Raw genomic sequence first — 56165 nt, 5'->3', positions numbered from 1 at the left:
AGCGCAACGGCGCACCGGAGAACGTACGGCAGGCGCTGTTCGTCTACAACCGGGCCTGGTGGTACGTGGACCAGGTCGAGGCGATCGCCAGGAAGTACGCCAAGTCGGGCGACGTCAAGGTGCCGCCGCAGGCTTCGGAGGAATGCGACGACTCGCTGGTGGAGGCCGCGCCGAGCGACATCGTGGCCAAGATTTTGGAATACGCGCTGGCGCAGCGCGGCAAGCCGTATCTGTGGGGCGGGACGGGGCCCGACGCGTTCGACTGCTCGGGCGTCATCTTCGCGGCGTATCGGGAGGCGGGGCTGATGATCCCGCGTACGACGTTCGGGCAGTGGCCGTTCGGCGTGAAGGTTTTAGACGGCCAGGAACAGCCAGGTGACCTGGTGTTCTTCAACGCCGGTCCGGGCACGTCCGCCGACAACCCCGGCCATGTCGGGCTCGTCGTGTCGAAGGGCAAGATGCTGGAGGCCCGGTGCCGGCTGTGCGGGCCGATCAAGGTCACCAGCTACAAGGCCCGGGACAACCGCCTCGGTTTCACCCGCCCCCTGCAGAACCCCGACGTGCTCGAGCAGTTGAAGAAGCTGCAGAATCCTACCCTGTGAATGATTTCGACACGGTCGTGGTGGCCGCGGTGATCGTCGCGTCGGGCGCTCGGGTGCTGGCCGCCCAGCGCGCCGAGCCTCCGGCGCTCGCGGGTGGCTGGGAGTTCCCTGGCGGGAAGGTGGATCCCGGCGAGAGCGAGACGGCGGCGCTCGTCCGCGAGTGCCGCGAGGAGCTCGGCGTGGAGGTCACGGTGGGTGAGCAGGTGGGCGGGGACTGGGAGCTTTCCGAGGGGTACGTGCTGCGCGTGTGGCTGTGCTCGCTGGCCTCGGGGGTCCCGGAGGCCCGGGAGCACCTGGCGCTGCGGTGGCTGGGGCCCGGCGAGTACTACTCGGTCGAGTGGCTCGGGGCGGATCTGCCCGTTATGAAGACTGTGGAGAATCTGCTCCTTTCGCGGGATTAGGTGCCTCCTCTGTGTGACAGAATGACTACCAAGAGTGACATCTGTCGCAACGGGGGAGTTGGGAGTGATGCGGCGTGGCTGGATCATTGCGGGTGCACTGATCCTTGCGGCTGTGCCTTCCGTGCCTTTGGCGGCCTCCCGGGTGTCGCTGGTGCTGGAGCGGGTGAGCACGCCCGGGGTGTGGATCAGGACGGGCGACGTCCAGCGGTTCCGGGTGCGGCTGAACGGGATGGCCGACGGGGTCAAGGTGGCGATCGCGGCCAGCCCGGCGGCGGCGCTGACGCAGGTGTCCTGCGCCTCGGCGGCGCCGGGCACGCCGTTCGCGCCCGCGCCCGGCGCGGAGGCGAGCCTGGGGGCGGCCCGGGGCGGCGTGCGGGCCGCGCGGGCGCTGGCGGCCCAGGCGCTGAGCGTCACGGGCGGCTCGGTGCTGCCGAGCGCGGTCCCGCCCGGGACGCGGGTGTGCGAGCTGGGCGACCTCACCGGTGAGCGGGAGGTGGACGTGACGCTCACCACGCCGTCGGGGGCGAAGCAGGTGGTGCTCGCGGCGGTGGCCGGGATGCGGGCCGACGCGGGCGGGCCGCTGACGACCAAGACCAAGACGGCCGCCACGCGCGTCATGGACGAGGAGCAGGGGTTCAGCGGCCCGGCGGTCCGCGTGAGCCCGGAAGAGCCGCTGCCCGGCGCGGCCCCGGGGAAGAGCCGCGAGTACGCCGAGGCGAAGGAACGACTCCTCGCCCAACTGCAACAGCCCGCCCCGCCCGCACGGGCCTGGGCGAAGGTGCAAGCCGACGCGGAGGCGCCAGAGGTCGCCGGAGCGCAGGCCAGACGCCGGTTGCTGGCCGGGGCCGGCGTGCTGCTCGAGGGGCAGTGGCCCGCCGAAGCGGCCGCGCCGCGGCGTGAGGCGGCCGGAGGGACCGCGCGCCGGCTGAAGGGCGGCGTGCCGCAGGCGCCCCGGCAGCCCCAGATGATGCCGCGGTGGCCTCAGGTCGCGCCGGGCCTTGAGCTGCCCCAAGCTGCGCCGCAGGCGCCCGGGCTGGCTCAGGCCGTTCCGCAACTGCCCGAGGGCCTGCAGCGGCTGCCTCAAGCCGCGCCGCAGTTGCCCGAGGGCCTGCAGCGGCCTCAGGCCGCGCCGCAGCTGCCTCAAGGACTCCCGCAGCTGCCTCAGGGGCTGCCGCAGGTGCCGCAGTTGCCTCAAGGTCTGCCGCAGGCGCCTCAGGGCCTGCAGCGGCTGCCGGAGGCCGTGCCGCAGCCGGTGCCCGGCGCTCCGCCCGCGCTGGTCCTGCCCGGCGCGGCGCCCCCGCTGGGGAGCGCGCCTCTCCTGCCCGGCATGGCGGCGCCGCAAGCCGCTCCAGGAGCGGCCGGGCAGCCCGCGCGCGGCGCCGAAGGTGTGGTGCCGCTGCCGTGGAACGTGGCCGCGGCGCGGAAGCACGCCCGCCCTGTCGCATGGGCGAGCCCGCTGGACGGTCCGAAGGGGCTGCCGGTGGTCGCCGGCGGCATCGGAGCGCTGCTGGGAGCCCTGTGGTTGATTGGCACGGTGCAAAGACGCCGAAAAAGCAAAACGTAGGTTAATTCGGGCTTTACTGTTACTTTGACCCGACTAGTATTCCCTTGACCAAGGTTCCGGAATACGCGGAGGGCACCGGTGGCACGCACGCGAGCGACGGCCGCGTCCGCTGTCGTCCTGGCGCTGGGCCTGGCCGGCGTCGGGGCGACACCGTTCATCGTACAGAGCGCGAGCGCTTCCGTGTCGGCGTACCAGCCGGTCGAGCCCTGTGACATCGGCGAGACGTGCGACACCACGCCGGAGACCACCGTCACGATCACCGAGACGGCGGGCACACCGGAGCCCGAGGAGCCGGAGACGACGATCACGAAGACCGTCACCTCGACTCCGACGAAGGCGAGCAAGACCCCCAAGCCGACCAAGAGCACGACGCCTCCGGCGACCACCAGCGCCCCGCCGCAGCAGAATCAGAACCCCCAGCCGCTGCCCACCCAGACGGTCGAGACGCCCCCGACCCCCTCGCAGGCCACCTCCGAGCCATCCGTCGACATGCCGGAGATCGCGTCCTCCGAGCCCGTCACGGCGCCGTCGGTGCAGCCGAGCGACACGCAGCCCGCCTCCTCCGAGGAGGTGCCGCTGGAGCTGCGGAACGCGGCGCCGGAGTTCGACCAGAAGTCGCTGACGCAGAAGCTCAGCATCCCGGCGCTGGTGCTGGTCCTGCTCGCGCTCTTCGCGGTCCTGATCTTCGAGGGACGCCTCCGCCGCATGGCCCACGTGGCGGCCGTGCGCAAGGCCGGGCCGCAGATGGGCCGGCCGGACATGCCTCCGCCTCCTCCGGGCGGCTACCCCGCGGGGCCCGGCTACTACGCCACGGCGGGCTTCCCCGCGCCCGGCTACCCGGGCGGCACGGCGTACGCGCCGATCATCAGCTTCGTCCCCGTGCAGACGTATCCGAGCGGCCCGGTCCCCGGCTACGAGGAGCACCCGTACCCGTCCCAGGGCTACGCGCAGGAGCCCCCGCCGCCGCCGGTGGCGGAGCCCATGGTGCTGCACCCGGACGAGTTCGACTCCTTCAACCACGAGCCGCCCAAGCCCAAGGAGTTCCGCGACCCGTTCGAGCCGCTGGTCCCGGCGGACCCGCCGCCGGCGGACATCCCGCCGGGCGGCGGCGACCCGTACGAGGTCCCCGGCCAGGAGCGCCCGCTCGGCGCGGTCTCGGCGTCGGAGTCCGGCGACTCGGAGCCGTGGCAGGGCGGCCAGTCCCTGTTCGACCCGCCGGACCGGAACCAGGAGCAGCAGGCGTACGACCCGCCGCCCTACCTGGCGCCCGACGCGGAGGCGACCGCCGTCCAGCCGCTGCCGCCGGAGCCCGGGCAGCCGGAGCAGACCAAGGAGATGCCGGACCCCAAGCGCAGGCGCTGGGGCCGCAAGTAGCCGGGAAACGAAATGAGGGGGGCTGGAGATCCAGCCCCCCTCATTTCGTACGCGCCTACTTGGCGCGCTTGAAGATCTTGTTGCCGAGCCACACCAGCGGGTCGTACTTGCGGTCCGCCACGCGCTCCTTCATCGGGATCAGCGCGTTGTCGGTGATCTTGATGTGTTCGGGGCAGACCTCGGTGCAGCACTTGGTGATGTTGCAGTAGCCGAGGCCGTGCTGGTCCTGCGCCGCCTCCTGGCGGTCGGCCACGTCGTACGGGTGCATGTCCAGCTCGGCGATCCGCATGAGGAACCGGGGGCCGGAGAAGTCGGCCTTGTTCTCCTCGTGGTCACGGATGACGTGGCAGACGTTGTTGCACATGAAGCACTCGATGCACTTGCGGAACTCCTGGGACCGCTCGACATCGACCTGCTGCATCCGGTACTCGCCGGGCCGGACGCCGGCCGGCGGCGTGAAGGACGGGATCTCCCGCGCCTTCTGGTAGTTGAACGACACGTCCGTCACCAGGTCCTTGATGACCGGGAACGTCCGCATCGGCGTGACCGTGATGGTCTCGTCCTCCTCGAAGGTGGACATCCGGGTCATGCAGCCCAGCCGCGGCTTGCCGTTGATCTCCATGCTGCAGGAGCCGCACTTGCCGGCCTTGCAGTTCCAGCGCACCGCCAGGTCGGGCGCCTGCGTGGCCTGCAGCCGGTGGATGATGTCGAGGACGACCTCGCCCTCGTTCACCTCGACGGTGAAGTCCTCGAGCTTGCCCTCACCGCCCTCACCGCGCCAGACCTTGAACTTCGCCTTGTAGCTCATTTCGAAATCCCGTCGAACTCGGTCATCTCTTCGTCGGTGAGGTACTTCTTCAGCTCGTCCCGGTCGAACAGGGTGATCAGGTCGTCGCGCATGCTCGACTGGAGCTTCTCCTCGACCTTGACCGTCGAGCCGTCCTCGGTGGAGCAGACGAGCAGCTTGCGGCGCCATCCCGGGTTCATCCCGGGGAAGTCGTCGCGGGTGTGCCCGCCGCGGCTCTCCTCGCGCAGCAGCGCGGCGCGCGCCACGCACTGCGAGACCAGCACCATGTTGCGCAGGTCGATGGCGAGGTGCCAGCCGGGGTTGTAGATGCGGGACCCGGCCGCGCCGACCACCTGGGCGCGCTCCTTGAGCTTCTCCACGACCTGGAGCGCCTCGGCGACCTCCTCGGCCTTGCGGATGATGCCGACCAGGTCGTTCATCGTCCTCTGGAGCTCGTGGTGGACCTCGTACGGGTTCTCGCCGTCGCGCCCCAGCGGCTCCAGCGCCTCCTGGCGGGCCTCCTCCACGAGCTCGGGCAGGACCCGGGGCCTGGCCTCCAGCGAGTCCACGTACGCCGCCGCGCCCGCGCCCGCCCGGCGCCCGAACACCAGCAGGTCGGACAGCGAGTTGCCGCCCAGCCGGTTGGAGCCGTGCATGCCGCCGGACACCTCGCCCGCGGCGAAGAGCCCCGGCACGGCCGACTCGCCGGTGTCGGCGTCCACCTCGACGCCGCCCATGATGTAGTGGCAGGTCGGGCCCACCTGCATGGGCTCGGCGGTGATGTCGACGTCGGCCAGCTCCTTGAACTGGTGGTGCATCGACGGCAGCCGCTTCTTGATCTCCTCGGCGGGCAGCCGGGTCGAGACGTCGAGGAAGACGCCGCCCTGGGGTGAGCCGCGGCCGGCCTTCACCTCGGCGTTGATCGCGCGGGCCACCTCGTCACGCGGCAGGAGCTCCGGCGGGCGCCGGTTGTTGGCCTGGTCGGTGTACCAGCGGTCGCCCTCCTCCTCCGTGGTCGCGTACTTGTCCTTGAAGACGTCCGGGATGTAGTCGAACATGAAGCGCTTGCCCTCGGAGTTGCGCAGCACGCCGCCGTCACCGCGGACGGACTCGGTGACGAGGATGCCGCGCACGGAGGGCGGCCAGACCATCCCGGTGGGGTGGAACTGGATGAACTCCATGTTGATCAGGTTCGCGCCGGCGAGCAGGGCCAGGGCGTGGCCGTCGCCGGTGTACTCCCAGGAGTTGGACGTGACGACGTACGACTTGCCGATGCCGCCGGTGGCCAGGACCACGGTGGGCGCATCGAAAAGCACGAAATTTCCGGTCTCGCGCCAGTAGCCGAACGCGCCCGAGATCCGTTCCTCGTCCTTGAGCAGCCGCGTGATCGTGCACTCGGCGAAGACCTTGATGTAGGCCTCGTAGTCGCCGTGCTTCTCGTAGTCCTCCTGCTGGAGGGCGACGACGCGCTGCTGCAGCGTGCGGATCAGCTCCAGGCCGGTACGGTCGCCCACGTGTGCGAGCCGCGGGTACTCGTGCCCGCCGAAGTTCCGCTGGCTGATCTTGCCGTCCTTGGTGCGGTCGAACAGCGCGCCCCAGGCCTCCAGCTCCCAGACGCGGTCGGGCGCCTCCTTGGCGTGCAGCTCGGCCATCCGCCAGTTGTTGAGGAACTTGCCGCCGCGCATGGTGTCGCGGAAGTGCACCTGCCAGTTGTCGGCCGGGTTGACGTTGCCCATCGCGGCGGCCGCGCCGCCCTCGGCCATGACGGTGTGCGCCTTGCCGAACAGCGACTTGCACACGATCGCCGTCTTCTTGCCCTGCTGGCGGGCCTCGATCGCGGCCCGCAGGCCGGCGCCGCCCGCGCCGATGACGACGACGTCGTATTCGTGACGCTCTGTGTTAAGCGAGTTATCCACTGAAGCTGGTCCTTACGCGTACGGGAAGGCGATGATGCCCTTGGCCACCAGGCGGACATACAGGTCGGCGCCCATGACGGAGAACATCGAGGCCCACGCGAGGGGTTGGTGCTTGGCGTTGAGCTTGGACACGAACGTCCAGGCCCGGTAGCGCAGCGGGTGGCGAGAGAAGTGGTTGAGCCTGCCCGCGGTGATGTGCCTGCAGGAGTGGCACGACAGCGTGTAGGCGTTGATCAGGACGGCGTTGACGACCAGGATCCAGGTGCCCAGGCCGATCGGCTTGTGGACGAGCGCCAGGACGGCGTCGTAGGCCAGGATGAGGCCGATCACGATGGCCGCGTAGAAGAAGTAGCGGTGCACGTTCTGCAGGATCAGCGGGAAGCGCCGCTCGCCGGTGTACTTGCCGTGCGGCTCCTGGACGGCGCACGCCGGAGGCGAGAGCCAGAAGGAGCGATAGTAGGACTTGCGGTAGTAGTAGCAGGTAAGCCGGAAACCGCCCGGCAGGCCGAGAATGAGCAGCCCGGGCGGTAGTGCGTACCAGTCGCCGAACGGCGCCAGGCCGAACAGCCGGGCTCCCTCGGGACACGACGTCGCCAGACAGGGCGACGAGAACGGCGCGATGTAGGGATCGACGAAATAGCTGTTGTCGATGATCGCCCACACGCCGTAGACAAGGAATGAGCTGAGCCCGAGGAACGTCAGCAGCGGAACAAGCCACCATCTGTCGGTACGCAGGGTGCGCACCTTGACTTGCGCTCGCTGCCTTCTGACCGGAGCGTCGGGCGTAGTCTGGGTCATCGCGGACCTCTCCACCTCCCGCGGACCCGTGTCGCGCAGGGGGTCCGTGGTTTTCGTATTCGCTGGGCGCGCGGCGGCGAGCGACGGCTCAGGCGCGCGTTGGTGGGGGATACGTTACGACGACAGCATGCGAATTTGTGAGCGGGGTCACTCACAATTTCGATGCTTAGCTGTGATTCCTGTCACGTACGCCCGTCAGGGGCGCTGCCCTTGGGCGGGCAACTTAACCACAGTCACGAAAAAATCGTCTATCTGCCGGACAACCCGGATAAATTGCTCAAAGTCCACCGGTTTGGACACATACGCGTTGGCATGCAACCGGTAACTGTGCAGGATGTCCTCCTCCGCCTCAGAGGTCGTCAGGATCACCACCGGGATCGTCCGCAACCCAGCGTCGGCCTTGACCTCGGCCAGCACCTCCAGGCCGCTCATCCTCGGCAGATTGAGGTCGAGCAGGATGAGGTCGGGCCGCGGCGCGTCGGTGTATCCGTCCTCGTTGCGCAGGTACGCCATCGCCTGCTCACCGTCGTTGACCACGTTGAGCCGGTTTCGCACCTTGTTGAAGTCGAAGGCCTCCCTGGTGAGCAGGATGTCACCCTGGTCGTCCTCCACCAGAAGCACCTCGATGGGGCGCCCCTCATTCATCGTCGTCTCCCGCGGCCGGCAGTGTCCAGCGGAACGTCGCGCCCTGGCCCTCGGCATCGCCGTCGAGCCAGAGCTGTCCGCCGTGGTACTCGACGATCTTGCGGCAAAGTGCCAGCCCGATGCCAGTACCCGGATACACGTCGCGGGGGTGGAGTCGCTGGAAGATCAGGAAGATGCGGTCGGCGTACTTGGGCTCGACCCCGATGCCGTTGTCGGAACAGCTGAACTCCCACAGGTCGCCGGACCTGGTGGCCCCGATGTGGATGCGCGGGGACGCCTTGGAGCGGAACTTGATCGCGTTCTCGATCAGGTTCTGGAACAGTTGCGTGAGCTGGACCCGGTTGCCCTTGACCGCGGGCAGCTCGTCCCTGGTGACCGTGGTCTCGGTGTCCTCGATCGTGGCCGACAGGTTCTCCAGCGCCGTGTCGAGCGCCTTTCCCGCGTCGACCGCGGTCCGCTCGCCGGTCACCCGGCCGACCCTGGAGAAGTCGAGCAGGTCGTTGATCAGCAGCTGCATGCGCTTGGCGCCGTCGACGGCGTAGTGGATGTACTGCTTGGCCCGATCGTCGAGCTGGGAGCCGTAGCGCTGCTCCAGCATCTGCGTGAAGCTGGCGACCTTGCGCAGCGGCTCCTGGAGGTCGTGGCTGGCCACGTACGCGAACTGCTCCAGCTCCCCGTTGGACCTACGCAGCTCCTCGGCCTGGTCGTCGGCCGTCCGCCAGGCCGACACGATGCGGCCGCGCATGGAGTCGACGTGGCTGGACAGCTCGGCCAGCTCCGCCGGCCTGTCGACGTGCAGGGTGTGGTCGAAGTCGCCGGCCGCCACGGTGCGGACCTGCTGGGTGAGCTGGTCGATCGGCTTCAGCACGACGTACCGGATGACGAAGGCCAGCGCGATGCCGAACGTGAGCATCACCGCGAAGAGCACGATCAGCGCCAGATTGAGCTGGTCGAGCTGCTGCTCGACGGCGGGCACCTGGGCCAGCGCGCGAGCCCGCGCGCTGAACATCATCGCGACCACGATCCCGGCCAGGAGCACGACGCCGGCCACCAGCCCCATGACCAGGAACCAGCGGGCCACGGGCAGCCTGCCCAGCCCGGTCGGTTCCTTGGGGGGAGGCAGCGGGTTGATGCTCATCTTCTCCTCCTCCGGACGAGGACCACGGCGAGGTCGTCGCTCAGCGTGCCCACGTGCTTGATGAGCCGGTCGAGGTCGATGGCGCCGTGCTCGCGTACGAGATCGAGCAGGCCCTCCACGCCGAGCAGCTCCTGGCCCTCGCCCACCACGGCCTCGATCAGGCCGTCGGTGTAGAGCATCATGGACCACTCGTCGCCCAGCGGCACGTCGATCACCGACCACTCCGCGTCCGAGAAGATCCCGAGCGGCGGCCCGGAGGGCGCGCCGTCGACCACCTGTACGGCGCCGTCGCGCACCAGCACCGGCGGCGGGTGCCCGACCACGCGCATCCTGGCGTGCCGCAGGTCGGGGCTGATCGTGGCCATGCACAGGGTGGTGAAGATCTCGGGGGTTTTGCGCTCGGCCCGCAGCACGGCGTCCATCGTGCGCAGCAGCGTGTCTTCCGTCTGGCCGGCGAGGACCAGCGTGCGCCAGGCGATGCGCAGCGCCACGCCGAGCGCCGCCTCGTCGGGGCCGTGCCCGCACACGTCGCCGACCACGATGTGCACCGAGCCGTCCGGCGCCTGCACGGTGTCGAAGAAGTCGCCGGCCAGCGTGCCGCCGCTGCCCGGCAGGTAGCGGGTGACGTGCTCGATCGCCTCGGTACGCAGCAGGGGGCCGGGGAGCAGGGCGCCCTGCAGCCTGGCGTTCTCCTTGGCCGTGAGCTCCGCCTGCACGAGCCTGATCTGGGCCAGGTCGGCCCGCTTGCGCTCCATCGAGTAGTGGATCGCCCTGGCCAGCAGCCGCGCGTCGACGTCGCCCTTGACCAGGTAGTCCTGCGCGCCGGCCTGGACGGCGGCCACGCCCACGTGCGAGTCCCTGAGCCCGGTGAGCACCAGCACGGCGGTGTGCGGCGCCAGCGCGAGCACCTCCTCCAGGGCTTCCAGGCCGCTCGCGTCGGGCAGCGAGAGATCGACCAGCACGCACTGGATCCGGGGCGTCAGCTTGGCCCTGGCCTCCTGCAGGCTGCGCGCCCAGAAGATCTTCGGCGGCGCGGGGGCCTGCTTGAGCAGCTCCTCCACGAGGAAGGCGTCACCGTCGTCGTCCTCGATCAGGAGCAACGTCAGCGTCTCCGAAAGATGTGCCGTCAAAGCGCCTCGCCAGGGGGGTCGGTCCGTCCAGGTCATTCTGCGATGAGATCCACCCCTTGCGGAAGCGTACCCTCGTGACCGGCCTCCACGACGAACGACAGCAGGGTCTCCCTGAACGCCTGGGCGGCCCTGGTCGGCTCGACGTCCTTGCGCTGGGCCAGCGCGATCGTACGGCTGAGCCCCGGCGGCGCGAGCGGCGTGCCGGACAGCCCGGGGCGCCCGTCGAGCACCATCGAGGGCACCACGGCCACCCCCAGCCCCGCCTCCACGAACCGCAGCACGGCGTCCATCTCGCCGCCCTGCACCGCGAACCTGGGCTCGAACCCGGCCTGCCGGCACGCCGTCAGCGTGGCCTCCCGCAGGTCGTAGCCGCGTCTGAACATCACCATCTGGCGCCCGCGCAGGGCCTCGATCTCCATGTACGGGCCCTTCGGCCGCTCGTGGGAGGGCGCGGCCACCACCAGGTTCTCCCGCAGGATCTCCTCGGTGACCAGCGAGGGGTCGTCGCTCTGCAGCGGCATGATGATCAGCGACAGGTCGAGCTGCCCCCGCGCGAGCGCCCTGACGAGGTCACGCGAGCCGCCCTCCTCCACCAGCAGCTCGATCCCCGGGTACGCGCGGTGGAACCGGGCCAGCGCGTCGGCCATCAGCCCCGCGCAGAGCGACGGCGTGGCGCCGAGCCGCACCCGGCCCCGGCGGAGCCCGGCGAGCTGGGCCACCTCCTGCCTGGCGGTGTCGGCGTCGGCGAGGATCCTGCGGGCGAGTGGCAGCAGCGCCTCACCGGCCGGCGTCAGCGTGACGTTGCCCCGGGCCCGGGAGAACAGCGGAGCGCCCAGATCGGCCTCCAGGGCCTTGATCTGCTTGCTGAGCGACGGCTGCGCGACCCTCATGCGCTCGGCCGCCTGGGTGAAGTGCCTGGCCTCCGCGACCGCCACGAAGTACGCGAGCTGCTGCAACTGCATGTGATTTTCCTCGCACCGAGCGGCGTCGTTTCCGTGGGGCGACCGTACAAACCAGACATCATAGCCGGTGGCTATCGAAACCAGGCCCGTGATGACTTGGACGGATGATTGCTGGATACCTAGCGTCTGAAGGCGTGACTGCCACGATAGAGCGCGGCGCAGCCACCGCGCCTGTTACCGCTCCCAAGAACGCTCCAACGAGCAGGAGGCCCGGCGGGTTCCTGCGCTCGTCGAACGGCAAGAAAGCCGTCATGGCCGTCACCGGGGCCGTGATGGTGCTCTTCCTCGTCCTCCACATGCTCGGCAACCTCAAGATCTTCCTGGGCAGGGACTCGTTCAACGAGTACGCCCACGCGCTGCGTACGCTCCTGGAGCCGATCGCGCCCTATCGGACGGTGCTGACCATCCTCGAGGTCGGCCTCGTCGTGTCGGTCGTCCTGCACATGTGGGCCGCAATCTCGCTGGCCCGCCGCGCCCGCCACGCCAGGCCGGTCAAGTACGTCGCCAAGAAGTCGCAGGCGAACGGCTACGCGACGCACATCATGCGGTTCGGCGGCCTCACGATCCTGCTCTTCCTCGTCTGGCACCTGCTGGACCTGACCTTCGGCGTCGTGAACCCCAAGGGCTTCGACTCCGCGCCCGCCGACCGGATGATCGCCGGCTTCGACGCCTCCCGGTGGTGGGTGACCCTGATCTACGTGGTCGCCGTCGTCATGGTCGGCCTGCACCTGCGGCACGGCATCTGGAGCGCCTTCCAGACCCTCGGCTGGGCCAACCGCACGCGGAACAAGGCCCTCCGGCCGGTCGCCGGGCTGGTGTCCGCCGTGCTGGTCATCGGGTTCCTGGCGCCGCCGCTCGCGATCACCTTCGGAGTTGTGAAGTAATGAAGTTCACGGAAGGCCCGGAGATCCGGGACACCAAGGCTCCGGCCGGGCCCATCGAGGAGCGGTGGGAGAAGCGGAAGTTCGGCGCGAAGCTGGTCAACCCCGCCAACAAGCGCAAGCTCAACGTGATCGTGGTCGGCACCGGCTTGGCGGGCGGCTCGGCCGCGGCGACGCTGGGTGAGCTGGGCTACAACGTCACGTCGTTCTGCTACCAGGACACGCCGCGCCGCGCGCACTCCATCGCCGCGCAGGGCGGGATCAACGCCGCCAAGAACTACCGCGGCGACGGCGACAGCATCTACCGGCTCTTCTACGACACGGTCAAGGGCGGCGACTTCCGCGCCCGCGAGTCGAACGTCTACCGCCTGGCCCAGGTCTCGGTGAACATCATCGACCAGGCCGTGGCCCAGGGCGTCCCCTTCGCCCGCGAGTACGGCGGCCTCCTCGACACCCGCTCCTTCGGCGGCGCCCAGGTCTCCCGTACGTTCTACGCCCGCGGCCAGACGGGCCAGCAGCTTCTGCTGGGCGCGTACCAGGCGCTGGAGCGGCAGATCGCGGCCGGGACCGTGACCATGCACACCCGGCACGAGATGCTCGACGTGATCGTCTCCGACGGGCGGGCGCGCGGCGTCATCGTGCGCGACATGGTGACCGGCGAGATCGAGCGCCACCTCGCCGACGCCGTGGTGCTGGCCACGGGCGGCTACGGGAACGTGTTCTTCCTGTCCACGAACGCCAAGGGCTGCAACACGACGGCGATCTGGCGGGCGCACGAGCGCGGCGCGTACTTCGCCAACCCCTGCTACACGCAGATCCACCCGACCTGCATCCCCGTCTCCGGCGAGTACCAGTCGAAGCTGACGCTGATGTCGGAGTCGCTGCGCAACGACGGCCGCGTCTGGGTGCCGCTGCGCAAGAAGGACACCCGCGCCCCCGGGGACATCCCGGACGAGGAGCGCGACTACTACCTGGAGCGGATCTACCCCGCCTTCGGCAACCTGGTCCCGCGTGACATCGCCTCCCGCGCCGCCAAGAACGTCTGCGACGAGGGCCGCGGCGTCGGCCCCGGCGGCCTGGGCGTCTACCTGGACTTCCGCGACGCCATCGGGCGTCTCGGGCGCGACGCCGTGGAGAAGAAGTACGGCAACCTCTTCGAGATGTACGAGCGCATCACCGGCGAGAACCCGTACGACGTGCCGATGCGCATCTACCCGGCCGTCCACTACACGATGGGCGGGCTATGGGTGGACTACGACCTGCAGTCCACGATCCCGGGCCTGTTCGTCGTCGGCGAGGCCAACTTCTCCGACCACGGCGCGAACCGCCTCGGCGCCTCGGCGCTGATGCAGGGCCTGGCCGACGGCTACTTCGTCCTGCCGACCACCCTCGGCGACTACCTGGCCGCCGGGCCGTTCGGCGACGTGGACGAGGAGGCCGTGGCGGAGGCCGAGATCAAGGTCCGGAGCAAGATCGACCGGCTCCTGGCCGTCAACGGCACCCGTACCCCCGACTCCTTCCACCGCGAGCTGGGCAAGCTCATGTGGGACTACTGCGGCATGGAGCGCACCGAGGAGTCGCTGCGCAAGGCGCTGGAGCGCATCCCCGAGCTGCGCGCGGAGTTCTGGCAGAACGTCAAGGTCAGCGGCACGGCGGAGGAGCTGAACCAGGTCCTGGAGAAGGCCGGCCGCGTCGCCGACTTCTTCGACCTGGCCGAGCTCATGTGCCTGGACGCCCTGGTCCGCACGGAGTCCTGCGGCGGCCACTTCCGCGCCGAGTCCCAGGACGCCGACGGCGAGGCGCTGCGCGACGACGAGCACTTCGCGCACGTGTCGGCCTGGGAGTCCACGCCCGACGGGCCGGTGCTGCACAAGGAAGCGCTCGAGTACGAGTACGTCAAGATGAGCCAGCGGAGCTACAAGTGAATCTGACCCTCAAGGTCTGGCGCCAGAGCGGCCCTACCGATTCCGGCCGGATGGTGACCTACCGAGTCGAGGACGTCTCCCCGGACATGTCCTTCCTGGAGATGCTGGACGTCCTCAACGAGCGTCTCATCCTGGAGGGCGACGACCCGATCGCCTTCGACCACGACTGCCGCGAGGGCATCTGCGGCATGTGCGGCATGGTCATCAACGGCGTCGCGCACGGCGAACAGCGCGCGACGACGACGTGCCAGCTGCACATGCGCCACTTCGAGGACGACGCCACGATCACCATCGAGCCGTGGCGCGCCGCCCCCTTCCCCGTCGTCAAGGACCTGGTCGTGGACCGCAGCGCCTTCGACCGGATCATCCAGGCGGGCGGCTTCGTCTCGGTCCCGGCCGGCTCGGCCCCGGACGCCCACAGCATCCCCGTACGCAAGGAGGACGCGGACGCGGCCTTCGACGCGGCGACCTGCATCGGGTGCGGCGCGTGCGTGGCGGCCTGCCCGAACGGCTCCGCCTCCCTGTTCACCGCCGCCAAGATCACCCACCTGAGCCTGCTGCCCCAGGGCCAGCCGGAGCGCCTGTCCCGCGCCAAGGCCATGGTGGACCAGATGGACGCGGAGGGGTTCGGCGGCTGCACGAACACGGGAGAGTGCACGGCGGTGTGCCCCAAGGGCATCCCGCTGGACACCATCGCCCGCATGAACACCGACTACCTGAAGGCCAACGCCAAGTAGCAGGTCGCCCCTCTGGAGGGTGGACCGCCTGACTCCCGCCCCGAGCAAAAAGGGCTTCCCAAAGGAAGCGCTTCGCGCTCGGGGCTCAGGCCGTTCTCATTTAGGCGCCTATCGGCGCACCCCACGCCTTCGGCGGCTGGTCAGGCCCACCCGTTGCCTGGTTACCGGCTGGGCCTGCTGGAGCCCACCCCGGACCGAAGTCTTCGCCATGTCACTGGAGTACTAGAACAAGGCGATCGGCCTACGACGTCACCTCAGCTGTATCGACTTACCAACCGCGTAATAGCCGCAATTGGCCACCGAGAAGGCAAACCAGCCTGGCTTCTTCCAAGGGCCATAAACTATTCCGTCTCCGTTATCGCAGTGGGCCACGGCCCGGAACTCTCCCTGACCGTCACTGCAGCTCGCGAACGCGCCGATGTTGTCTCCCTGGGCATCCTTGGTGTAGATGACGCTGCAGCTGGTCGGAAGGGCGAACGCGGGCGCGGCGACACCCACGGACAGTGTTCCTGCAGTGGCACAGACCAGCGCGATCCTCTTTGCGGTCCTGCCTGGTGCCTTCATAAGAGAGCCTCCGTCCTTTTGATCCGATAATCCTCTTATCCGACATGAAGCAGCTCCATCAAGCCTTTTAGGCGCATTCGCCTGAATTCTGCTGCTTTATCATCGATTTCCTTCGCGTCTCGATAGACAATCATGGCGCTGTCATAATCCCGTCATAACGGCCTGCTGCTCGGGTCGATTCGGGCTCCGGACCACGCTGATCAGGGGCCAGTACCTGGTGCCGCACGCGGCGGCGTCACTGAACTGGTACTCCAGTGACATTTTCGCGGCTCTGGCTCACTTTCGATGATCTCGGTGACAGAGCGTGCAGTTGTCATGTGCGGCGGCCCGCTCACCAGGCCGGGGTGATCGCCTCGTCGCGCTTGTCTGTGCTGACACCGCCGTGCTCGGCGGGTGGCTCTTCGGTTGGGCAGGTGGTGCCCGGCTTGGGCAGCGTCAGGTTGGTCAGGTAGGCAGTGGCGTGCCGGATCGGACATTTCTTGCCCGACAGGTAGGCGACGTGTCCGGGTCCGTCGTAGGCGACGGTCACCGATCCCGGGATCATGCTGGTGAAGCTCTCGGTCAGGGGGTAGCCGCCCCATGTGGTGCCGACCCCCAGCATGGGCGGCAGGTCGCGGGTGGGCAGTGGGCGGGCCGGGTTGGCCACCGGCAGCGGCCAGCCCGTGCATCCCAGCAAGCTGATCGCCGCTCCTGCGTACTCGGGTGCGATCTTGCGCGCTTTCCAGCGGTAGTCCTCAAGCTGGGCGTAGCTGGAGTACCCGCGCTCATCTCCGCAGCTCATCGCCAGTGCGCCGGGGGTGGCTGAGTACTGTGCGGTGAACAGCGCCGCGTCAGCGAAACCCGAACCGTCTCCGCGTCGGGCCTTGTCGACGGAGGTCGCGAAGGCCGACCAGTCGGCGTTCTGCGGTCCCGGATCCGGGGGGACCAGGGCTCCCAGCAGCCAGCCGGTCAGCTTCCCGGCACCGTAGTGCGGCGAGGTGACCGGAATCGGATGGCGATCGGCCGCCCGCAGAAGCCTGCGCCATACCGCCTCGGCGTCTTGGCCGTGCAGCGCGCAGGCTGGGGTGCCCGCGCACCACTCGGCGAACCTGGAGATCATCCGTTGCGAGACGGGCAGGAGTCGGAGATGGTGAGCGGGCCAGCCCTTGGTCTGATTGCCCACGCTGTCGACGTACATGGCCCGGATGCGCTGCGGGAAAAGCCGGGCGTACGCGGCTGCGGCTACCCCGCCGAGGGAGTGGGCCGTGAAGCTCAGCCGCTGCTCGCCCAGCGCCTGGCGGATCGCCTCCACGTCCCGGGCGATCGACAGGGCGTCCAGGTGCGCGAACAACCCCGTCGCGTCGGCCTGCTGACATGCGGTGAGCGCCTTGGTCATCGCCGCGGCCTGCGCGGTGTACTGCTTCTTGCTGGGCGGGTCGTGCAGAATTGCTCCCGGCTGCTTGCAGGCCTCGGGCATCTGCGTGATCCACACGGTGGTTCGGGTGTTGAAGCCGACGAGATCGAACCTGCGTCGTAGTTCGGTGAGGTTCGCCGCGCCCCGGCTCAGGTCCTCGATCCCGTAACCGCCCGAAATGCCCAGGACACTGCCGAGCCGGCCCGCCGGCTCGGTGGTCGGCAGCCGGGCCAGATCCAGTGTGATCTTCCGCCCGCCCGGTTGTGCCCAGTCCACGGGCACCTCGATCGCGGCACACTGCAGGCCCGCGGGCGTGCCCGCGCCCTCGCACGCTCGCCACGTCAGCCCCCGGTCATCGCCGGCGGCGGGCGCCGCCGGCGATATCGCCGCCAGCGCCGCCACTACGGCGATGACCAGCCGCCTGCTTCTCGCGTACAGGCCGCTGTGGCGCTTGCCCAGCTTCATTGCCCGAATCGTGATCATGATCCCAGCGTGACGGCACGGACAATCCTTCTCTTCCTACCCGGGAACCGTTTCCACAGAGGCGATCTGGGGCCCTGGTCCTACTCTCTGCGGTGGACCAGGGGCCGCCTCGTAGGAGACGGTTACGGTGACAGAGCCTGGCGTTGTCAGGAGTAGCGGAGCACGCGGGCCCGCAGAAGGTCGAAGTTGGCGCGACCGAACATCTGCCTCTTCAAGAATTTGATCTTGTTCACGGTCCCCTCGACGGCACCGCTGCTGTGGGGCAGGGTCAGCCCGGCCTGCACCGCGGCGTGGTCGCGTCGGAGTCCGGCGGCGAAGGTGGCCAGGTAGGACGAGGCTCCGGCTTCAGCGGCGGCGATCCACTCGTCGAGGAGATGGCCGTCGCGGTTGGTCATCATCGTGGCGAAGCTGCGGACCAGCCCGGCGGCGTCGGCGAGCTCGGGACAGCGAGCAAGGATCTGCTCCAGTCCAGCCTCCCCCTCGCTGCCCAGACGGTCGGGATGCGTCATGAGCCAGTCGGTGACGCGGCGGGGTTTGGGCGGTGGGCATGGCTCCTGCTGTACTTCCTGGTGCCCGCGCAGTGGTTGGAGCCAGCCCTGGACGGCGCGGCAGCTGCCAGTGAAGCCTTGGGCCTTGATCTCGGCATGGAGCTGGACAGCGTTGCAGCAGCCTTCGTTCCATCGGCGGGTGAGGTAGGGCTTGAACTCATCCAGTTTGCTGGAGCGCTCGAGGGTCGGGACCAGGAGTTCGTCTGCACTGGTGGCGTTGGCATACTTGCGGACGGTGCGGAAGACCAGGCCGAGTTCGCGACTGATGGCGTTCAGCGATAGGCCCTTGGCCCTCAGCCCCTGGACCTGGGCGTAGCGTTCGTGCGTCCGCGCCACCATCGGCCGCTCGTTGCCGTAAGAATCCAAGGTCTTGGGCCGTTGAGCGGGTTCGGTCTCTCTGCCGATGTCGTCCTTGATCCCGATATCTTGATCGAGGACTTCCTGCAGGCAAGATCGGTGCGCGCGGATCGTCTTCTCCAATGCCGTAGCCAGGTTTTGCCACAAATGGAAGCGATCGGCGACCTGCGTGGCCTCGGGGGCGCCCTCGCGGGCGCCGTCGGCGTAGGAGCCGGCCCTATCTCGGCAGATCACCTGCACCCCGCGATGGCCCTTCAGCCACGTGGCCAAGTCCTCGGCAGTCCAGCCGTCCAGCAGATCGATAGGACGGTGGGTGTCCATGTCCACCAGGACGGTGCCGTATGAGTTTCCGCGCTTCTTGGCGAAGTCGTCGACACCCAACACCGTGACCTGCCCTACTTCAGGATCAGGCAACGCCCGCAGTATCCGTAGCAGCGTGGATCGGCTGACCGGCGCGCCGGCCAGGCAGGCCATACGGGCACCGGCTCGCCCGGCCAGTGCTATCGCGATCGAGGTGAGAAGAGCGCGCAACGCGTTGCTGCGCCGGGCATGCCGCTGGGTCAGCCCGCCGACCTGCTCGGCGAAGATCTCCCGGTCACAGGAGGGGTCGCCGCAGAAGAAGCGGCGCACCTCCAACTCGACCTTGACCGGCCGCCCGCCCGTCGCCAGATCCCACACGGTCCGGCGATACCGGCTGTGCACTCGGGTCGAGAGCAGCCCACACTCCGGGCACGGGGCCTCACTCGCCACGGTGCGCGCCGCGATCAGCATGGTGTCACCGAGGTCCTCAACATCGAGGACATCCATCTCCCGCAGAGCGGGGCAGAACAAACGAAGGCAGCAGGCGTTCTCGCCCGCCGACGCATGCAGCACAATGAACCCCAGGCCGCTCGTTGATGATCAGGTTCTCGACAAACCAGATCGTTGACGAGCGGCCATCTCCGTGTGGGGCCTGTTACACGATCGCGATAACGAGAAGCAGCGCCAGGGTCCTCTCGCCGAGCTCACCCTGAGTAGCTGATCATCGAGAGTGAGCCAGAGCCCATTTCGCGATCATGGTTCGGATCTGCGCTGGTAGTGGCAGTGCCGGGCCGTGGCCTGGTGGCGTCGGCGCCAGTGTGACCAGCGCAGAACGTTCGTGATGGAGCGGTGCTGGGCCAGCCTGGTCTTCGGCTGAACGAGCGGTAGCCGATTTTCAGGAATTCCGCAGAGGACCTTGCCTGGTCGGGGCACGAACTGATCATCTTGCGGGCGCAGGCTCATCCCCCTGTCGAAGGAGACGCCCGCTGCGCCGCTGTATCGCCACTGCGCAAACAGTCGATTCGGTGGGCGAGTTCTGTGCGGGGGAACTCTTTGGTCGACGCCGTACGGATGTAAGGACTGAGGCCGCTGATCTCGCGGGTGTTCACGGCTTCGAGAAGGCGCGGGAGGAGTTCATCCTCGGCTTGGGAGCAGTGCGTGAAGCCGGGCCCGGTGACGGCGAACCCCAGCACCTCGAGCAGCAGGCGGGTACGGGGCTGCTGGCCACCGGTCGTCAGACCGCGCCACAGAGCGGTGACGGTCTCCGCGGGCGAGTGACCGGTTCGCTGCCGCTCGGCGAACAGAGCGGGGATGTCGGGTCGGGCCGCCGCGAGCGCCTGGCCCCCGCGTTCGGCCGGATAGCGCATCATGGCGTCGAGCAGCTCGGCGCGGCGGGTCGTCGGCTCAGAGAAGTCGGCGTTCGCGTGCCCACCGCGGAAGTTCGCGTCCAGTACAAGGCAGACGCATGCCGGTATCCCTCAGCGCGTCCACATGTCCGCAGATTTCTACAAGCGTCATCTTGCCCATTCCGTGAAGTCGCGTCAGCAGCCACACTGTTCCGTGGACGTCAAGCCCCCCATGCACGTCCGACCTTGGTGGCATCCCGGTCATCCGTGATGGCAACCAGCCGGTGGATCTCGGCAGCAGTGAAAACGCTGGCTTCACCTAGGTCGTGCTCGCCGGCGCCCAGCAGATTGACCCAGCGTTCGAAGGCGATCAGTTCCGCATCGGTGTCCTGAGGGAGAACGCGCAACCACTCAAGCTCTCTGATCGACCTAAGGGTTGGATACAGGTGGCAGTACTTGTCCACCGCCCCGGCGACGATGTGCGTGGTCGACAGCTCGGAGACGCTGGCCCCAAGAACATCGAGGCGGTCCGATTTGGCGAAATGGTGGATCACCGTGGCGTCGGCACGAGCGGGGGCAATCGGTCGCCCGGCGTCGCGGTCGTCATGGGGCCTCGTCCTCATCGAACCTCGGCGGCAGGTCCGACACCGTTTCGAGCTGCCCATGCATCAACTCCAGGGCGCGACTGCTGGTGATCCGGCCGAGCCGGTAGGCCGTCATGACGGCGTGCGCGAAACCCGGTGGCACGCGGATGGAGTTGAGATCCGGTTGTGGTGTCCATCCCACTGAGTCCCTGAATTCCGCATAGGTCGGCGGGCATGCGCGCAGGCGCTTTTCTTCGGACGGATTTATCAGCTCGGCCGCTCGGGCCTGCCGAAGTGCCAGGCTCCAGGACGTGCGGTATTGAGCCGCCAGCCCGACAAGTGTGGATCGGATCGGCTGCGCTGTTCTCTTGGCACGCCGAATAGCCTCCAGCGGCAAGAGCAGTTCTGCCGCGAAAGCGTCGATCGCTTCTTCGCGTTCCATACGCGAAGCGCTGACTCCCACATCGGTTGAGTACTCGTCACCAAGTATGAGATGCCCGAGTTCGTGCGCCGCGGTGCTTCGCCGCCGGCCGGGGTCGCCGTTGAGACTCACCACCGCCGCCGCCACCTCGCCGTCCACGGCAGACGCGCCGTCTCCTGGGAGGTCGATCACCAGAATGTACTGGCCGCACTGCTCGCAAAGGCCTGCCATCGATTCGATGGCAGCCATTCCCAGGCGGAGTTCGCCTCTCAACCATTTGGCGGCCTCAATGGCAGCGGGAACGCCGTTGACCTTACCCGGATACTGCTTGATCGGCTTTGGCTGAAGTACGTCCAACGACATCAGCATGCGAATCTCGCGGATCCACGTCGCCAGCGTACTGTCGATGCGATAAGAGGCCTGGGTGGCATTGCTCGCTGTGTCCTCGGCCAAAGGTGTGCGGTGCGACATGACCGCCGGCGGCGCGTTGAGGAAGTGGCCGATGGGCATGTCCAGCGCACGGGCCACCCTGGCAAGCTCCAGTGCGTCGAGCCGCCTCGAACCGGCCTCGATCTTGCTGATCATGGTCCTGTCGAGATCGGTCTTCCGGGCCAGCTGGTCCTGCGACAGCTGCATGGCTAGTCGCGCTTCGCGGACTCGCTCTCCGATCTCGTTCCAGTCGAGCGTGCTCATGGTGCGATAATCGCACATCGAATGATGCGCGTACATGGACCGCCGGTATCCTGGGGATAACTTTGCTTTCTGCGGCATGCGCGGTAGTGAGAGATCACGCATGCCCTCAATGAATTGTCCGCTTTTCGCCCGCTTGGGTGGATGAGGGCTCTGCAGAAGGCCGTCGGGACAGGGAGAACGCTGATCTACGGCGTGGCGTTGAGCGCCGCCGAACCGGCGGTACTTGTCCGAACGAAGCGATGATCAAGACCTGTGGATCGGCAGTTTCCAGGCGGCTGTCCTCGTGCTGGGCGATGCACGCGACGGTCTCGGCCGGTGGCCGCCAGGGTGACGTGCGAGGCGATCGCGAGTCCCCGGGGGCGCTTTGGCGAGCCGCTCGTCCAGGGCGGCACCGCGTCGGCCCGCCAAGTCAGTGACGGGAACAATGATAGGTCTGGCTATCATAATCCTGGCTATCATTATCTGCCGGAGGTGACGGCCATGCTTCGTAAGCCGGAGCGCCTGTTCGGGCGTGAAACGGAGTGGGAGGAACTGGCTGATTTCGCCAGTGCCCCCGCGAACGGTGCCACCTTGGGGCTGATCTACGGGCGTCGGCGTCAGGGCAAGACTCTCATGCTCGAACTGCTCGCCCAGGAAACCGGCGGCCTGCTTTTCGCCGCCACCCAGCAGACCGAGGCACAGAACCTGGCCGATCTCGGCGCCGCCTACGCCGCCTATCGCGGGCTGCGGCAGCCGGTCTCGTTCGGCAACTGGCGGGAAGGGCTCGACGAACTGCTCCGGCTCGGCGAGGAGCGGGCGACGCCGGTGATCATCGACGAATTCCCCTACCTGGTCTCCGCGACCCCGGCGCTGCCGTCGTACCTGCAGCAGGCGCTGAGCCCGACGGGATACGCGAAGGAGCACACTCGTACCCGTCTGATCCTCTGTGGCAGCGCGTTGACCACGATGGCTCAGTTGCTGGGTGGAGGTGCGCCACTACGAGGCCGAGCGGTGCTCGAGCTGATCGTGCGGCCTTTCGGGTTTCGCGATGCCGCTGCCTTCTGGGGCCTGACCGGCGACCCGGAGCTGGCTTTCCGGGTGCATGCTCTCGTCGGCGGTACCCCCGCCTATCTGGAGATGTGCGGTGGGTCAGGTCCGGCTGATCTGGATGGGTTCGATCGATGGGTGCAGCGGCGGTTGCTGAATCCCGCCTCGGCGATGTTTCGGGAAGGTGGGCTGCTGCTCCGGGAGGAGCCCTCGATTTCCGACCCCACCTCGTACGCGGCCACGCTGAGCGCCATCAGCGCGGGCAACCAGCGTCGCTCGGAGATCGCCGCCGCCCTCAGCCGCCCCGTGAGCGCGTTGGCACATTTGCTCAACGGGTTGCGGAGCATCGGCCTCGTCGAGCAGGTCGACGACGCGTTGCGTGACAAGCGAAGCGTTTTCCGGATCGCCGAGCCGATCGTCCGCCTGCACCAGTTGATCACGCAGCGCCGCGAGCCCGAGCTCGTCAGCGGCCAGGCCGCCCGCGTCTGGCGTGCCAATGCCGACACGGTGGCCTCGAAGATTTACGGCCCCCATTTCGAAGACCTCGCCCGGGAATGGTGCTTCCTTCATGCCTCCGGCGACACGCTCGGTGGAATGGCCAGTGCCGTGCGCCCGAGCGAAATCCCCTGCCGAGCGCACCGCAAAGGACATGAGCTCGACATCGTGGTGACCGAGACAAACTCCCTCACCACCGATCGGATCATCGCGATCGGCGAGGCCAAGGCCACGCTCACGCCCATGGACATCTCCCAGCTTCAGCGGCTGGATCACCTGCGCGCGCTGCTTCCCGACGCCCGGATCGGCACGCAGCCCAAACTGCTGCTGTTCGCACGCTCCGGATTCACCGGCGATCTGGTGGAGGCGGCGCGCGGGCGCGCGGACGTTGAGCTGGTGGACCTGAACCGCATGTATTCAGGGGACTGACATGCGCGCCGCCCGTCCGCCTTTCGCGGGGCGGCCATCCCGCCAACGGCGGGAACGATCAGAAACGGAACATCTCGGCGAATCGATCGAGTAGCGCGGGATCGCCTTCTATGCGGACGCTGCCGTCGTGGAGTACTTCGTCGGGGGTCCTGCTGCCACTCATCAGTTCGCGGATGGGGTGGCCGGTGAGCCGTTCGATGACGAGGTCGGGGGCGGGGTGCGGGCCGATGCCGACCGTGAGCATTCCATCGATGATCTGCAGGCGGAGCGTGAAATCGCCCATTCGGACCTCGTAGCCGACGGTGACTCCCAGGGTTGCTTCCGGCCGGTAAGCGGTGCGGAAGGACATGGCGACCGATTCGGCGGTGACGAGCTCGCCGGGGCGAGGCTCGGTGAGTGTCCGCGCGCCCCAGCGGCCCAGTGCGATCAGCGCCGGTTCGAGGTCGCGTCCGTAGTCGGTGAGCTCGTAGACGACTGCGCGTTCGGGATGCGGGAGCGCGCGACGGGTGGCCAGTCCTGTCTCTTCGAGTTGTTTGAGGCGGGCCGACAGGATGTTGGTCGGGATGGCGGGCAAGCCCTTGTGCAGGTCCGTGAAGCGCTTGGCCCCGGTGAGGAGGTTGCGGATGATCAGCATGCTCCACCGTTCGCCGACCATCTCCATCGCGCGGGCCAGGCCGCAGAACTGTCCGTACTCCCGGGACGCCATGATGCGGATCTTACATCATGCTTCAGTTGACAAACCATACTTGTAAAAGACAAGCTTCCTGTTCACAGGGCCTCCTCGTGAAATGGAGAAACGCATGTCGTTCCAGGCGTACCTCGACAACATCGAGGACAAGACCGGACTGGCTCCACGTGAGTTCATCGCTCTGGCGAAGGAGCGCGGCTTCGACGAACCGTCCGTGAAAGCCGGGGTGATCATTGACTGGCTGAAGCAGGACTACGACCTTGGACGTGGGCACGCGATGGCGTTGGTGCACGTGATCAAAAAGGGGCCGAAGATCGACGCCAAACATGTCGGCGGCTCGGGTTCCCATCGCGATGAGTCCGACACGCTATGGCTGGACGGCAAGAACAACCGGCCCTGACGAGTTGACCCGGTAGCCCGGAGCAAGGGCATCGGCGTCTGGGAGCCGCACCTGCTCGCAACCGCGAAATCACCCTGTCCTCGATAAATGGGTGGGAAATCCTTCCTGGTCACGCCACACTGATCAAGAACCAGTGAGGAGATTTCATCCCATGCCTAACCAGCCCGCACCGAACCTGCTGTCGTGGGCCAGCGAGATCGACGAAGGCGCGATCACGCAGGCCGCGCGCACCGCACGCCTGCCGTTCGTCTCCGGCCACGTCGCTCTCATGCCCGACGCGCACGTCGGCATCGGTGCGACGGTCGGCTCGGTGATCCCCACGGAAAACGCGATCATCCCGGCCGCCGTCGGCGTGGACATCGGCTGCGGCATGGTGGCCACCGAGACGACGCTCACGGCCGCCGACCTGCCCGAGACCCTCGCCGCCCTGATGCCGATGGTGGAGCACCGCATCCCCGCCGGCGTCGGCAAGGGGCACGAAGACCCGGCCGTCGACCGTGCGCTCAGCGACCTCGGGCTCCCGCACACCGACCTCACCCCCAAGCAGACCAAGAAGGTGAGCGAGCAGTTCGGCACGCTCGGCTCGGGAAACCACTTCGTCGAGGTCTGCCTGGACGAGCGGGACCACGTCTGGACGGTGCTGCACTCGGGGTCGCGCGGCATCGGCAACCAGCTCGCCCAGATGCACATTACGGGCGCGAAGAAGCTGATGAAGGAGCAGGCCGCCGGCCTGGAGGACCCGGACCTGGCGTATCTCGTGCAGAGCACGCCGGAGTTCACCGCGTACATCGAGGACATGCTGTGGGCGCAGCACTACGCCATGGCCTCGCGGGCGCGGATGGACCGGGTCCTGATCAACGCCCTGTTCAGGGTCGTCGGCAAGGGCGAGCGGGTCCGTACTATTAATTGCCATCACAACTTTACGCAGCAGGAGAGCCACTACGGCAAGACGTTGTGGATCACCCGCAAGGGCGCCATCAAGGCCGACACCGGTGACGAGGGAGTGATCCCGGGCTCGATGGGCACGCGCTCGTACATCGTGCGCGGTCGCGGTAACCCCGAGTCGTACAACTCGTGCTCCCACGGCGCGGGCCGCCGCATGTCGCGGACGAAGGCGAAGCGGGAGCTGTCCGCGGCTTCGCTCAAGGCGGCGATGGGCGGCCGCACCTGGAACGCGGATCGGGCCGCCGCGCTGGTGGACGAGCACCCCGATGCGTACAAGTCGATCGACCAGGTGATGGCGGACCAGCAGGATCTCGTGGAGGTCCAGCACACGCTCCGCCAGATCTTCAACTACAAGGGGTAGGACACTCGGTTCCCCGCCGAGCCGATCACCTTCAGCGTGAGCTCGTGGAGTCGTTCCGCGGCGGCCGGGTCGAAGGACCCGGGGTCGAGGGCGATCCGGCGCTCTCGCATGAAGGCGCTGAGCGGCTCGGCGGGCGGGTCGTCGATGCGGGCGACGATCGGTTTGATGCCCTCCTCTACCGGCAGTCCGTGCTTCTTGAGCGCCTCCACGTGCGCGGCGGTCGCCGCGTCGTACTCGCCGGCGACGCTCGTCGAGACGCCTCCGGGGTGCATGAGGACGTAGCGGGTACGGCTGCCGTGCCGGGCGGCGAAGGCCACGCCGAGCAGGTCGTTCGCCTTGCCGGCCTGGAACTGGGCGGTCATGCCGTCGTACCCGCGTTCGAGCATGAGGTCGTGCCAGCGGATGAGGTCGGTCGGCTGTCCGGGGCCTGAGACGTTCACGACGAGGCGGGGCGCGGTGAGGCCGTGGCTGAGGAGGAAGCGGCTCAGGTAGTCCAGCGCGAACGTTCCCTCCAGGCCCTCCGCCGTCACGAACCGGTGCGTGCGGAAGTAGCGCGCGCACAGCACGAGCGCGTCCACGGCCGGGAATCCGGCGTTGATTTCGGCGATCACCCGCCGGTTCTCGCTGATCAGGCTCAGGTCCGCCGGGATGAACACCGCTCCGGGCAGCGCCTTGGACCTGTCGCGGCCGATGACGACCACGGTGTCACCCCGATCGAGGTAGGTGCGGGCGAGGGCCCGTCCCATGCCGTCCGTTCCGCCGCTGATCACCAGTGTCCTCATGACGCGCTCCTCGCGGGCTCCGCTTCCGGTACGGCCTCCGTACGGGGGCGGCCCGGAAGCAGCGGGACGGCGGCCAGGATGATCACGATCGCCGCCACGACGAGCCAGAAGATGCCGTGGAAGCCGGTGATCACGTCTCCGGAGGTCTGGAGGATGAGCGTGACCACGGCGACGCCGAGTGCCGCGCCGAGCTGGTTGAGCATGTAGAGCACCGAGCTGCCCTGCGCCACCATGGACGGCGGCAGCGCCCGGTAGAGGGAGCCCATCGTGGGCGCGCTGAAGCACCCGCTGCCCAGCCCGATCGTGAACGCCGCCAGCGCCGGCCAGAGCTCGGGCGTGTCCGCGCCGATCCGGGTGAAGGCCAGCGCGCTGAGCCCGGCCAGGAGGGCGCCGCCGGTGGCCAGGCCGCGGGCGCCGAGGCGGTCCGAGAGCCGTCCGGCCAGCGGCATGGCGAGCGCGCCGCCGAGCCCCAGTGGCGCCATCAGCAGCCCGGCGGCGAGCACGCCGTGCCCGTGGGCCTGCTGGTAGTACAGGGGCAGGGCGAACAGGGCGGCGAAGAGGGCCAGCCCGCCGAGGCCCATGATCGCGACGCTGGCGGTGAAGCCCCGGCTGGTGAACAGCCGCAGGTCGATCAAGGGCGAGGTGCGGCGCCGCAGCGCATGTACGGCGTAGGCGAGCAGCAGCGCGAGCCCCGCGCCCAGCGGGAGCAGCGCCTGCCAGGCGGTGAACGCCCCCTGTTCGGCCGTCTGCGACAGGGCCAGGACGACGGCCGCGAACCCGGGCCCGAGCAGCGCCAGCCCCACGACGTCGAGCCGCGCCGACGCCCCCTCGGACGGCTCGTCGGCGGGGATCACGCGCAGCGCGAGCAGCAGCGCCACCAGGCCGACGGGCACGCTGAGCAGGAACATCCAGCGCCACGACAGGCCGGCCAGCACGGCGCCGCCGGCGATCGGCCCGAGCACGGGCCCCAGGGACAGGACCACGCCCATCAGGCCCATCACCCGCCCGGCCCGGCGCGGCCCGGCGGCGCGGGCCAGCAGGATCAGCACGAGGGGGTCGAGCAGCCCGGCCCCGAACCCCTGCACCACGCGGAACACGATCAGGGCGCCCACGTCCCAGGCCACCCCGGCCCCGAGCGATCCGGCGAGGAACAGCGCCAGCCCGGCCAGCCACAGCCGTTTGCCGCCGAAGCGGTCGACGGCCCAGGTGGTGAACGGGATGGTGGCCGTCACGGCCAGCAGGAACCCGGTGGACGTCCAGCCGATCGTGCTCAGCGAGGTCTCGAAGGTCGCGGCCAGGGTGTCGATGGCGACGGCGGCCATCGTGCTGTTGAGGATGCCCAGCAGGCCGCCGAGCAGGATCACGCCGATCATGCCCAGCAGCCGGGCGTCCAGCCGGTCGTCCGGCATATTTGAACTCATGGGTTCAAACTAGTTACCTCATGCGTTCGCTCGCAACCCGTACGTCCATGAAGTTGAACTGACGGGTACAATTCGGAGGCATGGCCACCACCACGCGCGGGCGCATCGACAAGCGGCAGGCGATCCTGGAGGGCGCGTTCGCCGTGTTCGCCCGGCTCGGCTACGCGCAGGCCTGCGTGCAGGACATCGCGGACGAGGCCGGCGTGGCCAAGCCGACGGTCTACAACCACATGACGGACAAGGCCACCCTGTTCAGGAGCGCCGTCGAGGCCGCCGCGCAGATGACGCTGAACGCCCGCCTGGCCGCCCTGGAGCCGCTGGCCGACCCGGGCGAGGACCTGCGCGCCGCGCTGGAAGGCGTCGCCGACGAGCTGCTGCGCCTGCACACCGACGGGCGCTCGTGCGCGCTGCGCCGGCTGCTCTACTCGGAGATCATTCGCTTTCCCGACATCCTCGACATCGTCAAGGAGAGCGGCCCGGACCGCCTCAACCAGGCCCTCGCCGACCGGATGGCCCGGCTCGCGCTCGCGGGGCGCCTGCGCGCCGCCGATCCCGACATCGCGGCCGAGCAGTTCATGGCCCTGCTCGTCGGCCCGCTGGAGGCCCGTTCCCAGATGGGCACCCGTACGATCCCGGAGGCCGAGCTGCGAGAGCTGGCCCGCGCCGCGGTCCGGGCGTTCCTCGACGCCTGGGGTGCTGACTAATCTCGCCGACAAGGTCCCTTGTCGGTGGCGGGCAAGCTATATAGTCTGCCGCGTGTGGTGGAACGAGACGACTATGCGGCCATCCGCGATCGGATCATCGGGCTCTCCCACACCCATGGCTTGCGCTGCGACTGGGCGGAAACGACGAAACGCCAGCGATTCCTCCTGCTGTGGGACGCCGAGGGCCGGGTCGCGGCCCGCGCGATCGTCCCGCTCTACCCTGGGGAGACCCCGCACCTGGTGGACTCCCTCGAACGGGGGCTCGCGCACCTGTTCGGTGACGACTGGCTGGAGGATCCATGACCGCGGACCGCGTTGACGTTCACATCACCCTGGCGGGCAGCCTGTGGCTGGCCCAGGTGGACGGCGTGGCCGGCGGCATGTCCGCCCGCACGTTGAAGGAGCTGCACGGGGACGTCGCCGAAGGGCTGCCGTTCCTCTTCGCCGACCGCCCGCAGGCGCCCAAGCCCGCCTACCACTACGCGCTGCCCGGCCTGTCGGAGCAGGACCTCGACGACTTCGCCGCCCTCCAGCGCCAGGCCGCCGCGATCGCCGAGGACTACACGCGCACGCTCAAGAAGCGCGTCAAGCACATGCACGAGCTCGGCCTGTCGGACGGGGACATCGGCGAGCTGCTCGGCCTGACCAAGCAGCGCATCCAGCAGATCCGCAGCAGCGCGAACGACGAGTCCCGCCAGGTCTCCTAGAGCGGCGTCCCGGCACGCGAACGGCGCCCCCTCTCGCGAGGAGGCGCCGCCGGGAAACGGGGACTACCTGACCCAGAGGTAGTACCAGCCGGTGCCGTTGAGCGAGCACTTGTACTCGTTCCAGCCCTCACGCTTGTACGACTGGCCCATGTCCACACACTTGCTGTAGCTGGTGTATTCGCCGATGTATGTCCAGCTGGCCGCCTGGGCGGGGGCGGCGATGCCGATGGCGGCCAGGGCCGCGATGCCCGCGGCGACGATACCTGCACGAACGCGCATGCGTGATCTTTCCTTCCTCCGGGGGGTTCCGCATACAACGATCATGGACGGCCCTACAAGACCGCTATAGAGCGGCCACAAATGCGTCAGGAGGACAACGCCTGGTAGGCGGCCAGCAGGAAACCCATGCCGCGCTCGTCGCCCTGGCTGAGCATCCGGTTCATCACGTACGCCACCGTCATGCGGGCGTCGAGGTCGATCACGACCAGCGAGCCGCCCATCCCGCCCCAGAAGCAGGTACGCGGCTCCAGCAGCCCGTAGCCCATGCCGTACCACATCCGCGTGCCCAGGACCCGGTCGAAGCCCCGGAACTGCTCCTCGACGGCCCGCGCGCAGCCCTCCTCCGACAGCAGCCGCACGCCGCGCAGCGTCCCGCCGCAGGCCAGGACCGACTGTACGAGGCCGACCGAGCGGGCGTTGCCGTGCCCGTTGCCGGCCGGGATCTCGGCGCGCCGCCAGGGGGTGGTGTTGGCCTCCTCGGGCCGCAGCGCGGGATTGGCGGGCAGGTCGGGCGGGGCTTCCATGGGCGTCGGGGGCGGGATGACGGGGGCGACCCGGGGGTCGTGCTCGGCGGCGAGGCCGATGTGGAAGTCCGCCCCCAGCGGCCCGGCCACCTCCTCGGCGAAGAAGGCGCCCAGGCTGCGCCCGGTGACGCGGCGGACGACCTCCCCGACCAGGAAGCCCTGGGTGATCGCGTGGTATCCGGCCTCGGCGCCCGGCTCCCAGCGCGGCGCCTGCCCGGCCAGCCGCGTCGTGGCCAGCCGCCAGTCGTAGAGGTCCTCGACCGTCATCGGCTCGTCCCAGCTGGGCAGGCCGGCGGTGTGGGAGAGCAGGTGGCGTACGAGCACGCGCTCCTTGCCCGCGGCGGCGAACTCCGGCCAGTAGGCGGCGACCGGCGCGGCCAGGTCGAGCTCGCCGCGGTCGGCGAGGATCAGCGCGCACAGCGCCGTCATCGGCTTGGTGGTGGACCAGACGTTGGTGATGGTGTCGCGCTCCCAGGGGACGGTGCGGGCCGCGTCGGCGTACCCGCCCCAGATGTCCACCACCGGCTCGCCGTCCACGTGGACGGCCACCGAGGCTCCGACGTCGTCCTTGTCCAGGGAGGCGGCCAGCAGGTCGCGCACCTCGCCGAAGCGGTCCTCGCACACACCATGGATCTCGGCCATGGACGGAACGTAGCCCGGCTCCCCGCGGGCGGGCCACGGATTATTTGGCATACTCCTGCTCATGGTCGTGCTCGAGACGGAACGACTTGTCATGAGGCCGCTGACGGGCGATGACTTCGACGACTACGCCAGGATGCTCGCCGATCCCGAGGTCGCGGACGGGCTGGCGGAGAGCGTGGGGACCTCCCGGGCCGACGCCTGGCGGAGCCTCGCCACGTTCATCGGGCACAGGGAGATCCGCGGCTACTCGCATTGGGCGCTGGTCGAGAAGGCCACGGGCCGGTTCGCCGGGCGGGCGGGGCCCTGGCGGCCCTACGGCTTCCCGGGGCTGGGAGTCGGCTGGTGCCTGGCCCGCGACCACTGGGGCAAGGGCTATGCCACCGAGGCGGCACGGGCGGCCCTCGACTACTGCTTCGGCACGCTCGGCGCGACGGAAGTGATCTCTCTCATCCTGCCCGGCAACGCGCGGTCCGTCTCCGTCGCCGAACGCATCGGCCACTCCCACCTGCGCGATACCGAGTACCGAGGACAGCAGGTCCACGTCTACGGCCAGCGTCGGTAGGCTGCGCCGCATGGAGGTCGGCGAGCTGCTGGGGTCCGGGCGCACCGCGGACGTGTACGCGATCGACGACGAGCGGGTCCTGCGCCGCTACCGGATCCCGATCGACGCGCGGCGGGAGGCGGCGGTCATCGCGCACGTGGCCGGCCACGGATATCCGGTGCCCGAGCTCTACCCCGACGCCGGGGCGTCCGCCGATCCCGGTGACCGGGTGCTGCATCTGGACCTGCACCCCGACAACGTCATGCTCACCGCCCGGGGTCCGGTCGTGATCGACTGGTGCAACAGCCAGGACGGGCCGCCCGGGTTCGACTGCGCGATGTCCGCGGTGATCTTCGCGCAGGCGGCCGTGGACGAAGTCGAGGTCGCCGAGGTGGCGCGGCGGGGTCTCGTCGCGCTGGTCGCCGGGCTGGGCTCCGCGATGGACTTCGGCGAAGGGCTCGACCGGGCCGGGGCGCGGCGGGCCGCCGACAGGGCGCTCACCGAGCGGGAGGCCGGGCTGGTGGACGCGGCGGTGGAGCTGATCCGCGGCCTGCGGTGAGGCGCCACTACTCCGTCCAGGCGGCCGTGGTTTCGAGGCGTTCGTGCCAGAGCTTCTCGCCCGCCCCGCCGGGCTCCCAGCGGGCGCAGAAGTCGATCAGGTCGCGGCAGCGCGCCGCCATGGCCTCCCGGCGCTCCTCCCACGAGGGGACGGGCCCGTCGTAGGCGGCGAAGAAACGCGAGAGCAGCGGAACGTGCTCCGGGTGGTGGCTGCGGATGATCCACTCGCACCACGCGAGGTCCTCGACCGGACGCCCGGGGTGGGCCCACTCCCAGTCGAGGATCGCGGTCGTCCGGAACGTGGCCGGGTCGAACAGCATGTTCTGCGGGCCGAAGTCGCCGTGCACGATGCCCAGCCGGTGGATGCCGGACAGGACCCGGCCGCACTCGGCGAGCACCTCGGCGCCGTGCCCCTCGTCGATGAGGTCCTGGCCGTGGGCGCCGGAGACGAAGCGGGTGGTCAGGCTGGTCGAGGTGACCTGGTGAACGCGGGGGACCGGGAGCCGGCCGCGCAGCCGGCGCAGGTATCTGCTCTCCGTGACCAGCCGGAACGCCGCCTCCGGGCCCTGGTAACACTTCACGACCAGGGCGCCGTCGCCGACTGTGCTGTTGGTGTACCCGTGCTTCACAAGGGTCGATTCTGGCCTACTCCCACCCCTGCCAGACGCCCCGGCACGCTATCGCGTGCGACTCCGATACACGATGTAAGGACGGAACAAATAGCCCAACGGGGCGGAAAGAGCATGCACCAGGCGGCTGAACGGGAAAAGTACGAACAGTGCCATCCCGATGAGCGTGTGCACCTTGTAAAGGACGTCGGCCTGACGCATCGCGGCGGCGTCCGGCTGGAGGATGAAGATGCCGCGGAACCAGGGCGCGACCGTGGTCCGGTAGCTGACGTCGCTCGGCACGTACCCCGCGACCGTCGTCACCACGCCCGCCACGATCGAGGCGGCCAGCACCGCGTACATCGCCTTGTCGTTGGCCGTGGTCGCCATGAACACCGGGCCGGTGGCGCGGCGGCGGTAGATCAGCAGGGCCAGCCCCACCAGCGTGACCAGGCCCGCGAGCCCGCCCCAGACCAGGGCGTTCAGGTGGTAGGCGGCGTTGGAGACGCCGATGGCGTCGGTCCAGCTCGCCGGGATGAGCAGGCCGGTCACGTGGCCGACGATCACGAAGACCAGGCCGTAGTGGAACAGCGGGCTGGCCACGCGCAGCAGCGGGCTCTCGTAGAGCTGGGACGAGCGGGTCGTCCAGCCGAACTTGTCGTACCGGTGGCGCCAGATCAGCCCGCCCACGAAGACCACCAGGGTCAGGTACGGCAGGACCACCCAGAGCGTGCTCTCCGCCCAGCTCACAGGTAACCTCCCACGGTCTCGGCCGGCGGCCCGGCCTGGGCCAGGCGCGTGGCCTGGAGCCGCTCGGCGGCGGTGATCGGCGGCAGGGCCGCGCACACCGCGCCGATCACGCATGCGTACGGAGAGTCGCAGTCGGTCAGGGCCGTGAGCAGCAGCTCCAGCCCCGGCCTGTGCTCCCTGAGCAGCTCGGCGCCCGAAGGATCGAGCGCGGCGAACTCCAGCAGCACCGGCAGGAAGTCGGGCAGTTCGTCGTCCATCAGCTCCCACCCGGCCGCCCGGTAGCGCTGTTTCAGCGCGGCCAGCGACCGGCCGCGGCGGCGGGTGTCGCCGTCGGCGTAGTAGGTGAGATAGAGGCAGCAGCGCCGGTGCAGGTCGAACGTCTCCACGTAGTGCGCGGCCAGCTCGCCGGGCCCGAGGTCGGAGACGCGCGACAGGAACGGCCCGAAGTGCGGCTCGGCGGCCTCCTTGATGAGCGGGAGCCGGTGCCAGAACCGCTCGTCGGGATAGGCGAGGAGGTGGGCGGCGGCCTGCCAGACGACGGCCCCCACGACGGCGCTGCTCATGGTCTTCTCCTCTTGGTCGGGAACAGACCGGCGGGGGTGCCGCGGCCGTCCCAGTTGAGCAGGTTCACCCGGTCGTGGGTGACCTCGTCGCTGGTCTGGCGTTGCTTCAGGCCGTGGAAGGTCTCCACCGATACCGGGACGGGCCGGCCCGACGCCTCGCCGAACGGGCCCTGCATCCCAGGCCCGCCGTCGTAGTCGAGGCTGCAGCCGCCCTCCTCCACGATCCCGGGCGGGATGTTCCCGTAGGCGGTCGGGATCACGTACCGCTCGTCGTACTTGGCCAGCGCCAGCAGCCGGTACATGTCGCGTATCTGCTCCTCCGACAGGCCCGCGTCCGCCAGGACGGGCGGCTGCCCCAGGTTGACCGAGCGCATGTACGAGCGCATCGCCGCCAGCCGGCGCAGCGCGGCGGTCACGGGCGTCGGGTCGCCGGCGGAGAACAGTTCGGCCAGGTAGCCGACGGGGATGCGGAGCGACTCGATGGCGGCGAACAGGTTGACCGCGTCCTCGCCGTCGTGGCCGCCTTCGGCGAGCGCGTCCACGACGGGGGAGAGCGGCGGGACGTACCAGACCATCGGCAGGGTCCGGTACTCCGGGTGCAACGGCAGCGCTATCCGATATTTCTTGATCAAGTCGTACACGGGGGATCGCCGCGCGGCCTCCACCCAGTCGGCGGGCAGGTCCGCGGCGTCCACCGCCGGGTCGTACGGGTCGACGAACAGGTCCAGCTGGGCCTTGTACAGGTCGCGCTCATTGGCCACCGAGGCGGCCGCCGCCACGCGTTCGGCGTCGTACAGCAGGACCCCGAGGTAGCGCAGGCGCCCGACGCAGGTCTCCGAGCAGACCGTCGGCAGCCCGACCTCCACGCGCGGGTAGCAGAACGTGCACTTCTCCGCTTTGCCGGTCTTGTGGTTGAAGTACATCTTCTTGTACGGGCAGCCCGTCACGCACATGCGCCAGCCCCGGCACTTGTCCTGGTCCACGAGCACGATGCCGTCCTCGGCCCGCTTGTACAGGGCGCCCGACGGGCACGAGGCCACGCACGACGGGTTGAGGCAGTGCTCGCAGATGCGCGGCAGGTAGAACATGAACGCCTGCTCGAAGGAGAGCTTGACCTGGTCCGACACCTTGGCGAGCACGGGGTCGGGCGAGGGGTCGCCGCCGAGGTCGTCGTCCCAGTTGGCGCTCCACTCGATCTTGGTGGGCCGGTTGCTGATGAGCGACCTGGGCGGCGCGACGGGGACGTCCTCGGAGAGGGGCGCCCTGATGAGGTTCTCGTAGTCGTACGTCCAGGGCTCGTAGTAGTCCCGGAGCGCCGGCATGAGGGGGTTGGCGAAGATGGTGAGCAGCTTGCGGAGGCGGCCGCCCGCCCTGAGCTTGAGCCTGCCCCTCCTGTCGAGCGTCCAGCCGCCGCGCCATTGTTCCTGGTCCTCGTAGCGCCTCGGGTAGCCCTGGCCGGGGCGGGTCTCGACGTTGTTGAACCAGACGTACTCGACGCCCGCCCGGTTGGTCCAGGTCTGCTTGCAGGTGACCGAGCAGGTGTGGCAGCCGATGCACTTGTCCAGGTTCATTACCATGGCGATCTGGGCCATGATCGTGGCCATCAGAAGCGCACCTCCTGTGATCTGCGGCGGATGGTGGTGATCTCGTCGCGCTGGTTGCCGGTGGGGCCGAAGTAGTTGAAGCCGTACGAGAGCTGGGCGTAGCCGCCGATCATGTGGGTGGGCTTGATGAGCACCCTCGTCAGCGCGTTGTGGATGCCGCCCCTGCGGCCGGTCGCCTCCGACTTGGGCACGTCGATCAGGCGCTCCTGCGCGTGGTACATGTACACCGTGCCCTTCGGCATGCGGTGCGAGACGATCGCCCTGGCCACGACCACGCCGTTGCGGTTGACCGCCTCGATCCAGTCGTTGTCCGCGATCCCGAGCCCGGCGGCGTCCTCGACCGACATCCAGATCGTCGGGCCGCCCCTCGACAGCGAGAGCATGAGCAGGTTGTCCTGGAACTCGGAGTGGATCGACCACTTGCTGTGCGGGGTCAGGTAGCGCAGCGTGCCCGCCTCGCCGAACAGCGCGGCCAGGTCCAGCGGCGGGCGGTAGATCGGCAGCGACTCGCCGTACTCGTGCATCCAGTCGTGGTCGAGGAAGAAGTGCATGCGGCCGGTGAGCGTGTGCCAGGGCTTGCCGTTCTCGACGTTGATCGTGAAGGGGGAGTAGCGGCGCTCGTGCGACTCCTTGCCCGACCACTCGGGGCTGGCGGTGACCTGCACCGGCCTGGCCTGGGTGTCGGAGAAGACGATCCGGTGCCACACGTTGACCAGGTCCTCGAAGTCGGTGCCCGTACGTTCGGCGAGCTGCCGGAAGCCCTGCGCGGCCAGCCTGCCGTTGCTGACGCCCGACAGCGCCAGGATCGCCTCGCACGCCTTGGCGTCGGTGTCGAGCTCCGGCCGGCCCTTGGCCGCGCCGCGCGGCACCAGGCCGCACGCCTGGCCCAGCCAGGCCACCTCCTCGTCGGGCATGAACGTCACGCCCTTGACCGGGATCCCCAGCTTCTCCGTGAGGGGGCCGAGCGCCGCCAGCTTCTCGGCGATGGCGCCGTAGTCGCGCTCCACCACCTTGAGCTCGGGCCCGCCGCCCATCGCGAGCTCGCCCGGGGTGTCGTGCTGGTACGCCGTCGCGACCACGTCCCTGCGGATGCCGAGGTGCTTCTCGCCGAGCTTGCTGAAGGTGCGAGCGATGGCATGAAAAGCCGAAAAATCGGTCTTTGTCTCCCAGGGTGGGCTGATGGCCGGGTTGAACGCGTGCACGAACGGGTGCATGTCCGTGGACGACAGGTCGTGCTTCTCGTACCAGGTGGCGGCCGGGAGCACGATGTCGGAGAAGATCGTCGAGGACGTCATCCTGAAGTCGAGCGTGACCAGGAGGTCCAGCTTGCCGCTCGGGGCCCGGTTGTCGGGATCCTCCAGGTTCGAGATGGCGCCGAGGAGGTGGTGCTGGAAGTACTCGCTGCCCTTGGCGGAGGAGCCGAGGAGGTTCGAGCGCCAGAGCGTGAGGATGCGGGGCCAGTTGCGCGGGTCGTCCGGGCGTTCGGCGGCGTAGCCGAGCCGGCCCGAGCGGAGCTCCTCGCGCGTGTACGCGATGGGGTCGTCGGCGTCGCCCAGCTCCAGGGGGTTGCGGTCGAACGTCGGGGCCATCGGCATCCAGCCGTTCCTGACGGCCTCCGCCACCAGGTCCGCGGTGCGCTTGCCGCGGAACTTGCCGGGGCCGAGGGGCGAGGCCAGGTCGCCCGCGTCGAAGTGGTCGTAGCGCCACTGGTCGGTGTGCAGGTACCAGTACGGCGTGCCCGGGACCTGCCGCGGCGGCCGCGCCCAGTCGAGGGCGCCGGCCAGCAGCGCCCAGCCGCCCAGCGGCCGGCACTTCTCCTGGCCCACGTAGTGCGCCCAGCCGCCGCCGTTGCGGCCCTGGCAGCCGGTCAGCAGGAGGAGCGACAGGAACGCCCGGTAGATCGTGTCGCCGTGGAACCACTGCGTGGTGCCCGCCCCGAGGATGATCATGCATCTGCCCCGGGTCGACTCGGCCGTCCTCGCGAACTCTCTGGCGATCTTCACCGCCCTCCCGGCGGGCACGCCCGTGATCTCCTCCTGCCAGGCCGGCGTGTACGGCTCCCCGGCGTCCTCGTAGCCCGCCGGCCAGACGCCGGGGAGCCCGTCGCGCGCCACCCCGTACTGGGCCAGCAGCAGGTCGAACACCGTGGTCACCAGGTGCTCCCCGACCCTGGTCACCGGGACGCCCCTGCGTACCGAACCGCCGCCGTCGAAGCGGGGCAGCAGGACCTCGGCCGGCTCGCCCCCGTACAGGGTGAGCTTGGGGTCGGTGCCGAGGTCGAGGTTCCAGCGGCCCTTGCCGGACTCGGTCCAGCGGAAGCCGGCCGAGCCGTTCGGCACGACGGGCTCGCCGGTCTCCGACATGAGCACGGTCTTCCACTCGGCCGCCTCCTCCTGGGAGCCCAGGTCCCTGGCGGTGAGGAACCTGCCGGGCACGTACGCGCCCGCGCGCTCCTCGAGCCGGACGAGGAACGGCAGGTCGGTGAAGCGCTTGACGTAGTCGGTGAAGTACGGCGTCGCGCGCTCGACGAAGAACTCCTTCAGCAGCACGTGCCCCATGGCCATGGCCAGCGCGCCGTCCGTGCCGGGCCGCACGCTGACGAACTCGTCGGCGAACTTGGCGGCGTCGCTGTAGTCGGGGGAGACCACGACGACCTTCTGGCCCCGGTAGCGGGCCTCGGCCATCCAGTGCGCGTCGGGGGTGCGGGTGACGGGGACGTTCGCGCCCCACATGATCAGGTACGCGGCGTCCCACCAGTCAGCCGACTCCGGCACGTCGGTCTGGTCGCCGAACACCTGGGGGGAGGCCACGGGCAGGTCGGCGTACCAGTCGTAGAAGGAGAGCATGGCGCCGCCGATCAGCGACAGGAACCGCGAGCCGACCGCCTGGGAGACCATCGACATGGCGGGGATGGGGGAGAAGCCGGCGATCCGGTCGGGGCCGTACCGCTGGATGGTGTAGACGTGGGCGGCGGCGATCATCTCGGTGGCGAGGTCCCAGGTGACGCGGACGAGGCCGCCGGTGCCTCGGGCGGACTGGTAGCGACGCCTTTTCAACGGGTTTTTCACGACATATGCCCATGCGTCCACGGGGTCGCCGTTCAAGCGTTTCTTCGCTTCCAGGTACATCTCGACGAGGACGCGCCGCGCGTACGGGTAGCGGACCCGGGTCGGCGAGTAGGTGTACCAGGAGAAGGCGGCGCCGCGCGGGCAGCCGCGCGGCTCGTACTCGGGGCGGTCGGGGCCCACACTCGGATAGTCGGTCTCCTGCGCCTCCCAGGTGATGATGCCGTCCTTGACGAACACCTTCCACGAGCACGAGCCCGTGCAGTTCACGCCGTGCGTGGAGCGGACCACCTTGTCGTGACTCCACCGGTCACGGTAGTAGATGTCTCCCTCGACGCCGCCTTTCAGGTAGAGGGTGTGCAGATCGGCGCTGGTAACCGACCTGCGCAGATAGCGACCGGTCTTCAGCAGGAGCTCCTCCGCACTCATACCCCCACTTCATCACACATAGTGACTCTCTGTTACACAGGGTGTATGTCTGAGCTTCGTAAAGGTCAGGTGTCGAACCTGGCCCTGGCCACTGCGGCGTTCGCGGTGACGTTCTGGGCGTGGAACCTCATCGGGCCCCTGTCCGGGAGCTACAGCAGGCAGTTGGGGCTGTCGCCGACCCAGACCTCGCTGCTGGTGGCGATCCCGGTGGTGGTCGGGGCGCTGGGGCGGATCCCGGTGGGGGTGCTCACCGACCGGCTCGGCGGGCGGCGGATGTTCGCGGTCATCTGCTTCGTGTCGATCGTGCCGGTGCTGTTCGTCGGGTGGTCTGGCTCGTATGGGTGGCTGCTGTTCTGGGGGTTCCTGCTGGGGATTCCGGGGACGTCGTTCGCGGTCGGCATCCCGTTCGTGAACGCCTGGTACGAGCCCGCGCGCCGGGGGTTCGCGACCGGGGTCTTCGGGGCGGGCATGGGTGGCACGGCGCTGTCGTCGTTCTGCACGCCGCGACTGGTGGAGGAGTTCGGGCGGGCGGGGGCTCATGTGCTGATGGCGGCGGTGCTGGCGCTGATGGGGGTGATCATGCTGGGCGGCAGCCGGGACTCGCCCGCGTGGTCGTCGGCAAGGTCCTCCGCGGGGTCGGCCGCGGGGGCGCCGGTCGGATCGGACGTGGGGGCGTCGGCGTTGGCTGGGATGCGGGAGGCGGTGCGGATCAAGGCGACCTGGCAGTGCGCATTCCTCTATGCGGTGACTTTTGGCGGCTTCGTAGCCTTTTCCACCTATCTCCCGACATTGCTGCAGAACGTGTACCGCTTCGCTCAGACCGACGCCGGGCTGCGTACGGCCGGGTTCTCGATCGCGGCCGTGCTGTCGAGACCGCTGGGCGGGGCGCTCTCAGACCGGATCGGGCCGGTCAGGGTGCTGTTCGTCGCGCTCGGCGGGACCGTGGTGATGGCGCTGGTGCTGGCCCTGCGGCCGCCGCCCGAGGTGCCCGCCGGGGTGAGTTTCGTGCTCATGGCGTTCTTCCTGGGCCTCGGGACCGGCGGCGTGTTCGCGCTGGTGGCCAGGCTGGTCGAGGCGTCCAGGGTGGGGACGGTGACCGGGCTCGTCGGGGCCGCCGGAGGGCTGGGCGGGTACTTCCCGCCGCTGGTGATGGGGGTCGTCTTCACCGCGACGGGGGCGTACACGGTGGGGTATTTGCTGCTGGCGGTGACTGCGCTGGCGGCGCTCACGTACACGTACCGGGCATTCCGGACGCTCTAGTGGCGGGTTTTCGTACGTTCCAGCTGCTCGAAAACCGTTTGCCGAGCCGGGGTGCGCCTTGTCAACCTTGTCAGGCCATGCGATCCCTTCCTGAAGCCGATCCCGGCGTGCCCGACATTCGCAGCCCGTTCCGCTACCTGTGGTGGAACGCGCGGCGGCAGTCGGCACACCTTCTCGTGGGCATCGGCTTCGCCACCCTGTGGTGGCTGGTGCAGGCGCTGATGCCGGCGGCGCTCGGGAAGGGCATCGACGCCGTCACCGCCAAGGACACCGGAGGGCTGCTGCTCTGGGCGTCGATCCTGTTCGGCCTGGGGCTGATGCAGGCGTTCACCGGGATCATGCGGCACCGGATGGCCGTCTACAACTGGCTGGCCGCCGCGTACCGCACCGTGCAGCTGACCGCCGGGCAGTCCGCCCGGCTGGGCGCCACGCTGCCGAAGCGGCTCTCGACCGGTGAGGTCGTCAGCGTCGGCAACTCCGACATCGCCCACATCGGCAACTCCATCGACATCCTGCTGCGCGGCACCGGCTCCATCGTGGCCATCGTCACCGTCACGGTGATCCTCATCTCGACCTCGCTGCCGCTCGGGCTGCTGGTCCTGTTCGGCGTGCCGCTCATGACCGCGGCCGTGGGGCCGCTGCTCAGGCCCCTGCACAGGCGCCAGGCCAGGCAGCGCGAGCTGTCCGGCGACCTGTCCACCAGGGCCGCCGACATCGTGGCGGGCCTGCGGGTGCTGCGCGGGATCGGCGGGGAGCAGGTGTTCGCCGACCGCTACCGGGCCGAGTCGCAGCGGGTCCGGCGGGCCGGGGTGAGCGTGGCCGGGATCGAGTCCGTGCTCGAAGGCGCCCAGATCGTGCTGCCCGGCCTGCTCATCGCGGCCGTCACCGGCGTCGGCGCCTCGTTCGCCGTCGCCGGGGAGATCCCCACCGGGCAGCTCGTCGCGTTCTATCTCTACGCGGTCTTCCTGATCGGCCCCATGCGGACGCTCACCGAGGCCGCCGACAAGCTCACCAAGGGCCACGTGGCGGCCGGACGGGTGATCCGGATCCTGGCCATCCAGCCCGAGGTCACCGGCGGCACCGGCACCAGCGCGGGCGGCGTGCTGCGCGACTCGTACAGCGGCGTGACCCTTCAGCCCGGCTGCCTCACGGCGGTCGCGGCGGACACCCCCGATGACGCCATCGCCATCGCCGACCGGCTCGGCCGCTATGCCGACGGCGACGTCACGTTCGGCCCGGTCGACCTGTCCACGCTGCCCATCGACGAGGTCCGCGCCCGCATCCTGGTCGCCGACAACGGCGCCCGGCTGTTCACCGGCCGCCTGCGTGACGAGCTCGACGTGCGCGGCGAGGCCTCCGACGCGCAACTGCGCGAGGCCCTGCACGCGGCCTGCGCCGAGGACATCGTGGAGGCGCTGCCCGACGGGCTGTCCGCCACGGTGGCCGAGGCGGGGCGGGAGTTCTCGGGCGGGCAGCAGCAGCGGCTGCGCCTGGCCCGGGCGCTGCTGGCCGACCCGGAGGTGCTCATCCTGGTCGAACCCACCAGCGCCGTCGACGCCCACAGCGAGGCCCGCATCGCCGAACGCCTCGCCAAGGCCCGGGTCGGCAAGACCACGCTGATCTGCACGACCAGCCCGCTGGTGCTCGACCGTACCGACCACGTCGTCTATGTGCGGGACGGGCGGGTGCTCGCCGAGGGCACGCACCGGCAACTGCTGGACAGCTCGCCACATTACGCCGCCACAGTGACCCGTGGAGAGGACTGACCTCATGCCCCTGACCCACGGGAAGCGCTGCCCCCTGCCCGCCCTCGGCTCTCGACTCCGGGACGGATGGGACCACCGGCGGGCACGGTGCACATTCGGAACGCTCGCTCGCTCGTTCGTTCGGAAGGGGTGAAGCAGGATGGCCCGCGAGATCTTGCCGGTCGCCGATCGAAAACAGGTGCGCGCCTACGCCAGGCGGCTCACCCTCCGCTACCCGCGACAGCTCACGATCGCGCTGACCCTGCACGGCCTGGCGGCCGTCGCGGGGCTGGCGGTGCCGTGGCAGCTCGGCGGGCTGGTGGAGGACGTCCAGTACGGCGTCGAGGTCAACGTCGCCGTCGTGGCCGCCGCCATCGGGGGCTTCCTGCTGCTGCAGGGTGCGCTCATGCGGTTCGCGGTGCTGGCCTCCGCCAAGCTCGGCGAGAAGGTGCTGGCGGAGCTGCGCGAGGAGTTCGTGGACCGGGTGCTCGGGCTGCCGCTGTCCACCGTCGAGCGGGCCGGGTCCGGCGACCTGATCACCCGCACCTCACGTGACGTGGACGCGCTGTCCCGCACCGTACGGAACGCCGTCCCGGAGACGCTGATCGCCCTGGTCACCTTCCTGATCACGATCGGTGCGCTGCTGCTGGTCAGCCCCCTGCTCATGCTGCCGATGCTGATCGCCGGGCCGGTGATCTGGGTCTCCACGCGCTGGTACCTGAAGCGGGCACGAGACGGCTATCTCCGCGAGAACGCCGCCTATGCCGACATGACGGAAGGGCTGGCCGAAACCGTCGAGGGCGCCCGTGCCGTGGAGGCGCTCGGCCTACAGGCGCGCCGCCGATCGCGTACCGATGACGACATCAGCCGCTCCTTCGCCGCTGAGCGCTACACGCTCGGGCTCCGCACGGTGTGGTTCCCCGCCGTCGAGCTCGGCTACGTGATCCCCGTCGTGACCACGCTGCTGGTCGGGGGCCTGTTCTACACCAATGGCTGGGTGGCGCTCTCCCAGGTGGCCACCGCCACGCTCTACGCGCAGCAGCTGATCGACCCGCTGGACAGGTTCCTGATGTGGATCGACGAGCTGCAGGTGGGCGGGGCGTCCATGGCCCGGCTCCTGGGCGTGGCCAACGTCCCCGACGACCGTGCGGCCGGCTCCTCGCGTCCCTCGGGCGAGCTGCTGGAGGCGTCCGACGTCCGATACGCGTACCGGGAGGGCCGGGACGTGCTGCACGGCGTCTCCCTGACCGTCCGGCCCGGCGAACGACTCGCCATGGTGGGCCCTTCGGGGGCCGGAAAGTCCACACTGGGCCGGCTGCTGGCGGGCATCCACGGACCGCGTACCGGCTCGGTGTCGGTGGGCGGGGTCCCGCTCGTGGACCTGCCGCTGGACGAACTGCGAGGGCACGTGGCGCTGGTGACGCAGGAGCACCACGTGTTCAAGGGCTCGCTGCGCGACAACCTGCTGATCGCCCGCCCGGACGCCTCCGACGCGGCCGTACGCCAGGCGCTCGAAGCCGTGGACGCCCTGGGCTGGATCCTCGCCCTGCCTGCGGGCCTGGAGACGGAGGTGGGCTCCGGCGGCCTGGCGGTGTCACCCGCCCAGGCGCAGCAACTCGCCCTGGCCCGCCTGGTGCTCGCCGACCCGCACACCCTGGTCCTGGACGAGGCCACCTCCCTCATCGACCCCAGAGCGGCCCGCCACCTCGAACGCTCGCTGGCCGCCGTCCTCGACGGCCGCACCGTGATCGCGATCGCCCACCGCCTCTACACGGCCCACGACGCCGACCGGGTGGCGGTCGTGGAGGACGGCCGGATCAGCGAGCTGGGCTCCCACGATGACCTGGTGGCGGAGGGCGGCTCCTACGCCGCCCTCTGGACCAGCTGGCACGGCACCCCAACCACCACCTCCTCCTAAACCACCCACCCAACCGAAAACCCGGGTGCGCTGGGCGTCGAGCGGGGTGGCGGCCTCCGCGCTGCACTCGGGCGTCGGGCAGTGGAAACGCGCCGCGCCTGGACATCGGGCGCCGCTGCGCTGGGTGTCGAGTGGTGTGGCGGCCTCCGCGCTGCACTCGGGCGTCGGGCAGCAGGGGTTACGCGCCGCGCCAGGACGTCCGAGGAGCGCCGCGCTGGGTATCGGATGGCGCCGCTGCGTTGGACGTCGGGTGGTGTTGTCGGCCTTCGCGCTGACACTCGGACGTCGGGCAGTGGGGAAACGCGCCGCGCCGGGACATCCGGCGCCGGGAAATGGGGGCTACGTGTCGCGCGGGGACATCGGGCGGTGAGGTGGTCTATGCGCTGCACCGGGGGCATCAGACGGCGGCGCGGGTGTTAGGCAAATGGGGGTCATGCTACGGGCACCCAGGTCGGGCCGTCGTCGTCGGTGGTGTGGTCGACGCGGCCGAACACCACGTCGGCGAAGTGCACGCCGAAGCCGATCGTGTCCGGACGCTGCAGCTCGTTGACCAGCCGGTGCCGGTGCACCGTCGACTCCACCGAGTCCAGGTCCGAACCGGCGAACCAGTCGGGATGCCGGATCTGGGCTGAGGAGTGGAGAGCGTCGCCGAACGCGATCAACCGCTGACCGCCGGACGTGATCGTGTACGTGGCGTGCCCGAACGTATGCCCGGGAGCCAGCGCCACCCGCACCCCCGGGAAAACCTCCTCGTCGTCCCGCACGGTATGGACCCGGGGTGCCAGCGCGGCGAGCATCTCGTCGGTCGTCCCCTGCTCGAGGCTCAGCTGCCGCTGCTCCCATTCGGGCTCAGAGATCAGGTAGTCGGCCTCGGTGAACGCGGGACGGTTGCTGGCGGGTGCGGGGTGCCAGGCCCAGCCGAGGTGGTCGAGGTGCAGGTGGGTGAAGGCCACCGCCTCGATCTCGTTGGGCCGCCGACCCAACTTGGCAAGGTTGTCGAGCAACTCGCCACCACGGATGGAGCCGATCTTCGGATTCTCCGGATCGTCGGGTACGGATACCGGCCCAACGCCGGCATCGATCAACAAGGCCCTCTCGCCGTACTCCACCAACAGCGCACCGATGCTGCCCACGAGGTTCCCCGTGTGGTCGAGGAAGGCGGCGTTGTCCTTCCAATCCTGCTCTGTCGTTTCGAGCAACCACCCGTACGGCTTGAGCTGCACCGCGCCGTCAGGCACATAGCTGATCTTGAGCTCGCCGAGTTGCAGGGAACGGGCAGAGGACGGCCGACGCAGACGCTCTTCGTAGCTGTTCATGGCAGAGAAACTTACAACTAGAACTATTAAAGCTGCAAATATGCATACTTGAGCTATCCTGACGGTGTGAAGTCGCCCGAGTCCGCCACAACTGCCAGCCTTGCCACCACCAGCGGTGACGCCGCCAGCCCTGCCACCACGAGTGGTGATACCGCCAGCGATGACGCCACCAGGCTTGCCATCACGAGCGGGGACGCCGCCAGCGGCGACGCCACCAGGCTTGCCACCGCCAGCGGAGATGCCACGAGCGATGACGCCACCAGTGTGAATGTCGCGCGTGTGGATGCCGCCAGTGGCAACGCTGCCGGCAGTGCGGAGCGTGCCCTTGCCGAGCGGAACCTGTGCGGCCTCGTCGGTGCGTTGGCCAAGCAGATCGAGGGCCATATCAGGGAGCGGGCCGCCGCGCTGGACCTGACGGCGGCCCAGGCGGTGGCGCTGCGCGAACTCACCGGCCCGATGACCATGCGCGACCTGGCCGATCGGATGAGTTGCGAGCCGTCGAACGCCACCTTCGTCGTCGATCGGCTGGAGGAGCAGGGCATCGTCGAACGGCGCCCTCATCCCGGTGACCGCCGGGCCAAGCAGCTCGTGCTGACCTCCGAAGGCGTCGCGCTCCGCGAGCGACTGATCGACCTGCTCACCGAGGCCTCACCCTTGGCCCGGCTCACTTCGGAAGAGCAGGCCGCCCTCAACGACCTCCTCACGCGGGTGGTGCGATAAGCGGGTGGTGCGATAACCGGAGCAGCTTGCCCTCCGGTTGACGTCCGCCTCGACGCGTCACACACCCGCGTCGTCCCAACCACCGCGCAGGCGGCCCAGCTGGCAGGTCGCCTGTCCGAGTTGTCCTAACCGCTGAGCGTGCGGCCCAGCCGGCGTCCCCTGCCCGAATTATCCCAACCGCCACGGGGGCGGCCCAGTCGGCGTCCCCTGCCCGGACTGTCCCAACTGCCACGGGGGCGGCCGAACCGGCGTGCCACTTGCCCGAGTTGTCCTAACCGTCACGGGGGCGGCCCAGCCGGTGGGCCCTGCCCGAGTCATCCCAACCGCCACGAGGGCGTCCGATTTGTGGGGTCAGGGGTGTGGGGTCAGCATTCTGTTTTGGTGGGGGGCATGGTGCGGTCGGTGAAGTAGCGGTTGATGTGGTCGCGGGCGCAGGGGTTGGCGCCGTAGAGCGTGTGGCCGGGGCCGTTGTGGCGGATGGTGGCGCTGCCGGGCACCTGGGAGAGGACGCGGGTCACCGCGTCGGACTCGCCCCAGGCGCCTGCTCCCAGCATGGGTGGGAGGCCCTTGGGGAGAGGGGTGGGCGGGTTGGTGACCGGCTGGGGCCAGCCGATGCAGCCCAGGGTCGCTGAGGCGAGGGTGTTGGCCGTGCCGGTGTTGGGGGCCACGCGTTGCAGGCGCTTGATGGCGGCGGTCATCTCCTTGCGGTTGGCGAAGCGGGGCCAGTCGGCGCATTCGGTGACGCCGGTGGCCTGGTCGGGGTAGCGGGCGCCGCGTTGCGGGACGAAGTCGGAGGCGTCGCCATCGGCGGCCTTGCGGATCGCCTGGGCGAGCTTGGGCCAGGCGGCGGTGCCCTGGCGGGCCAGGCCCAGGGCGAAGCTCTGGAGGTCGCGGGTCTTGTAGGCGACGTTGGCGGTCTTCGTGGGGATGGGGGTGTGGTCGGCTCGGGCGATCAGTGTGCGCCAGAGGGCGGGGACGTCCGCGCAGTCGTTGGAGGCGCACCAGGTGAAGAAGCGTCGCAGGAACTGCTCGTTGGACTTGGCCATCTCCTCCAGCTCGCGCTCCCAGTCGGCGGCGCTGTGGCTCCACGTGCCGTCGAGGACCATCGTGCGGATCCGGTCCGGGAAGAGGCGGGCGTAGTCCTGGCCGTAGAAGCCCGCGTAGGAGGCGCCGTAGTAGTTGAGCTTGTCGTCGCAGAGGGCCTTTCTGATGGCCTCCATGTCTCTGGCCTGGTCTGCCGAGCTCATGTTGGCGAACAGCTCGGGATCCTTGAGCCGGCAGGCCTCGGCGTAGCCGCGGTTGGTGTCGGACAGGCGGCCGAAGTCGGCGTCGTCGCGGGGTGCGTCGGGGATGGGGACGCGGGTCCAGGCGCACTGCAGGCCCGTGCTGAGGCCCCCGAACTGCTCGCCGTAGCCGCGGGTGTCCCACGTGACGATGTCCATGCGTTCGCGGAGCTTGGTCCACCAGTCGGAGGCGGACTGCGTGATGCCGATGCCGGGGCCGCCGGGGCCGCCGTAGGCGATCAGGACCGAGCCTTCGGACTTGCCGGTGGCCTTCAGCCGGCCCAGCTTGAGGGTGATCTTGCGGCCGTCCGGCTTCTGCCAGTCGGCCGGGACCTGGAGGTCGCTGCACTCCATGCCGATCTTGTCATTGGGGCAGGTCTGCCACTGCTGCGGCCCGCCGGCGGTGGCCGCCGCGGACGCCGAGGTGGTCGGCAAGGTCCCCATGCCCAGCAAGGCCAGGGTGATGGTGAGGGGCTTGAGCATGGCGTTCACGATGCCGGAGGGGGAGGTGGAAGCGCGTCGGACCAGGGTTTGGTCTTTTGGGGGTGCGGGTCCTACCAGGGGTTGTCAGACCGCTGCCCGCCCCGACCGGTTGGCGAGGGTCTGTGGGGACACCTCGGCCCAGCGCCCGCCGGGCTCGGCCTGGAGGCGGAGGCGACCAGACGGGCCCTTGCGGGTGGGATGGGTCTTGCGGCGGTGGGGTGGCGTTGTCACGATCGACGGCGTGGGCAAATGGCAGTGGGTCTGGGAAGGCGCGCTCGGGGTCGTCACGGTGCTGGGGCTGGGGATGGTCCTGTTCACCGCTCCCGGCGGGCACCTGCTGAACATCCTCGCGTCCTCCGCGCCGCTCGGCCTGGTCGCCGTGGCGCTCTCCCTGTCGATGCGCGCCGGCACGCCCAACCTGGCCGTGGGCTCGGTCGCCGCGCTGTCCGGAGTGCTCATCGCCTCCGTCGTGGTCGTCCTCGGCATGCCGCTGGTCGTCGGAGTGCTCCTCGTCATCCTGCTCGCCGTGCTCTCGGGGCTGGTCATGGGGGCGTTCACGGTGCTGCTGGAGGCGCCGGCCTGGGCGGTCACGCTCGCCGCCGCCGTGGTCTGCGACGCGTTGTCGCTCGCGTTCACCCAGGCCAGGACGATCCTCCTGCCGGCGGCGCCGTCGCTCTCGCCCGTGGTGGGGTTCGCGGTGTTCGCCGTCGTCTCGGTGGCGGGCGGGCTGCTGTGGGCGCGGCGGGAGTTCCGGCAGTGGCTGACCAAGGGGTGGGTCGGCCCTCTCGTCGGGCTGGCCGGGTCCTGTGTGCTCGCTGCTTTGGGCGGGTTCGTGCTGCTGTTGCGGCTGGGAGCGGCGCAGCCGGGCTCTCAGGGGCTGTTCACCATGGTGTTCGCGCTGGCGGCCGTTCTCCTGGGTGGCACCGGCCTTCCGAGCCTCTCGAGCCCTTTGAACGGCACCGGCGCGGCGAGCGCGGTGGCCGACGGGGGACGTGGGGGCGTCGCCGGCACCCTGCTCGCCGTGCTCATCCTGGCGATCGTGCAGGGTGAGCTCACCCTGCTGGCGGTTCCCACGTACGTCATCATGATCGTCCTGGGTGGCGTCGTGATCGCCGGCCTGGCCGTGTCCCGAGCGCTCGACGCCTTACGTCAGTGAAGCCCACGTCGGCAAAGCCCCACGTCAGCAAAGCCCCACGTAAGTGGAGCTCTGCGTCAGTGAAGCTCTGTGCAGGTGAAGCCCCCGCGTCAGTGGGTCAGCCCAGCGACTTCTTCAGGAAGTCGACCTGGAGCAGCAGCAGGTTCTCCGCCACGACCTCCTGGGGCGTCATGTGCGTCACCCCCGAGAGCGGGAGCACGCTGTGCTGCCGGCCCGCCGCGAGCAGAGCGGACGACAGGCGCAGCGTGTGGGCGGCCACCACGTTGTCGTCGGCCAGGCCGTGGATCAGCAGCAGCGGGCGTTCGAGCTTGGGCGCGTCCGCGAACAGCGAAGAGTTCTCGTACACCTCAGGCTGCTCGTCCGGATGGCCCAGGTATCGCTCGGTGTAGCACGTGTCGTACAGCCGCCAGTCGGTCACCGGCGCCCCCGCCACCGCCGCGTGGAACACGTCCGGTCGCCGCAGCACCGCCAGCGCGGCCAGGAAGCCGCCGAACGACCAGCCGCGAATGGCCACCCTCGTCAGGTCGAGATCGTCGGGATACTGCTCGGCCACCCCCTGCAGGGCGTCGATCTGGTCGTCGAGCGCGGGGGTCGCCAGGTCGTTCAGCACGGACCGCTCGAACTCGGGGCCCCGGCCAGGGGTGCCGCGCCCGTCCGCGACGATGACCGCGAAGCCCTGCTCGGCGAACCACTGGCTCTCCAGGAACGCGCCGCGCCGGTTGAGCACGCGCTGCGCGTGCGGCCCGCCGTACGGGTCCATGAGGACCGGCAGCTTCCCGGAGCCCTGCTCGTGCCACGAGGGCAGCACGACGGCGGTGGCCAGCTCGCGACGGCCGGAACGGCCGAGCGAGACGCGCAGGTCGAGCCCGGGCCGCTCGGCGAAGGACGGGATCGGCACCGCCATGCCGTCGCGCCGCACGACCGTGGTCGAGACGCCCTCGGCGTCGAGGCTCTGCTCGGTCAGGACGCCCACGCCGCCGGACATCCGCCCCGAGAACACCCCAGAACGGGTCGAGACGGGCAGCAGCGAATGGCCGTCCCACGTCCACAGGTGGACCTCGGTCGGATCGCCGCTCGCGCTGAACAGCACGCTGTCGTGATCGACGTCGAGCACCGCCCGCACCTGCAGCGTGGGCGGGGTGACCGCGCGGTCGCCCACGAACAGCCGGTTGCCACCCTCCGAAGCGGCCACCCACACCAGCGACCCGTCGTCGAGGTGCGCGGGCACGCCGGACACGATGTCGACCCAGGCCGGATCGGTGTCCTCGCGCACCAGCGCGGCCGCGCCCGTCGCCGGGTCCACCGTGAACAGCCGCATCGTGCGCTGGTCGCGCGTCAGGGTCACGATCGAGAGCGCGTGGGAGTCCCAGGCCGCCGTCGTGAGGTATTCCTCCTCGTACGGCACCGCGACCCGCGACCCGTCGAGCCCCAGCACGAACAGCTCGGTGACCGCGTTGGGCGTGCCGGCGGCCGGATAGCGCTGGGCCGACGCGGGACGGTCGGGGTTGGCCGGGTCGGCGATGTGCCAGACGTGGACCGGGGCCTCGTCGGAGCGTTCGACCAGCAGCGCGTCGCCCGACGGCGCCCACCAGTAGCCGCGCATCCGGCTCATCTCCTCGGCGGCGATGAACTCGGCCAGCCCGTACGTCACGGTCTCCGACTCCGGCGTGGCCAGCGCGCGGTCCTCGCCGGACGCGAGGTCCTGGACGCGCAGCGCGCCGCCGGTGACGTACGCGACATGTCCCCCGTCCGGGGACAGACGGGGATCGATGACCGCACCCGGCGTGTCCAGCCGGCGCGCCTGACCGGTCGCGAGGTCCACGACGTAGAGAGCGCCGGACAGGGCGAAGGAGGCCCGCGTGACGTCCGTGTCGGTGGCGTACGCGACCACGCCGCCCGCCGCCTCACGGCTGCGCTCGCGCCTGGCCCGCTCCTCCGGCGGCAGGTTCTCCTCGTCGGCGTCGAGCGCGCGCGGGTCGACGACCAGGCGCTCGACGTGGGTGTCGGTGTCGAGCTCCCACAGGCACGTCACCGGATCGGTGCCCGATTTCGTGCGGAGGAAGACCACCCGGCCGCCGTCCGGAGTGATCGTGAAGCTCCTGGGCACTCCGAGGGTGAACCGGCGGGTCCTGGCAGACAGTCGCGGGAAGCTCTCGCTCATGGGCCCAATCCTGCCACCGCCGATGAGGAACCTGCGCAATGGCGTCCGGAGCCCGTCGGTACGCTCATCCCTATGACTGATCGACGGCTCCTCCTCGTACACGCCCATCCGGACGACGAGTCGATCGGCACCGGGGCGACCATGGCCAAGTACGCCGCCGAAGGAGCCCACGTCACGCTCGTGACCTGCACTCTCGGCGAGGAAGGCGAGGTCATTCCCGCTGATCTCGCCCACCTGGCCGCCGACCAGGACGACGCGCTCGGGCCGTACCGGATCGACGAGCTCGCCGCCGCCTGCCGGGCGCTCGGCGTCGAGGACCACCGCTTCCTGGGCGCGCCGGGCCGCTGGCGGGACTCGGGCATGATGGGGGTGGCGTCCAACGACCACCCGAAGGCGTTCTGGCGCGCCGACCTCGACGAGGCGGCGGGGGAGCTCGTCAAGGTCATCCGGGAGGTACGCCCGCAGGTCCTCGTCACGTACGACGACAACGGCTTCTACGGGCACCCCGACCACATCCAGGCGCACCGGGTTTCGCGCAGAGCGTTCGAGCTGGCCGCGAAACCGGACTTCGGCGAGGGCGAACCGTGGCAGATCGCGAAGTTCTACCACACGGCCCTCGCCCGATCCGTCATGCGGCGCACGACCGAGGCGCTGCGCTCGGCGGATGTCGGCTTCCTGGTGGAGGATGTGGAGGACATGCCGTTCGGCAACGCGGACGAGGACGTCACCACCGAGATCGACGCCCGCCCGTGGATCGGCGACAAGGCGGAGGCCATGCGGGCGCACGCCACGCAGATCGTCGTGGACGAACCGTGGTTCGCGCTGTCCAACAACATCGGCCAGGAGGTCCTGGGCGTCGAGCACTACCGGCTGGCCATCGGCGTGCCCGGGCCCGCCGTGCCCGGCCCGCCCATCGAGGCGGGCGGTCTGGGCGAACCGCACACCCGCGAGAACGATCTCTTCGCGGGCATCCACTAACCTCGTGCGACATGGAACATCGCAGCCAGGCCGAGTCGGCGCTGGGCGGAGCGGCGTACGGCATGCTGTTCGTGCTCGGCGTCGTCATGGGGGTCGTGGGCGGCTTCACGCATGCGGTGCGGCAGTTGGGGCCCGTGCCGATCGCGGCGGTCGTGTGGGTGCTGGCGTTGTTCGCGGTGTGCCTCGGGGCGGGCAAGCTGATGCGGGGCAAGCTCGGGGCTTTCATGACGGCGGTCGGATGGCTGCTGGTCACGATGCCGTTCACGCTGAAGCTGAGCGCCGGCGATCTGGTGATCGCGAATGGTCCGCCCGGGTACGTGTACCTGTACGGAGGGTTGACGGCCATTGTGGTGGCCTATCTGCTTTCGCCCTCGTCAGAGGGGGGATCGTGGCTCTTGCATGGGTACCCTGAGAAGAACTCTATGTAGCGGCATAAAGTAGCGTTCGTGCATTCCATCGAGCGGCCAGTGGACCCTGAGACTTACCGCAAGGTCGTCGGTCGCTTCGCCACCGGAGTCGCGATCGTCACCACCAGGCTGGACGATGTCGATCATGCGATGACGGTGAATTCGTTCACCTCTGTCTCCCTTGATCCGCTCCTCGTGCTGTTCTGCGCGGAGAAGGTGGCCCGGTTCCACGACGCGGTGCTGGAGGCGGGGGTGTGGGGGGTCTCCGTGCTGCCCGCCTCGATGGAGGACGCCTCGCGCTTCTTCGCCCACCGGGGCCGGCCGTTGAACGGGCAGCTCGCGCGGTGGCCGCATCACCTGGGGGAGTCGGGGGTGGCGTTGTTCGACGGGGCCATCGCGACGGTGGAGTGCGTGACGACGGCGGTGCACGACGGCGGGGACCACTCGATCGTGGTGGGCCAGGTGACGGCCCTGGACACGCCTTCGGACGGGGCGCCGCTGCTGTACCACGAAGGGCAGTACAAGACCCTCTGGCGGGCATGAGTCGGGCCAGGCGCGTGGCCTGGCCCGCTCACTTGCTCGCTTCCCGGCCGGCTACTGAGTGGTAGCGCTGGTCGATTCCGACGGCGTGGTGGTCGCAGTCGTAGTCGGGACGCTGGTGCCGGTCGGCGTCAACGTGTCCGGCGGGGTCTCGGAGGGGAGCTCTGGCTCCTCCGCCGGCGGCGGACAGGTGGGGATCCCCGGCGCGCTCTCCGTCGGTGTCACGGAGTCGGTCGGGCTCGTGGTGGATGTCTCGGTCGGGCCCGTGGTGGGGGTCGTGGTCGGGGTTTCGGTCGGAGCTCCGGTGGGAGTTTCGGTCGCGCTGTCAGTCAGGGTCGGGGTCGGCGTCGGCGGGTCGGTGACCGGCGGGGACTCCGTGCCCGTGGCGGTGGGCGTCACCGCGTCCGTCGGCCCGGTCGTCGGCGGAGGGGTCTCCGTCGGAACGGTCGTCGGCGGCGGCAGGGTTTCCGTCGGCTCGACGCTCGGCTGGCAGGTGAACGTCACCGTCTGCGTGACCGTCGGCCCCGGCTCGGTGACCGTGACCTGCTCCTTCACCGTCACCGTCGGGAGGGGCGTCATGTCGACCGCCGGTTTGCCCTTTTTCTTGTACGTGCCCCGGCCGAGCCGCTCCGTGGACTCGCCCGAGCCCTCGGTCACCGGGAAGTCGACGCTGGTCGTCTTGCAGGATCTGCCCTTGCAAACCCGCTGCTTGATCGAGAAGAGAGCAGCTTGCGCGTCTGTGATCGATACATTCAGGTAGGAGACGCCTCGCCTCTTGACTACCTTCGTCGTGGCGGTGTACTCCCCGATCGTGGGAGTCTCCGTGGGTGCCGGACTCGTGGTCGGGACGGTGGTTAACGCCACGTTTGCGCCTAGAGCGCCTAGTCGGTTGTCAGTGGATCGTAGGGGATCGGTTGCTGACGTCTGGGTGATCGCCACTCCGCCGGCTCCTGCCAGTGCGACGGTGCCGAGCAGCGCGCCCAGGATGGAGAATCTCATAATCCTGCTCTTGTGGGAGATTTCAGGACGGGGATCATTATTCCGACTTGTCAAGATTGGTCAAGACTGAGACGCATGGACAGGCGCTTCCGGTTCCGGCGGGTGGCGAACTACGTGAACCTCGCCACGCCGCTCGGTCTGCTGATCTCGATCATCGGTGGCGCGACCAGGAACCCCGGCCCCGACGGGCTCATCCTGGCCTTCGGCTACCGCTACCGCTTCCCCATCGCGGGGGCGTTCACCGTGGGAAACGTCGTCCTGACCAGGTGGGACGCGCTCCCCGATCGACTCGTCCGCCACGAGGGCCGGCACGCCACCCAGTGGGCCTGGTGCGTCGGCCTCCCCATGCTGCCGCTCTATCTGCTGTCGATGCTCGTGTCGGTGATGGTCTGCGGCAACCAGGCCACGTACAACCTCTTCGAGCGCCTGGCCGATCTGGAGGACGGCGGCTACCCCCGCGCCCGGCTGTGGTGGCGACGGCGGAGCGGCGGCGAGTGAGGCCGGGGCGCGTGCCTCTGGTGTCAGTGGAGCGGTCCCTGTGGTGAGGCGGGGGCGGTCTCAGTGGGGCGATCCCTGCGCTGCAGGAGCGCGTCTTGACGAGCCCTTCAGCCGGCCCAGCATGAGCGAGGCGATGGCCAGGCCGGAGATGGCGCCGGCGCAGAGCACGGAGGCGGTGGAGGGGGACACGGGCTCGATGCCCGCCAGGGCCAGGGCCGAGACGGCGGTGGCGGTGGCCACGTAGAGCCAGGTGGCCAGGCGGATCCAGCGGACGCGGGAGCCCTCGGAAGGCAGCGTGCGGGACAGCAGCCAGGACAGGGCCGGCAGCAGGAGGACGCCGTGCATGAAGATCGCGTGCGCGGGTTTCAGGGTCGTGGCCACCGTGTACGCGAGCTGCTGGTTTCCCGTCACCACCTCGACGACGCCACGGGCGATCATGACGGCGCCGAACGCCATGGCGGCGAGGAGCGTGGCGAAGCCCGCGCGTACGGCCAGGCGCATGCTCGGGGCGAGGTCCGGATCGGGACGGAACGCGGCGATCGTCATGACGATCCCGATGGCGACGAGGACGCCGCCGCCTACCGCCAGGGTCCTCGCGACGGCCGTGTCGAAGGCGGTCTCCATGTTGAAGTGGGACGGGACGCCTCGCCACGCCTGGAGGGTGATCAGGGCCACCTCCAGCGTGGACGCCACCGCGAAGGCGCCGACCACGAGTGGGCGGGCGCGGAGCCGGACGAACTGGGAGACCCAGGTGAGGGTCAGCACGCTCAGCCCGAACGATACGCCGAACGTGAACGGCTTGCGCCACGACACCGCGCCCTCCCACGGCCCGCCGTCCACGACGAACACGCCCAGGTGAACGAGGCCCGCGAGCACCAGCAGGACTCCGATGAGGTACCAGAGGCGATTCATGCCGCCATGGTGACAAGGCGGCGGGGGCCGGCGCGTCGGCCCAGGGTTTGGATCGCCTCTACAACCCTGGTCGTACGACCCGGGCGGTCAGGGGGTGAGCTTGAGGGTGTGGACGGCCGCCTTCTTGATCGACTCGGGCTTCGCGTACATCGGCAGCAGGTCGCCCTTGGCCCAGGCCTCCGCCTGATCCCAGTAGTTGTCGTGGAAGGCGTGTCCGGAGGCGCCCGTCAGGTTGATCCATCGGGACTTGTCCGTGTCCGACAGGTCGACGATCATGCGCATCGACGGGACGGCGGTGATCTCGTACCCCTTCTGGGCGTTCCACCCCGTGGCGTTCACGGCGTCCTTGCCCCCCGCCACGGCCAGCGGCCCGCGGTTGAACAGGGCCTCCACCGGAGCTATCCCCGAGGTCCCCAGCGAGCCGTTGACCAGCTTCAACTGGTGCAGGTCGCCCCAGCGCCAGGACTTGACCTCCGGCCCGAGCCGGTCCGACAGCTCCTGGTACGCCGAGGCGAGCGCCTGGCGGAGGACGTCGTCGCGGGTCTCCTTGATGTTCTTGGTGGTCACGTCGTCCCAGAAGGGGTCGTCAGGAGCGTCGAGCAGGCGTCTGACGACCTCGTACCAGCGGTCCCCTCCGGCCGGCCGCGCCGCCTCCGGCAGGTCGTCGTCGAACGTCAGCGTGAGCACCTGCCGCCACACCGCGTTGAAGTAGGCGGCGG

52 protein-coding genes (2 of these 52 cut by a window edge) are annotated in these 56165 nt (G+C 69.4%); 25 read left to right on the top strand and 27 right to left on the bottom strand.

Features of this window, described 5'->3' with window-relative positions:
• The 4 genes from AB0L65_RS08870 to AB0L65_RS08855 all read left to right on the top strand — a co-directional run.
• Positions 1 to 602: the 3' portion of an NlpC/P60 family protein gene (locus tag AB0L65_RS08870; protein ID WP_364242177.1), read on the top strand. The gene continues 493 nt to the left of window position 1, outside the view; 602 of the gene's 1095 nt are visible here — the last part of the coding sequence; its start codon lies beyond the left edge, outside the window; it ends in the stop codon at positions 600 to 602.
• Positions 599 to 1003, top strand: coding sequence for a (deoxy)nucleoside triphosphate pyrophosphohydrolase (locus AB0L65_RS08865; protein ID WP_364242174.1), 405 nt, complete (start codon positions 599 to 601; stop codon positions 1001 to 1003). The genes AB0L65_RS08870 and AB0L65_RS08865 overlap by 4 nt, the downstream gene beginning before the upstream one ends.
• A 112-nt stretch (positions 1004 to 1115) precedes the next feature.
• A complete protein-coding gene (locus AB0L65_RS08860; RefSeq protein ID WP_364242171.1) occupies positions 1116 to 2567 on the top strand; it encodes a hypothetical protein in 1452 nt (483 codons plus the stop codon).
• A 78-nt stretch (positions 2568 to 2645) separates the two neighbouring features.
• Positions 2646 to 3941 (top strand): hypothetical protein, encoded by a 1296-nt coding sequence (locus tag AB0L65_RS08855; RefSeq protein ID WP_364242168.1) that lies wholly within the window; start codon positions 2646 to 2648, stop codon positions 3939 to 3941.
• Between the two features lie 55 nt (positions 3942 to 3996).
• Here the strand turns inward: AB0L65_RS08855 and AB0L65_RS08850 are convergent, their stop codons facing one another.
• The 7 genes from AB0L65_RS08850 to AB0L65_RS08820 all read right to left on the bottom strand — a co-directional run bounded on the left by AB0L65_RS08850 (position 3997) and on the right by AB0L65_RS08820 (position 11317).
• Complete coding sequence (locus AB0L65_RS08850; RefSeq protein ID WP_350725602.1) at positions 3997 to 4749, bottom strand: succinate dehydrogenase/fumarate reductase iron-sulfur subunit; 753 nt, start codon at positions 4747 to 4749, stop codon at positions 3997 to 3999.
• The gene (locus AB0L65_RS08845) at positions 4746 to 6644 is read right to left on the bottom strand and encodes a fumarate reductase/succinate dehydrogenase flavoprotein subunit (protein WP_364242165.1); all 1899 of its coding nucleotides are present in this window, start codon (positions 6642 to 6644) and stop codon (positions 4746 to 4748) included. Before AB0L65_RS08845 ends, AB0L65_RS08850 begins: the two co-directional genes overlap by 4 nt.
• Positions 6645 to 6656: 12 nt before the next feature.
• Complete coding sequence (locus AB0L65_RS08840) at positions 6657 to 7442, bottom strand: hypothetical protein (protein ID WP_350725598.1); 786 nt, start codon at positions 7440 to 7442, stop codon at positions 6657 to 6659.
• 195 nt (positions 7443 to 7637) lie between these two features.
• The gene (locus tag AB0L65_RS08835) at positions 7638 to 8087 is read right to left on the bottom strand and encodes a response regulator (RefSeq protein ID WP_364242162.1); all 450 of its coding nucleotides are present in this window, start codon (positions 8085 to 8087) and stop codon (positions 7638 to 7640) included.
• A complete protein-coding gene (locus AB0L65_RS08830) occupies positions 8080 to 9225 on the bottom strand; it encodes an ATP-binding protein (protein ID WP_364242160.1) in 1146 nt (381 codons plus the stop codon). Before AB0L65_RS08830 ends, AB0L65_RS08835 begins: the two co-directional genes overlap by 8 nt.
• Positions 9222 to 10355 (bottom strand): fused response regulator/phosphatase, encoded by a 1134-nt coding sequence (locus AB0L65_RS08825; protein WP_364242157.1) that lies wholly within the window; start codon positions 10353 to 10355, stop codon positions 9222 to 9224. Before AB0L65_RS08825 ends, AB0L65_RS08830 begins: the two co-directional genes overlap by 4 nt.
• A 32-nt stretch (positions 10356 to 10387) precedes the next feature.
• Positions 10388 to 11317: a LysR substrate-binding domain-containing protein gene (locus AB0L65_RS08820; protein ID WP_364242154.1), complete on the bottom strand. Its 930-nt coding sequence runs from the start codon at positions 11315 to 11317 to the stop codon at positions 10388 to 10390.
• A 134-nt stretch (positions 11318 to 11451) separates the two neighbouring features.
• Between AB0L65_RS08820 and AB0L65_RS08815 the strand changes: the two genes are divergently transcribed.
• From AB0L65_RS08815 to AB0L65_RS08805, 3 genes are read left to right on the top strand one after another with little or no spacing between them, the layout of a single operon-like run.
• The gene (locus tag AB0L65_RS08815; RefSeq protein ID WP_364242151.1) at positions 11452 to 12201 is read left to right on the top strand and encodes a succinate dehydrogenase cytochrome b subunit; all 750 of its coding nucleotides are present in this window, start codon (positions 11452 to 11454) and stop codon (positions 12199 to 12201) included.
• Positions 12201 to 14123 (top strand): fumarate reductase/succinate dehydrogenase flavoprotein subunit, encoded by a 1923-nt coding sequence (locus tag AB0L65_RS08810; RefSeq protein ID WP_364242148.1) that lies wholly within the window; start codon positions 12201 to 12203, stop codon positions 14121 to 14123. Before AB0L65_RS08815 ends, AB0L65_RS08810 begins: the two co-directional genes overlap by 1 nt.
• Positions 14120 to 14860 (top strand): succinate dehydrogenase/fumarate reductase iron-sulfur subunit, encoded by a 741-nt coding sequence (locus AB0L65_RS08805; RefSeq protein WP_364242145.1) that lies wholly within the window; start codon positions 14120 to 14122, stop codon positions 14858 to 14860. Before AB0L65_RS08810 ends, AB0L65_RS08805 begins: the two co-directional genes overlap by 4 nt.
• Positions 14861 to 15755: 895 nt before the next feature.
• On the opposite strand, the gene AB0L65_RS08800 is transcribed toward AB0L65_RS08805, so the two are convergent.
• The 5 genes from AB0L65_RS08800 to AB0L65_RS08780 all read right to left on the bottom strand — a co-directional run bounded on the left by AB0L65_RS08800 (position 15756) and on the right by AB0L65_RS08780 (position 21549).
• Positions 15756 to 17282: an alpha/beta fold hydrolase gene (locus AB0L65_RS08800; RefSeq protein ID WP_364242142.1), complete on the bottom strand. Its 1527-nt coding sequence runs from the start codon at positions 17280 to 17282 to the stop codon at positions 15756 to 15758.
• 164 nt (positions 17283 to 17446) lie between these two features.
• The gene (locus AB0L65_RS08795; RefSeq protein WP_364242139.1) at positions 17447 to 19012 is read right to left on the bottom strand and encodes an ISL3 family transposase; all 1566 of its coding nucleotides are present in this window, start codon (positions 19010 to 19012) and stop codon (positions 17447 to 17449) included.
• A gap of 452 nt (positions 19013 to 19464) precedes the next feature.
• Positions 19465 to 19875: a hypothetical protein gene (locus tag AB0L65_RS08790; RefSeq protein WP_364242137.1), complete on the bottom strand. Its 411-nt coding sequence runs from the start codon at positions 19873 to 19875 to the stop codon at positions 19465 to 19467.
• Positions 19876 to 20072: 197 nt separating this feature from the next.
• Positions 20073 to 20474 (bottom strand): hypothetical protein, encoded by a 402-nt coding sequence (locus tag AB0L65_RS08785; RefSeq protein WP_364242134.1) that lies wholly within the window; start codon positions 20472 to 20474, stop codon positions 20073 to 20075.
• Positions 20455 to 21549: an XRE family transcriptional regulator gene (locus AB0L65_RS08780; RefSeq protein ID WP_364242131.1), complete on the bottom strand. Its 1095-nt coding sequence runs from the start codon at positions 21547 to 21549 to the stop codon at positions 20455 to 20457. The genes AB0L65_RS08785 and AB0L65_RS08780 overlap by 20 nt, the downstream gene beginning before the upstream one ends.
• Before the next feature lie 480 nt (positions 21550 to 22029).
• Between AB0L65_RS08780 and AB0L65_RS08775 the strand changes: the two genes are divergently transcribed.
• Positions 22030 to 23499, top strand: a complete 1470-nt coding sequence (locus AB0L65_RS08775; protein WP_364242128.1) for an ATP-binding protein — start codon at positions 22030 to 22032, stop codon at positions 23497 to 23499.
• A 58-nt stretch (positions 23500 to 23557) separates the two neighbouring features.
• Here the strand turns inward: AB0L65_RS08775 and AB0L65_RS08770 are convergent, their stop codons facing one another.
• Positions 23558 to 24154, bottom strand: coding sequence for a helix-turn-helix domain-containing protein (locus AB0L65_RS08770; protein WP_364242819.1), 597 nt, complete (start codon positions 24152 to 24154; stop codon positions 23558 to 23560).
• A 145-nt stretch (positions 24155 to 24299) separates the two neighbouring features.
• On the opposite strand from AB0L65_RS08770, the gene AB0L65_RS08765 reads away from it, so the two are divergent.
• Positions 24300 to 24587 (top strand): DUF4287 domain-containing protein, encoded by a 288-nt coding sequence (locus tag AB0L65_RS08765; RefSeq protein WP_364242125.1) that lies wholly within the window; start codon positions 24300 to 24302, stop codon positions 24585 to 24587.
• Between the two features lie 151 nt (positions 24588 to 24738).
• On the top strand, positions 24739 to 25893 hold the full coding sequence (locus AB0L65_RS08760; RefSeq protein ID WP_364242122.1) for an RtcB family protein: 1155 nt from the start codon (positions 24739 to 24741) through the stop codon (positions 25891 to 25893).
• On the opposite strand, the gene AB0L65_RS08755 is transcribed toward AB0L65_RS08760, so the two are convergent.
• Together AB0L65_RS08755 and AB0L65_RS08750 are read right to left on the bottom strand one after the other, a co-directional pair.
• A complete protein-coding gene (locus AB0L65_RS08755) occupies positions 25881 to 26675 on the bottom strand; it encodes an SDR family NAD(P)-dependent oxidoreductase (RefSeq protein WP_364242119.1) in 795 nt (264 codons plus the stop codon). The two genes, AB0L65_RS08760 and AB0L65_RS08755, sit on opposite strands and share 13 nt — an antisense overlap.
• Entirely contained in the window at positions 26672 to 28096 is a 1425-nt protein-coding gene (locus AB0L65_RS08750; protein WP_364242117.1) for a DHA2 family efflux MFS transporter permease subunit, read from the bottom strand. The genes AB0L65_RS08755 and AB0L65_RS08750 overlap by 4 nt, the downstream gene beginning before the upstream one ends.
• Before the next feature lie 80 nt (positions 28097 to 28176).
• Here AB0L65_RS08750 and AB0L65_RS08745 point away from each other — a divergent pair, with 80 nt between their 5' ends.
• Genes AB0L65_RS08745 through AB0L65_RS08735 form a run of 3 tightly spaced genes read left to right on the top strand, consistent with a single transcriptional unit; the run spans position 28177 to position 29507 of the window.
• Entirely contained in the window at positions 28177 to 28800 is a 624-nt protein-coding gene (locus AB0L65_RS08745; protein ID WP_364242114.1) for a TetR/AcrR family transcriptional regulator, read from the top strand.
• 54 nt (positions 28801 to 28854) lie between these two features.
• Positions 28855 to 29103: a hypothetical protein gene (locus AB0L65_RS08740; protein WP_185068507.1), complete on the top strand. Its 249-nt coding sequence runs from the start codon at positions 28855 to 28857 to the stop codon at positions 29101 to 29103.
• On the top strand, positions 29100 to 29507 hold the full coding sequence (locus AB0L65_RS08735) for a hypothetical protein (RefSeq protein WP_364242112.1): 408 nt from the start codon (positions 29100 to 29102) through the stop codon (positions 29505 to 29507). Before AB0L65_RS08740 ends, AB0L65_RS08735 begins: the two co-directional genes overlap by 4 nt.
• 63 nt (positions 29508 to 29570) lie before the next feature.
• Here AB0L65_RS08735 and AB0L65_RS08730 read toward each other — a convergent pair whose 3' ends face one another.
• Positions 29571 to 29786: a hypothetical protein gene (locus AB0L65_RS08730; RefSeq protein ID WP_357733298.1), complete on the bottom strand. Its 216-nt coding sequence runs from the start codon at positions 29784 to 29786 to the stop codon at positions 29571 to 29573.
• Positions 29787 to 29872: 86 nt separating this feature from the next.
• Complete coding sequence (locus tag AB0L65_RS08725) at positions 29873 to 30952, bottom strand: serine hydrolase domain-containing protein (protein ID WP_364242109.1); 1080 nt, start codon at positions 30950 to 30952, stop codon at positions 29873 to 29875.
• Between the two features lie 61 nt (positions 30953 to 31013).
• Between AB0L65_RS08725 and AB0L65_RS08720 the strand changes: the two genes are divergently transcribed.
• Both AB0L65_RS08720 and AB0L65_RS08715 read left to right on the top strand, forming a co-directional pair.
• Positions 31014 to 31514, top strand: a complete 501-nt coding sequence (locus AB0L65_RS08720) for a GNAT family N-acetyltransferase (protein WP_192787961.1) — start codon at positions 31014 to 31016, stop codon at positions 31512 to 31514.
• Positions 31515 to 31524: 10 nt separating this feature from the next.
• On the top strand, positions 31525 to 32052 hold the full coding sequence (locus tag AB0L65_RS08715) for a phosphotransferase (RefSeq protein ID WP_364242106.1): 528 nt from the start codon (positions 31525 to 31527) through the stop codon (positions 32050 to 32052).
• A 7-nt stretch (positions 32053 to 32059) separates the two neighbouring features.
• Here AB0L65_RS08715 and AB0L65_RS08710 read toward each other — a convergent pair whose 3' ends face one another.
• From AB0L65_RS08710 to AB0L65_RS08690, 5 genes are read right to left on the bottom strand one after another with little or no spacing between them, the layout of a single operon-like run.
• A complete protein-coding gene (locus AB0L65_RS08710) occupies positions 32060 to 32680 on the bottom strand; it encodes a phosphotransferase (protein WP_364242103.1) in 621 nt (206 codons plus the stop codon).
• A gap of 48 nt (positions 32681 to 32728) precedes the next feature.
• Positions 32729 to 33409, bottom strand: a complete 681-nt coding sequence (gene narI / locus AB0L65_RS08705; RefSeq protein WP_364242100.1) for a respiratory nitrate reductase subunit gamma — start codon at positions 33407 to 33409, stop codon at positions 32729 to 32731.
• A complete protein-coding gene (gene narJ / locus AB0L65_RS08700) occupies positions 33406 to 33972 on the bottom strand; it encodes a nitrate reductase molybdenum cofactor assembly chaperone (RefSeq protein WP_364242097.1) in 567 nt (188 codons plus the stop codon). Before narJ ends, narI begins: the two co-directional genes overlap by 4 nt.
• A complete protein-coding gene (narH, locus tag AB0L65_RS08695) occupies positions 33969 to 35576 on the bottom strand; it encodes a nitrate reductase subunit beta (protein WP_364242094.1) in 1608 nt (535 codons plus the stop codon). Before narH ends, narJ begins: the two co-directional genes overlap by 4 nt.
• Positions 35576 to 39070, bottom strand: a complete 3495-nt coding sequence (locus AB0L65_RS08690; RefSeq protein WP_364242091.1) for a nitrate reductase subunit alpha — start codon at positions 39068 to 39070, stop codon at positions 35576 to 35578. The genes narH and AB0L65_RS08690 overlap by 1 nt, the downstream gene beginning before the upstream one ends.
• 45 nt (positions 39071 to 39115) lie before the next feature.
• Here AB0L65_RS08690 and AB0L65_RS08685 point away from each other — a divergent pair, with 45 nt between their 5' ends.
• The 3 genes from AB0L65_RS08685 to AB0L65_RS08675 all read left to right on the top strand — a co-directional run bounded on the left by AB0L65_RS08685 (position 39116) and on the right by AB0L65_RS08675 (position 43993).
• Positions 39116 to 40330 (top strand): MFS transporter, encoded by a 1215-nt coding sequence (locus tag AB0L65_RS08685; protein WP_364242088.1) that lies wholly within the window; start codon positions 39116 to 39118, stop codon positions 40328 to 40330.
• A gap of 77 nt (positions 40331 to 40407) precedes the next feature.
• Complete coding sequence (locus tag AB0L65_RS08680) at positions 40408 to 42096, top strand: ABC transporter ATP-binding protein (protein WP_364242086.1); 1689 nt, start codon at positions 40408 to 40410, stop codon at positions 42094 to 42096.
• Between the two features lie 139 nt (positions 42097 to 42235).
• Entirely contained in the window at positions 42236 to 43993 is a 1758-nt protein-coding gene (locus AB0L65_RS08675; RefSeq protein WP_364242084.1) for an ABC transporter ATP-binding protein, read from the top strand.
• Positions 43994 to 44424: 431 nt separating this feature from the next.
• Here AB0L65_RS08675 and AB0L65_RS08670 read toward each other — a convergent pair whose 3' ends face one another.
• Positions 44425 to 45309, bottom strand: coding sequence for an MBL fold metallo-hydrolase (locus tag AB0L65_RS08670; protein ID WP_364242081.1), 885 nt, complete (start codon positions 45307 to 45309; stop codon positions 44425 to 44427).
• A 66-nt stretch (positions 45310 to 45375) separates the two neighbouring features.
• On the opposite strand from AB0L65_RS08670, the gene AB0L65_RS08665 reads away from it, so the two are divergent.
• Entirely contained in the window at positions 45376 to 46029 is a 654-nt protein-coding gene (locus AB0L65_RS08665; protein WP_364242078.1) for a MarR family transcriptional regulator, read from the top strand.
• Between the two features lie 365 nt (positions 46030 to 46394).
• Here the strand turns inward: AB0L65_RS08665 and AB0L65_RS08660 are convergent, their stop codons facing one another.
• Entirely contained in the window at positions 46395 to 47795 is a 1401-nt protein-coding gene (locus AB0L65_RS08660) for an alpha/beta fold hydrolase (RefSeq protein WP_364242075.1), read from the bottom strand.
• 241 nt (positions 47796 to 48036) lie between these two features.
• Between AB0L65_RS08660 and AB0L65_RS08655 the strand changes: the two genes are divergently transcribed.
• Entirely contained in the window at positions 48037 to 48951 is a 915-nt protein-coding gene (locus AB0L65_RS08655; protein ID WP_364242072.1) for a hypothetical protein, read from the top strand.
• A gap of 97 nt (positions 48952 to 49048) precedes the next feature.
• On the opposite strand, the gene AB0L65_RS08650 is transcribed toward AB0L65_RS08655, so the two are convergent.
• A complete protein-coding gene (locus AB0L65_RS08650) occupies positions 49049 to 51112 on the bottom strand; it encodes a prolyl oligopeptidase family serine peptidase (RefSeq protein ID WP_364242070.1) in 2064 nt (687 codons plus the stop codon).
• Positions 51113 to 51184: 72 nt separating this feature from the next.
• Here AB0L65_RS08650 and mshB point away from each other — a divergent pair, with 72 nt between their 5' ends.
• The 5 genes from mshB (at position 51185) to AB0L65_RS08625 (ending at position 54534) form a co-directional block, all read left to right on the top strand.
• Complete coding sequence (gene mshB, locus AB0L65_RS08645) at positions 51185 to 52090, top strand: N-acetyl-1-D-myo-inositol-2-amino-2-deoxy-alpha-D-glucopyranoside deacetylase (RefSeq protein ID WP_364242068.1); 906 nt, start codon at positions 51185 to 51187, stop codon at positions 52088 to 52090.
• 11 nt (positions 52091 to 52101) lie between these two features.
• Positions 52102 to 52518: a DUF6113 family protein gene (locus AB0L65_RS08640; protein ID WP_364242066.1), complete on the top strand. Its 417-nt coding sequence runs from the start codon at positions 52102 to 52104 to the stop codon at positions 52516 to 52518.
• Positions 52519 to 52557: 39 nt separating this feature from the next.
• Positions 52558 to 53040 (top strand): flavin reductase family protein, encoded by a 483-nt coding sequence (locus tag AB0L65_RS08635; protein WP_363970907.1) that lies wholly within the window; start codon positions 52558 to 52560, stop codon positions 53038 to 53040.
• Positions 53041 to 53125: 85 nt separating this feature from the next.
• The gene (locus AB0L65_RS08630) at positions 53126 to 53797 is read left to right on the top strand and encodes a hypothetical protein (protein ID WP_364242063.1); all 672 of its coding nucleotides are present in this window, start codon (positions 53126 to 53128) and stop codon (positions 53795 to 53797) included.
• Positions 53798 to 54111: 314 nt separating this feature from the next.
• Positions 54112 to 54534 carry a hypothetical protein gene (locus tag AB0L65_RS08625; RefSeq protein WP_364242060.1) on the top strand — a complete coding sequence of 141 codons (423 nt, stop codon included), beginning with the start codon at positions 54112 to 54114 and terminating at the stop codon, positions 54532 to 54534.
• A 60-nt stretch (positions 54535 to 54594) separates the two neighbouring features.
• On the opposite strand, the gene AB0L65_RS08620 is transcribed toward AB0L65_RS08625, so the two are convergent.
• Together AB0L65_RS08620 and AB0L65_RS08615 are read right to left on the bottom strand one after the other, a co-directional pair.
• Entirely contained in the window at positions 54595 to 55446 is an 852-nt protein-coding gene (locus AB0L65_RS08620; RefSeq protein WP_364242058.1) for a hypothetical protein, read from the bottom strand.
• Between the two features lie 87 nt (positions 55447 to 55533).
• On the bottom strand, positions 55534 to 56165 hold the final stretch of the coding sequence (locus tag AB0L65_RS08615) for a penicillin acylase family protein (RefSeq protein WP_364242816.1). It continues 1855 nt past the right edge of the window; 632 of the gene's 2487 nt are visible here — the last part of the coding sequence; its start codon lies beyond the right edge, outside the window; it ends in the stop codon at positions 55534 to 55536.

Source organism: Nonomuraea sp. NPDC052116, assembly GCF_040680035.1.
Lineage (GTDB): Bacteria > Actinomycetota > Actinomycetes > Streptosporangiales > Streptosporangiaceae > Nonomuraea > Nonomuraea angiospora_A.
This window is presented reverse-complemented; position numbering and strand designations above follow the sequence as displayed.

Coding starts and splice junctions, on each gene's coding strand:
- mshB (WP_364242068.1), top strand. CDS start 51,185: ATGACTGATCGACGGCTCCTCCTCGTACACGCCCATCCGGACGACGAG.
- AB0L65_RS08730 (WP_357733298.1), bottom strand. CDS start 29,786: ATGCGCGTTCGTGCAGGTATCGTCGCCGCGGGCATCGCGGCCCTGGCC.
- AB0L65_RS08660 (WP_364242075.1), bottom strand. CDS start 47,795: ATGCTCAAGCCCCTCACCATCACCCTGGCCTTGCTGGGCATGGGGACC.
- AB0L65_RS08810 (WP_364242148.1), top strand. CDS start 12,201: ATGAAGTTCACGGAAGGCCCGGAGATCCGGGACACCAAGGCTCCGGCC.
- AB0L65_RS08685 (WP_364242088.1), top strand. CDS start 39,116: ATGTCTGAGCTTCGTAAAGGTCAGGTGTCGAACCTGGCCCTGGCCACT.
- narJ (WP_364242097.1), bottom strand. CDS start 33,972: ATGAGCAGCGCCGTCGTGGGGGCCGTCGTCTGGCAGGCCGCCGCCCAC.
- AB0L65_RS08775 (WP_364242128.1), top strand. CDS start 22,030: ATGCTTCGTAAGCCGGAGCGCCTGTTCGGGCGTGAAACGGAGTGGGAG.
- AB0L65_RS08795 (WP_364242139.1), bottom strand. CDS start 19,012: ATGGATGTCCTCGATGTTGAGGACCTCGGTGACACCATGCTGATCGCG.
- AB0L65_RS08670 (WP_364242081.1), bottom strand. CDS start 45,309: ATGAACAGCTACGAAGAGCGTCTGCGTCGGCCGTCCTCTGCCCGTTCC.
- AB0L65_RS08785 (WP_364242134.1), bottom strand. CDS start 20,474: ATGAGGACGAGGCCCCATGACGACCGCGACGCCGGGCGACCGATTGCC.
- AB0L65_RS08840 (WP_350725598.1), bottom strand. CDS start 7,442: ATGACCCAGACTACGCCCGACGCTCCGGTCAGAAGGCAGCGAGCGCAA.
- AB0L65_RS08735 (WP_364242112.1), top strand. CDS start 29,100: ATGACCGCGGACCGCGTTGACGTTCACATCACCCTGGCGGGCAGCCTG.
- AB0L65_RS08650 (WP_364242070.1), bottom strand. CDS start 51,112: ATGAGCGAGAGCTTCCCGCGACTGTCTGCCAGGACCCGCCGGTTCACC.
- AB0L65_RS08745 (WP_364242114.1), top strand. CDS start 28,177: ATGGCCACCACCACGCGCGGGCGCATCGACAAGCGGCAGGCGATCCTG.
- AB0L65_RS08680 (WP_364242086.1), top strand. CDS start 40,408: ATGCGATCCCTTCCTGAAGCCGATCCCGGCGTGCCCGACATTCGCAGC.
- AB0L65_RS08690 (WP_364242091.1), bottom strand. CDS start 39,070: ATGAGTGCGGAGGAGCTCCTGCTGAAGACCGGTCGCTATCTGCGCAGG.
- AB0L65_RS08675 (WP_364242084.1), top strand. CDS start 42,236: ATGGCCCGCGAGATCTTGCCGGTCGCCGATCGAAAACAGGTGCGCGCC.
- AB0L65_RS08640 (WP_364242066.1), top strand. CDS start 52,102: ATGGAACATCGCAGCCAGGCCGAGTCGGCGCTGGGCGGAGCGGCGTAC.
- AB0L65_RS08830 (WP_364242160.1), bottom strand. CDS start 9,225: ATGAGCATCAACCCGCTGCCTCCCCCCAAGGAACCGACCGGGCTGGGC.
- AB0L65_RS08780 (WP_364242131.1), bottom strand. CDS start 21,549: ATGAGCACGCTCGACTGGAACGAGATCGGAGAGCGAGTCCGCGAAGCG.
- AB0L65_RS08725 (WP_364242109.1), bottom strand. CDS start 30,952: ATGGCCGAGATCCATGGTGTGTGCGAGGACCGCTTCGGCGAGGTGCGC.
- narH (WP_364242094.1), bottom strand. CDS start 35,576: ATGGCCACGATCATGGCCCAGATCGCCATGGTAATGAACCTGGACAAG.
- AB0L65_RS08790 (WP_364242137.1), bottom strand. CDS start 19,875: ATGATGCGCTATCCGGCCGAACGCGGGGGCCAGGCGCTCGCGGCGGCC.
- AB0L65_RS08625 (WP_364242060.1), top strand. CDS start 54,112: ATGGACAGGCGCTTCCGGTTCCGGCGGGTGGCGAACTACGTGAACCTC.
- AB0L65_RS08820 (WP_364242154.1), bottom strand. CDS start 11,317: ATGCAGTTGCAGCAGCTCGCGTACTTCGTGGCGGTCGCGGAGGCCAGG.
- AB0L65_RS08755 (WP_364242119.1), bottom strand. CDS start 26,675: ATGAGGACACTGGTGATCAGCGGCGGAACGGACGGCATGGGACGGGCC.
- AB0L65_RS08765 (WP_364242125.1), top strand. CDS start 24,300: ATGTCGTTCCAGGCGTACCTCGACAACATCGAGGACAAGACCGGACTG.
- AB0L65_RS08715 (WP_364242106.1), top strand. CDS start 31,525: ATGGAGGTCGGCGAGCTGCTGGGGTCCGGGCGCACCGCGGACGTGTAC.
- AB0L65_RS08720 (WP_192787961.1), top strand. CDS start 31,014: ATGGTCGTGCTCGAGACGGAACGACTTGTCATGAGGCCGCTGACGGGC.
- AB0L65_RS08620 (WP_364242058.1), bottom strand. CDS start 55,446: ATGAATCGCCTCTGGTACCTCATCGGAGTCCTGCTGGTGCTCGCGGGC.
- AB0L65_RS08760 (WP_364242122.1), top strand. CDS start 24,739: ATGCCTAACCAGCCCGCACCGAACCTGCTGTCGTGGGCCAGCGAGATC.
- AB0L65_RS08750 (WP_364242117.1), bottom strand. CDS start 28,096: ATGAGTTCAAATATGCCGGACGACCGGCTGGACGCCCGGCTGCTGGGC.
- AB0L65_RS08850 (WP_350725602.1), bottom strand. CDS start 4,749: ATGAGCTACAAGGCGAAGTTCAAGGTCTGGCGCGGTGAGGGCGGTGAG.
- AB0L65_RS08800 (WP_364242142.1), bottom strand. CDS start 17,282: ATGAAGCTGGGCAAGCGCCACAGCGGCCTGTACGCGAGAAGCAGGCGG.
- AB0L65_RS08770 (WP_364242819.1), bottom strand. CDS start 24,154: ATGGTCGGCGAACGGTGGAGCATGCTGATCATCCGCAACCTCCTCACC.
- AB0L65_RS08835 (WP_364242162.1), bottom strand. CDS start 8,087: ATGAATGAGGGGCGCCCCATCGAGGTGCTTCTGGTGGAGGACGACCAG.